Consider the following 57,671-nt stretch of genomic DNA (forward strand, 5'->3'; position numbering starts at 1 on the left):
GAGCACCGAGCCGACCAACGACGCGATGGTGCCTTCGAGGATGAACGGCAGGCGGATCGTCCAGTTGGACGCGCCGACGAGCCGCATGATCTCCGTCTCCTTGCTGCGCGAGGCGGCGGACATGCGGATCGTCGTGGCGGTGAGCATGATCGCGACGAGCACCATCACCGCGGCGAGCACGGCGGTGACGGCGGTGGCGCGGTTGAGCACGGCGAACACCGGGTCGAAGATCTGCTTCTGGTCGGAGACCTCCTCGACGCCGTCCTGACCGGACAGCACTTCGGAGACGACCTGATACTTCTCCGGGTTCTTGAGCTTGAGCCACAGCGACGCCTGCATGTCGTCCGCGGTGAGCGTGCGGCCCTGGAACTCGCCGTTCGGGTAACGCTTGAGGAACGTGTCCTTGTAGTACTTCTCCTTGGACACGTACGTGATGTTCGCGACCACGTCGGGCAGCTCGTTGCGGATCTTCTGCTGGATCGCGTCGATTTCCGCGGCGGACGGCGACTTGCCGTCCGCGCAGTTCGCCGACTGGCTCGGACCGTCCGGACACAGCCAGACGACGACCTCGACCTGGTCGTACCAGCCGGCCTTCGCCTTGACGACCTGCGCCTGCGTGAGCGCGGACGCGCCGATGAACAGGAACGAGATGAACGTGACCAGCATGACCGACAGCAGCATCGGCACGTTGCGCCTGAGGCTCGTCCACGTTTCGGAGAGGATGAATCGCAGTCTCATCGGGTTTCCTCGTCCTCCTTGTTGTTGCGATTCGTGCGACCGGCCGAATGCGCGGACGGCTGGGCCGGCGGTGCGGGCGGCATCGGCGGGGCGAGCAGCGTCGGCGGGGCCGGCTGTTCGGACTGCGTCACGTGCGGTTCCGGCTCATGCCGCTCGTCCGGCTGGCGCGGAGCCGCCGGCATGAGCAGCGAGTCCGGGATGGACGGCAGCTTCGGCATCGCCGTGACCGACGAGGCGGCCGCGTACGCAGCACGGCGGTCCGTCTTCGCGTCGATCGGCATCAGCTCGTCCGGACGCTGTTCCCCGTGACGTCGTTCGTCGGCTCCGTCATGTCCGTCGCGCGTCTCGTGCGCATGGCCGTCGGCGGATGCCGTGTCCGTTCCGGCGGACGGCGCGGCGGACGACTGCCGCGGCGCGACCGGAACAGCGTCGCTCGTGTCCTCACCGGACACGGACCGCGGTTGCGGGCCGGAGTCTTCGGACGTTGCGCCAACATGGGCGTCGGCTGGTCGCGCATCTGCGACGTCGATGGCGCCGCTCGCGGCGGAAACGCGCGCGCCGGCGGCCGCATCGTCGGCCGCGGCCGCGTCATCCGCGGCACGACCATTCGCAACGTGCCCGTTCGTGGCACGACCGTCAGCGACGTCGTCGGCGGCATGTCCTGCGGCCTCGGCGGCCCCGGCATCTCGCGCGGCATCGTCGCGCACGGCGCCCGTCGTCTCGGCGGACGGATCGGACGACGGCTCGACGGACTCGCCGGACAGTTTCTCGGCGACCGTGTCGCCGGCCTTGAGCGACGCCTCGTATTCTTCAAGCTTGAGTCCCTTGCCCCACGTCAGCGTCGTCTCGACCGGCGCGAACACTTCGCCGTAGCGGCCGGTGCGACCGGAATGGACGGAGTTCGCGAGCCGTGCGATGCCCTCGTCGGTCTGCTCGCCGTTGATGACCTCGGTGACCTGGTCGATGACGCGTTCGGCCTGGCGCGCGCGCGAATTGCGCTTGCTGTGCGCCCCGCCGCGACTGTCGGACGGGGACGCGGTCGCAGTGCCCGCGCCGTTCGCGGTCTCGCCGCCCGCCGTGACAGCGTCCTGCGGGCGGAAGCGATCGTCACCGCCCATGCCGAGCGCCTGATGCGAGCGCGACTCGACCTCCGCGTCCGGGAAGTACAGTGCGGAATCGTAGGAGCCCTGCCGCTCGTCGCGCACGATTTTGCCGGCGTGCAGTTCGACGACGCGCTTGCGCATCGAGTTGACGATCTCCTCGTTGTGCGTGGCCATGACGATCGTGGTGCCGGTGCGGTTGATCGCGTCGAGCACCTCCATGATGCCGAGCGACGTGGTCGGGTCGAGGTTGCCGGTCGGCTCGTCGGCGAGCAGGATCTGCGGATGGTTGACGTAGGCGCGGGCGATGGTCACGCGCTGCTGCTCGCCGCCGGACAGCTCGTGCGGATAGCTGTTCTCCTTGCCCGTCAGCCCCACGGTCTCGAGGACCTTCGGCACGAGCGACTTGATCGTCGAACGGCGCGTGCCGATCACTTCGAGCGCGAACGCGACGTTCTGCCAGACGGTCTTGTTGTTGAGCAGCTTGTAGTCCTGGAAGATAAAGCCGATGGAACGGCGGTACTGCGGCACCTGCCGGTTGGTCAGTCGCCGCAGGTCGTTGCCGGCGACGTGGATCTCGCCGTCGGTGGCCTCCTCCTCGCGCAGCAGGAGGCTCAGCAGCGTGGTTTTGCCGGAGCCTGACGCGCCGACGAGGAAGACGAAGTCACCGCGGTCGATGTGCAGATTGACGTCGTCCAGCGCGGGCCGCGTGCCGCGCGGATAGATCTTGCTCACATGATCCAACGAGATGAGTGCCATGATGTTTCCGTCCCCCTTGGCTCCCCTTGTCAGGCCGAGCCGTGAAGAAAACAGCCCGGTGGACTGTTTTTAGGCGAAGAGGCGACGACAGTCGCCCCTTCACACCTCTCATGTCTGGTTACTCCGCTTCCTGCTCCGCGGCGCGGCGCTGCTCGTGGCGCCAGCGGATGCCGGCCTCGATGAACGCGTCGATATCACCGTCGAACACGGCCTGCGTCTGGCTCGTCTCGTAGCCGGTGCGCAGATCCTTGACCATCTGGTACGGATGCAGCACGTAGGAGCGCATCTGGTCGCCCCAGCTGGCCTTGATGTCGCCGGCGATCTCCTTCTTCTTCTTGGCCTCCTCCTCGTGGCGCAGCACGAGCAGTCGGGACTGGAGCACGGCCATGGCGGCGGCGCGGTTCTGGATCTGCGAACGCTCGTCCTGCATGGTCACGACGATGCCGGTGGGAAGGTGGGTGATGCGCACGGCCGAGTAGGTCGTGTTCACGCCCTGGCCGCCGGGGCCGGAGGAGCAGTACGTGTCGATGCGGATGTCGGTGTCCGGGATGTCGATGTGGTCGGTCGCCTCGACGAGCGGGACAACCTCGACCGCGGCGAAGCTTGTCTGGCGGCGGCCCTGGTTGTCGAACGGGGAGATGCGCACGAGGCGGTGCGTGCCGCCCTCGACCGACAGGCGGCCGAACGCGTACGGTGCGTCCACTTGGAAAGTCGCGGACTTGATGCCGGCCTCTTCCGCGTACGAGGTGTCCATCACCTTGGCCTTGTAGCCGTTGCGCTCGGCCCAGCGCAGGTACATGCGCAGCAGCATCTGCGCGAAGTCGGCCGCGTCCACGCCGCCCGCGCCGGAGCGGATCGTGACGACCGCGGAGCGTTCGTCGTATTCGCCGTCGAGCAGCGTCTGGATCTCCATGTCGTCGAGATCCTTCTGGATCTTGCCGATTTCGGTCTGCGCCTCGGCGAGCGAATCGGCGTCCTCCATCTCGCGGCCGAGCTCGACGAGCGTCTCCACGTCGTCGATGCGCTGGTTCGCGGAGTTGAGGCGGCGCAGCTGGGCCTGCGCGGCCGACAGCTTGCTCGTGATCTTCTGCGCGTTCTCGGGATCATCCCACAGGCCCGGCTCGGCGGCCTTCGTTTCGAGATCCTTGATCTCGGCCTTCAGCCGGTCCATGTCAAGGGCCTTGGCGATGGATTCGTATTTGGCGCGCGCGTCGCCGATCGCCTGATTATAGTCAAATTCTGCCATCGTATATCACCATACTTGTCGTGAGTTGTATCCGGTCGTGTTGTCCTAGGTGCGCACAATATATGCAGGAAACGCATATCCCTCGTTGGGCATGCGCGGGCAGGGTGCGTCAAAGACCGGCATAGATCGCCGGAATGACAAGGCTGAGCAGCATGGCGGCAGCGACGACGATGCACACCGCGCGCATGATATTGCGGCGGCGGCGTTCGCGCTGCTCTCGTTCGGCCTTGTACTCGTTCACAGTGCGCCATTGTAACGACTCGCCCGGATTTTACGCTCCGCGCGCATGCCGTCGGAAAGCACGCGATTGTTCCGTCCCGTGAGGAGCGGATGGCGTGTGACGGGCGCTCAACCTATGCTGAAGACATTGGCCGAACCATTGGCCACACGACTCGATAAGGAGCAATCAATGGCAAACGAACGCACCGCATGGGGCTGGGGTCTGGCCTCAGTGGACGCGGCCGGCACCACGCTGGACGTCTGGTATCCGCAGCTCACATTGGGCGAAGCCCCGGCAGCAGTCGATCGTCCGAACCACAACTTCGGCGCGCTCACGCACGACGACGCCGACGCGCGCGGCGTCCGCCGCGTGCCGGTCTTCACCGTCAGCGACCTCGACGCCCCGATCGCCGACGCGGCCGACGCATACCTGCGCCTGCACCTGCTCTCGCAGCGCCTCGCCAAGCCGAACACGCTCAACCTCGACGGCATCTTCGCCCAGCTCGCCAACGTCGTGTGGACCAACTACGGCCCGTTCGCCGTCGACGACTTCGCGCTGCGCAAGATCGATGTCGAATCGGCCGCCATCACCGCAGCCGAGGCATTCGCCGCGCAGGTCGGCCTGCCGCACGCCGCGCCGGCCGCGCAGGTCAACGTGTTCTCCGTCGACAAATTCCCGCGCATGATCGACTACGTGACCCCGACCGGCGTGCGCATCGGTGACGCCGACCGCGTCCGCCTCGGCGCGCATCTGGCGGAAGGCACCACCGTCATGCACGCCGGCTTCGTCAACTTCAACGCCGGCACGCTCGGCGTTTCCATGGTCGAAGGCCGCGTCTCGCAGGGCGTCGTCGTCGGCAACGGCTCCGACATCGGCGGCGGCGCGTCCATCATGGGCACCCTGTCCGGCGGCGGCAAGCTGCGCAACTCCATCGGCGAGCACTCGCTGCTCGGCGCGAACGCGGGCATCGGCATCTCGCTCGGCGACAACTGCGTCGTCGAAGCGGGCCTGTACGTGACCGCCGGCACCAAGGTCACCGTCTACGACAAGGCCAAGGTCGCGGCCGGCGAACCGCTCGACGTGGTCAAGGGCGCGGATCTGTCGGGCAAGGACAACATCCTGTTCATCCGCAACTCGGTCAACGGACGCATCGAGGCGCGCTACCGCAAGACGGGGATTGAGCTTAACGAAAAGCTGCATAAGAACTGATCGCACGGCGATGGAGCGTATACCGCCTTTCCTCGGCACTCGACGTGCTGAAGCACGCCTTCGGCCTCGGGCGGCGCTCTCCGCACGCATCGCCGCGCAATCAAAACTGGCCGAATCGGTTCTTATGCAACCGTCGCGGTAGGAGGATACTAAAACAACGACCGGGGGCCGTGCGTTCGATGCCATGGACATCGATCGCACGGCCCTTTACCGTTGCGGCTCGCGTCGGCGAACGACGATGTTCGCCGGAAACGCGAGGGAAGAATGTGCCTCGCCGGCACGGAGCCGAGGATGGAGGACCGTCGCTGTTGCGGGATCGTCCGTCGTGGGCTTGGTGCCGGCATCCGATGCCGTTCCGCGGATTGCCCCGGCCGCCGTCGATTGCGGCCGCCGATGACCATGCGCGGTTCACGCAGCGGTGTCTGCCGCTACCGCCTATCGGCGATGGGGTTGATCGGATGATTGTTCTGAGCGGCGGGAACCGGGGCCCAGATGATGTTGTTGGTTGCGTATGCGACCGGACGAATGATGTCGTACATGGCGTTGCTCCTTTTGGGATCGTTGGTTGGTGCGGCGGGGCCGGCACGCCGACCCGTCGAACGCGGGATCCAAAAGGTCGGACGCATGGCCAAACCGCATGGTCGGGACACGCTTGTGGCATGTCCCGCCATCCACTATACGATCATCCGCTTGCATTCGCATCGTGTGTCTGCTCAGAACGCCGCGCGCCCCGGCACGGCCGCGAGCAACTCCTTGGTGTAGTCGTCCTGCGGGTTCAGGAACACGTCGGACACCGAACCGCTCTCCACGATCCGCCCGTGGTTGATCACGGACACAGAGTCGGCGATCTCGGCCACCACGGCCAGATCGTGCGTGATGAACAGCATCGACAGGCCGAGACGCTCGCGCAGGTCGCGCAGCGTTTCGAGGATCTGCGCGCGCACGATCACGTCGAGCGCGGACACGGCCTCGTCGAGCACCAGGATCTCCGGTTCGAGCGCGAGCGCACGCGCGATCGCGACGCGCTGGCGCTGGCCGCCGGACAGTTCGTCCGGGTAGCGGCCCAGCAGGTCCTCGTCGAGCCCGACGAGCTTGAGCAGGTGCACGATGCGCTCCCAACGCTCGTCGGCGCTCCACTGGCGGTGGTGCACGGCGAACGGTTCGAGCAGCGTGCGCTGCACGGTGAACTGCGGGTCGAGCGAGGCGTACGGGTCCTGGAAGACGATCTGGATGTGGTGCGCCTGCTCGTCGAGCTCCTGGCCGCGGATGTCCCAGCGGTTGCGGCCCTGGATGATCACGTCGCCGCGGGTCGGCTTCTCCAAACCCATGACGATCTTCGCGATCGTGGACTTGCCCGAGCCGGACTCCCCCACGAGCGCCCGGCATTCGCCGCTGCGCACGGTCAGGTTCACGTCGTTGGACGCCTGCAGGATGCTCGCGCCGTGGCGGTTGAAGAACCAGCCGGACTGCTTGAGCGGGTACTCCTTGTACAGGTGGCGGATGTCGAGCACCTTCTCCGCGTCCGTGAAGTCCGCGAACGTGCGGTCCCGGATGGCCGAGAGCTTCGGCACGGCTTCGAGCAGGTGCTTCGTGTACGCCTGCTTGGGCGCGCGGATCACCTCGTCGATCGTACCGGTCTCGACCTGGTCACCGCGGTAGAGCACGCTCACGCGGGTGCAGCGGTCGGCGACCAGACCGAGATCGTGCGTAATGAGAATCAGCGACGAGCCGAGACGGTCGGTCAGGTCCTCGAGCAGGTCGAGGATCTGCTTCTGGACGACCACGTCGAGCGCGCTGGTCGGCTCGTCCGCGATGATCAGCTTCGGCCGGGCGAGCAGGGCGAGCGCGATGAGCACGCGCTGGCGCATGCCGCCGGACAGCTGGTGCGGATACTGCTTGAGCACGCGTTCGGCGTCGTTCAGGCCGACCTCGCGCAGGCGGTCGGCAGCCAGCTGGCGCCACGCGTCGCGACCGTCCTCGCGCGAGACGAGATGGTGCGTGTTGATCGTTTCGCGGAAATGGTAGCCGATCGTCCACACCTCGTTGAGCGAGAGCATGGGATCCTGCGGCACGTAGCCGATCTGCGCGCCGCGCACCTTGTACCATTCGCGCGTGGGCAGGCCGATGAGTTCGGTGCCGTCGAGCTTGATCGATCCGCTCACGTTCGCCTTGCCCGGCAGCAGGCCCATGATCGCGTTCGCGACGGTGGACTTGCCGGAGCCGGATTCGCCGACGATCGCGACGCGTTCGTTCGCCCCCACGCTCAGCGAGAACGATTCGACGGCCGGCTTGTCCGTGCGGCCGTGCGGATAGGCGATGCGCAGATTGGTGATGTCGAGGGTCATCGGCTGTCCTTTCGAGAACCGAAGGCGTTGCGGATCGCTTCGCCGAGGGAGATGAACGCGAGAACGGTGAGGGTGAGCGCGAGCGCGGGCCACAGCATGATGCCCGGGTTGACGCGCAGCACCTTCTGCCCGTCGGCGATGGCCTTGCCCCAGCTGGGAATGTTCGGCGGCAGGCCGATGGACAGGTAGCTCAGCGACGCTTCGGCCGCGATGAGCCCGCCGATGCCGATGGTGGCGACCACGATGATCGGCGCGATGATGTTCGGGATGATGTGCGTCAGGAGGATGCGCCCGTTGTGCACGTGCAGCAGTCGTGCCGCGGCGATGTACTCCTTGGTGCGCACTTCGAGCGTGGCGGAGCGCGCGATGCGCGCGGTGTTGGTCCATCCGAAGAAGATCAGGATGGCCGACAGCGTCCACACGTTGCGGTGTTCGGTGACCTGCATGGCGACGATCGCGCCGAGGATGAGCGGGATCGCGAAGAACACGTCGGAGATGCGCGAGAGCACCGCGTCGACCCAGCCGCCGAAATAGGCGGCGACGATGCCGATGAGCACGCCCACGGCGGTCGCGCCGAGCGACGAGACGACGCCGACGGTGAGCGAGGCGCGCGCGCCGTACGCGATGTTGGCCATGATGTCGCAGCCCTGCAGGTCGGCGCCGAGCAGATACTTGTCGCCGGCGGGGGCGCGCGAGTCGCCCAGATCGCAGCGGTCGGGCGTGTGCTGCGTGAACAGCGACGGGAAGATCGCCATGACGAGCAGGAACGCGATGATCACGACGGAGATCCAGAACAGCGGCGAGACGCGCAGGCGCAGCCATGCCTGTCCGAAGGAGGAGTACGACTTGCGCGGCTTGTTCCCGTCGGAACCTTTGCCGGAATCTTTGCCGGAGACGGCGCTGCCGGGACGCGCGGACTGCTTGACGTTCGGCTCACTCATGGGCGCCGTACCTCACTTTCGGGTTGAGGACCGCGTACAGCAGGTCCACGAGCAGGTTGACCGTGACGAAGATGATGACCAGGACGCTCACGAGCGAGACGGTCGGCGCGGTTTCGCCGCGGATGATGTGCTGATAGACCTGCTGGCCGAAGCCCGGGATGTTGAACACGGATTCGGTGATGATCGCGCCGCCGAGCAGGCCGCCGAATTCGGTGCCGATCACGGTGACGATGGGGATGAGCACGTTGCGCAGCACGTGCGCAAGTCCGATGCGCCACTCGTGGATGCCGCGGGCGCGGGCCGCCTTGACGTGATCGGAGTTGAGCGCGTCCACCACGCCGGAGCGGGTAAAGCGGATCAGGAAGGCGATCGAGCCGACCGCGAGCACGAGCGCGGGCACCACGAGTTCGCCCCACGTGGCGAATTCGGAGACGGTCGGCTTCATCCAGCGCAGTTTGACGCCGAAGAAGTACTGCACGGCGAACGCGAGCACGAAGGAGGGGACGCCGAGCAGGATCATGGTGATGGTCATGACGACCGAGTCGAATCCGCTGCCCTTGTGACGGCCCGCAACGAGGCCGACGAGCACGCCGATGACGGTTTCGATGACGATCGCGATGATCGCAAGGCGCGCGGTGACCGGGAACGCCGTCGCGATGACTTCGGTGACGGGCCGTCCGGCGAACGTGGTGCCGAGGTCGCCGTGGAACACGCGACCGAGGTAGAGCGCGTACTGGACGAAGAACGGCTTGTCGAGGTTGTATTTCGCGGCGATGGCGGCGCGGGTGGCCGCGTCGAGCGTCTGGTTTTCGCCGGCGAGCGCCGCGACCGGATCGCCGGGCATGGCGTAGGCCAGCGCGTACAGGAGCAGGGTGGCCACGAAGACGACCACCACCGCCTGTGCGAGTCGGGAGAGAATGTAGCGTGCCAAAGTGCTGCCGCTCCTGTGTTACTGCGTGATGTGCTGGTTGGTTGCTGGTTGGTTGTGATTGACGCGTCGCGCGGCGTCACTCTTCGGTGACGAACCGGCGGATGTCGGCCGATTCGCGGATGCGGCTCGCGTCGTCGACGTAGATCATGTGTCCGGAGTCGAATTCGCTGACGCGCACGTTGCCGCGCAGTTCCGGCGGGATTTCGAGCAACGCGACGTCGCTGATCATGCCCCAGAATGGTGTGCACAGGTCGTAGTGGCCGACCTGGTACAGCACGCGCAGCGTGCGGTTCGTGCGCAGCGCCTTGGACAGCTCGGGCAGGACGTGGAACGGGTTGCGGCGCCGGTTCTGCGGCACGTTCCACGGCTTGACGCGCGTCGTGTCGATTTCGTAGCTCAGGTCGTTCTCGTAGCCGATCTCCTGGCGGACGTACGAGTTGATGCCGGCGGCGAACGCGCCGCGCAGCACCTGGTCGGCCGGGTCGCCGGCCGGGGTTTCGCCCAGTCCGTTGCGGTCCCAGCCGCTGAACCGGCCGTCGTTGCGTCCGATCACACGCCCCTGCGAGCGCAGCAGTTCGGCGCGGAACTGCGCCGGCGTGACCTTGAGGTCGGCGCGGTCGACGAACGCCTCGTCCAGTCCGGTCAGGCGCGAGTACGTGGCGATGATCTCGCGGCGCCTGTCTTCGGGCAGACGGTGGCCTTGGTTGAGCGCCCACAGATAGTCGGTGTCGGCGAAGCGCTCGACTTCGGCGAGCACGTCGTCGAGCGTGCGGTCGGCGTTGAAGCCGTGGTAGTGCGCCACGGCCGCGAAGGTCGGCAGGAAGGCGTGGTAGCCGAGGATGGTGCCAGGCGCGAAGTCCATGCGTCCCAGCGTGATCGGCGAGGAGATGAGGATGAGGCCGGACAGGTAGATGCCGTAGCGGATGGCGAGACGGTCGGTGACCGCGCTGCCGCGCAGCACGCCGTACGATTCGCCGGCGATGTACAGCGGCGAGTTCCAGCGGCGGTTGCGGGTGATCCACAGGCGGATGATGTTGGTCATCGCCTCCACGTCCACGTCGGCGTCGTGGTACTGGTTCGCCGTCTCTCCCGTGGCGACGCGCGAGTAGCCGGTGGAGATCGCGTCCACGACGACGAGGTCGGCGAAGCCGAGCGGCGAGTCGGGATTGTCGCGCAGCCGGTACGGGGGGCGCTTGGGAGTGACGCCGTCCTCCTTGACCACGTCGACGATGCGCGGGCCGAACAGGCCGAGGTGCAGCCATGCGGACGAGCTGCCGGGGCCGCCGTTGAACAGGAAGATGACCGGACGCGGGTTGTCGCCGTTGGCGTCGCGGTGGTCGTTGGCCTCGTCGGCGACGTACTGGGTGAGGAACACGCGCGCCTTGACGGTGGCGTCTTCGGCGAGTTCGCCGCCGATGTTCTCCTCGGTCAGGTCGAAATAGCCGGCGGTGACGGTGTAGTCGAGGCTGTCGCCGTCGCGCGAAACGAGGGTTTTCCTGGCGCTGGCCGGGGTGAGGCGCGCGGCGAGGTTCGGGTCGGCGATCGGTTCGGCGGCCGGCTGCGTGCGGCGGTCGTATGCTTCGTAGTCTGCGTCTGGCATGGGTGGTCTCCTTGGGGTGTGGCGGCGGGCGGTGCTGCACATGGGCGGACGGGCCCGGTAGCGGGCCCGTCCGCCGTTGTTTTCGGTGGTGGCTATGGCTGCGAGGTCACTGCTTCTCGACGAGGTACAGCGTGCTGCCGAACACGTTGGTGTGCACGTTGGAGACCTTGGTGGAGTAGACGCTCGGGATCTTCGTGTACCACAGCGGGATGGCCGGCAGGTCCTGGAACAGGATCTCCTGCGCCTCGTTGAACTTCTCGATCGCGGCGTCGGTGTCCTTCTGCTGCCAGCCTTCCTTCAGCTTGGCCTCGAAGGCGTCGGACGTCCATTCGGAGCCGGAGTTGGCGGAGCCGGACGTGGAGTACACGTTGCGCAGCATGTCGTCGAGACCCGGGTTGAACGGGATTTCGGAGGCGCGCCACGGGCCGGTGAACTGGTGGTCGGCGCGCTTCTCCAGGAAGTCGGAGAACGTGGTGGTGGGCTTCGGGACGGCGTTGATGCCGAGGTTCTTCTTGATCTGGTTGGCCACGGCCTCGACCCACTGCTTGTGCGCGCCGTCGGCGTTGTAGTAGATCGGCAGCTCCTTGGTGTAGCCGCCGGCCTCCTTGAGGAGCGCCTTGGCCTTGGTCACGTTGAAGTCCAGCACGTCGGAGCCCTTGATGGAGTCGCTCCAGCCGTAGAGGCCCTTGACGGTGAAGTCCTTGGCGGGCACCGCGTAGCCGTTGAAGACCTTGTCGACGATCTCCTCGCGGTCGATGGCCAGCGAAATCGCCTGACGGACCTTGAGGCCGTTGCTGCTCTTCCAGAAATCATCCCACATCGGGAACGTGAGCGTGGTGTTCGGGCCGGTGATCGTCGGCTCGACGAGACGGTCGCCGAAATCATCCTTGGCGGTCAGCAGGTCGGCGCCGCCGGGCGAGGTGATGTCGAGATTGTCGGCGAGCACGTCCTGATAGGCGGCGGAGCTGTCGGTGTAGAAGCGCACGTACAGGCCGGTGTTGTGCGGCTTGCGGTTGCCCTTGTAGTACTTGTTGAGATCGAGGTACGCGCCGGTGGCCTCGTCGACGGGCTTTTGCAGCTTGTACGGGCCGTTGCCGACCGGGTTCTTGCGCCACGCGTCGGGATCCTTGAAGAACGAGTCGGGCAGCGGGTAGAACGTCACGGACGTCAGCAGGTTCACGAAGCTCGAATACGGGCTGGTCAGCTCGACGGTGAACGTGTAGTCGTCCACCTTCTTGAGGCCCTCGAACTCGGTGGCGGTGGCCTTCGAGCCGTCGGACGGATGCAGCTTGTCGTAGCCCTTGATGACGGCGAGGTCACCGGACGCGATCTGCGCGTTGGCGATGTCGGCGCCCCACGTCCACGCCTTGATGAAGTTGTCGGCCTTGACGTCGGTGCCGTCGGAGAATTTGCGATCCTTGTTGAGCTTGATCGTCCACGTCTGCTGATCGTCGGACGTGATCGATTCGGCGACCTCGTTGCGCACCTTGCGCGTGTCCGGATCGACGTCGACCAGACCGTCGAACAGCTGCCAGACCAGCACCTTCTTGCCGGACTCCTGCGAGTTGGTCGGAATCAGGTCGCCGCCGGGAGCGGTGCCCGAAACGCTGACCGGGTTGTAGGCGGCGGTGGACGCCGAAGCGGAACCGCTGCCGCTGCCGTCCTTCGCGGTGGCCGCGCCGCAGCCGGCGAGCACGCCAGCCAGCAGCGCGCCGGTGGCGAGCGCCGCCAGCGCCTTTCTGATCGTGTTCTTGGTGGTCATCAGAGTCTTCCCCTCTTGTCGTGTGCCTCTGCCGGAGTCTTGTGGATTCCCGCCGACCTTATGCGGCGGTCGGCCGTCCGGCGGGGCATCCCCTTGCGGATGGGTCACACACTATCGGAAGAACGAGGGGGAACATACGGCGTGGCTATACGCTCTGCTTATGGCGTGGTCACAAACCCCTTGTTTTCCAACGGTTTTAGCTCCCGCAACCCCCTCATAACCATTCCTTATACGCCGTTCAAACCGTCGGCGGCGCTCATAATCAGGTTTTATATGGGGTCACAAGGAACGCCGATAGTCGGCGCGACGTGTTGCACGGCAGGGTTTGGAAAGATGAGGCGCACACAGTCCTAATTGGCATGATGCGCCATACGTTCCCGGACAAGACGCATCCGACTCGGGGAAACCACATGACAGCACACGTTCACGATCACACGGATACGGGCGGCGACGCCATCGTCAATCGGCACATTCCCATCCCGCAATCGCTGCTGCAGTGGGATCTGGGCGACGGGTTCACGCTGCGTCTGGCCGAACCAAGCGAATACGAGGCGGTCGGCGACGCGCTGTTCGCCGCGTTCCACGACGGATGCTGGGTCACCGACTTCTACGGCAAAGGACTCAAGCGCATCGCGCAACGCGCCGAAACCGCACACGTGTGGGGCATCTTCGACGCCGCCGGCACAGTGCAGGCCGCCGTGCTCACCCCCAAGCCGGAAGACCACCACGAGGCCAACTACACGTTCAACATCCTCGGCGTGGCCCCATGGGGACGCGGCCACGGGTTCGGCCGCACGCTCGTGCGCCACAGCCTCGACATCGCCCGCGCATACGGCTACCGGACGGTCGAACTGCATTCGAGCCCGCAGATGACCGCCGCGCACCGGCTCTACTATGCGTGCGGCTTCCACCGCCGCCCCGACTGGGAAACCATCATCGTCGACCGCGGCCAGCGGCTGCTCACCTTCACGCACACCGACTACGCCACCACCGACTGACCCTGCCGCCGCGCAATCCCGCGCCGCACCGACCAATCATCGCAAAACCCACCATCGCAAGGAAACCCATGACCAACGCATCCTCCACCGACGTGTCCGTTTCGTTCGAACCGGCATCCTCCGCACGCAAGCTGCCGGCCGGCGGCATCGGCCGACTCGGCTTCTTCGAACCGGCCGCGCCCACCCTGCCGCTCAATCCCGACGAGGCGCTTGCCGGCATCGCCGCGGAATCCGGCGGCAGCGCGCAGCCGTATCCGCTTGTCCTGTCCGCCAGCCCGCTCGACCCGCGCGCATGGTCGGCGATCATCGCCGCGCGCGTCGCCGGCGGAACCGTCATCGACGGCGGCACTGCCGGCGACGGCAATGACCACAGTGCCGGCGACGAACAGTCGGCCGCCCCGTCCGTCGCCGTCGAAACGATCGGCGTCGACGGCGACGAACTGCCCGACGTGACGCTGTACGCGGCGAACGCGAACGGCCCGCGCACGCCGGTCAGCGACGATTGGACGCGGCTGAGCAGGCTCATCGAACGCCTGTCGCCGCAGGCCGGCACGCTGTATCCGTCCGCATTGGCACGCGACATCGACCATCTGGACGCGATCATCGACCAGGATCTCGTCGGCACGCTGTTCGCCGTCATCGCCGCGTCCGAACATCCGCACGGCGAACGGCTCGACCGTCGCGACTTCCTGCACGGCGCACAGCAGCACGCGGCCCTGCGCCGCGTCTTCTACGCGCGGCTCGGCTGGCTCGACGACATCCTCTCGCGCAACGCGTATCTGCTCGGCGACCAGCCGACCGACGCGGACGCGCATCTGTTCGGCGTGCTGCTCACGTTCGACATCGGCTATCGCAACGCGTTCCCCGTGCCGGACGCGGCAGTGGTCGACTATCCGCACCTGTGGGCGTACGCGAAGCGCCTGTACGCCACGGCCGGATTGGTCGGCGACGACGACCGACGCGCGATCGGCCTGCTGCCGGATGCGGACGGCACGGTCGCGCAGCCGTGGGGCGAGCCGGCGTTCACCGAAACCGTGGACGACATCCGCGCCGCATGGAACGCGTGACGCGGGCGGTCGCCGACCGGCATCATGGCAACGACTCACGGACAACCGACAGGCAACAAGCGACCAATATTTTCTCGGACTCAATGTGATGGGTTTTGACTACCCCTCAGTCACTGCGCAACAGCTCCCCTGACAAGGGGACAAGCAATACAACACCGCCGTTACAGTCCGACAGAGCACCAACTCACACTCACAATAATCAGCAACAACCAACGACAGGGGGAACAATATGGGGAACAGCAACGCGCACGACACGCACGCCGGACCGGCGAACGTCGTCGAAACGAACGAACGATACGTGGTCACGGTCGGCCGTCTGATCACCGGGCGGCCGGGCGAGGCGCTCGCCGACCAGTCGGTCGCGGTGGACGGACGGCGCATCGCGTGGGTCGGCGACACCGCCGCACTGCCGACGGAGTACGCGGACTGGGCGCGCGCCGACTATTCGGCGTACACGCTGCTGCCGGGACTGGTCGAAACGCACGCGCACTTCGGCGCACGGCCCGGTTCGGCGCCGAACGTGTCCGACCCGGCGCGCCACGTGCAGGGGTGGAACGCGCTGCACTCCCTGCACTGGGCGCAGCAGCTCGCCTCGCTGGGCGTCACGTCCGCGCAGTCGCTGGGCTCGAAGTACTTCACCGACGTGGTCCTGCGCGAGGCGATCAACACCGGCCTAGGCGAAGGACCGCGCATCGTGGCGGCCGGGGCGATGATCACCACCACGGGCGGGCACGACTGGAAGGACGGCGGCGAGGTCGACTCGCTGGACGACATCCGCCATGCGGTGCGCGACCATCACAAGGCCGGCGTGGATACGATCAAGGCCGCGGCGACCGGTGGGTTCTTCACGCCCGGCACCGCGCAGTGGAAGGCCCAGTTCACCGTCGAGGAGCTGCGCACGCTCGTCGACGAGGCGCACCGGTTGGGTCACCCGGTGGCCGTGCACGCGCACGGCACGCAGGGCATCCGCCGCGCCGTCGAGGCGGGCGTCGACTACATCGCGCACGGCACGTTCATCAGTGACGACGGCACCACCCGATTCGACCCGGAACTGGCCGATCAGATCGCCGAAAAAGGCATCTACGTGGACGTGGCCGCTCCCCCGTCGTATCCGCCGGTCGAAGGCGAGACCATCGCGCCGCGCGCGCTCGACCTGTACCGGCACGGCGTGAAAATCGTCACCGGACACGACATCGGCGCGGTCATCCCGCCCAACGCCTACCTGTACGGCCTGCACCAGCTCGAAGCATCCGGCATCCCGCGCGCGGAAATCCTCGTGGCCGCCACGTCGCGCGCGGCCGCCGCGATCGGACTGGCGGGCGTGGCGGGCGTGATCGCGCCCGGCTACGACGCCGACCTGCTCATCGTCGACGGCAACCCGCTCGACGACCTCAACGCGCTCGAACGGCGACAGCTCATCGTCACGCGCGGGCAGGTGTTCCACCCGGTGCAGGTCGAGGAATACCACGGACGCGAGCACGGCGGCAAGGGCCACACCAACAACGTGCTCGAGGAGCGCTTCGCCCGCGTCTCGCGCGCGGCCCTGCAGAACTGGTGACGGCAACGCAACACATCGAACAATGGCGGCATTCCCTCCGGGGTTGCCGCCATTGTTCGATGCGTTGCCGTTTGCCGCATGCCTCCATGCCGTCTCCATGCACTCCGCATCGAGCATCCGGATCATCGCGGCAACGCAATGCGAACGACATGCGAACGACATGCGAGAGGGCCGCTCCGGGATTGTCCCGGAGCGGCCCTCAATGGGTTTCAGATGGTTTCAGCGCGAATCAGCCCTGATAGTAGTCGGCGTAGGCGCCGAACTTCCACAGTTCGAACGAGCCGCCGCCGCCCGGGCCGGAGTAGAGCGGCGAACCGCCGAGCGACTCGCGGCCGGACGGTTCGAGCCACTTCTCGTAGACGGCCTTGCGCGCGTCCTTGACGGACTGCGGGGTGTGGCCCTCGTCGTCGGTGAACGGGTTGCGCGCGTAGTCGCCGTTCTCGTCAGGCGTGTAGCCGAGCGCGAACAGTTCCGGCTCGTCGATGAAGCCCGGCGTCTGGAACAGGTCGCGCGCGTAGGCCCACAGGTTCGGGTAGTCCCACACGTGCACGATGTCCTCAGTGCCGAGGCTGTCGATGAAGCCCGGACGGTAGCCGTTCTCGAACGATTCGAGCGTCTGGAACAGGCGTACGTCGCTGTCCGTGTACTGGTCGCCGAACAGGTAGCGGCGGGAGGCGAGACGGAAGTCGTAGTCGGCCAGACGGGCCTTGAAGACGGTGTACGCGGCCTCGGCGGCGCCCTTCGACGTGGCGAAGTTGACCTTGTAGGTGCCGTTGTTCACGTCGTCGAAGATCTGCTGGTTGAGCAGGTCGATCTCCTCGCGCAGCTCCTGCGGGTACAGGTCCGGGGCGCCCTCCTTGTGGAACGGGGCCCACGCGGTTTCCAGATCGTTGCTCAGGATGTGGTAGTTGTTGGTGACCACCTTGCCGGTCTTGAGGTCCACGACCGTGGGCGAGGTGCCGCGGCCGGTGAACTTGTCGCCCACGGTGGCGCGGTAGAAGTCGTTGAGCCGGTCGTAGCCGAACAGTTCGGCCACGCCGCCCGGCGTCTTGGTGAGCTTCCAGCCGTCCGCGTCGCGGCCGTAGACGACCTCCGGCACGAACGCCTGCTCGAGGCCGAGCAGACGGATCACGATGCGCTGGCGACGGTTCCAGCCGCAGCCGAGCGCGCCGAGCACGTGATAGCGGCCCGCTTCGACCGGGGCCTGACCGGGCTCGTCGCCGAAGCGCACGGTGAACGCGTTGCGCTGGCGGCGGAACGCGCCGTCCGGGGTCTGCTCGACGGTCGTCTCCTCGATCGGGCGGTCGCGCTTGTCGTGTCCGGGGCGCGGGGCCGGTCGCACGCCGCATGCGTCCGCGGCGGGAGCGCTGAGGCTGGTGGCGGATTCCTTGAGTTCCAGTGCCATGGTTGGGTTCCCCCTTATTCGTGTCGAAGTGGCTGCGCGGTTCCCTCCCGCGCGGGTTGGTAGCCATCTTCGCAGACACGGCCCCACGACACGACGGCGTGATTATCGCCGTTCCTTGTGACGGTATATAAGGTCACCCAATAGGCAGGCCGCCGCTCAGCGCTCGTCGATCGGCACGTAGTCGCGTTCCGTCTCGCCGGTGTAGACCTGGCGCGGACGGCCGATCTTCGTGTTCGGGTCGGCGAGCATCTCGCGGTACTGCGCGATCCAGCCGGGGATGCGGCCGAGCGCGAACAGCGTGGTGAACATGGCCGGGTCGAAGCCGATCGCGCGGTAGATCAGGCCCGTGTAGAAGTCGACGTTCGGATACAAGTGGCGCGAGACGAAATAGTCGTCGGTCAGCGCGATGCGTTCCAGCTCGGTCGCCACGTCGAACAGCGCGCGCTCGTCGGCAGGCAGCTTGGACGTGTCCTCGCGTTCCATGATCTTCTCGAGATACGTCTTGGCGATGGCCGCGCGCGGATCGTACGACTTGTACACGCGGTGGCCGAGTCCGGAGATGCGGTGCCCGTTCGCCTTCGCGTCCTCGACGAACTCGCGCACGGTCTTGCCGGAGTCGCGGATCGCCTTGAGCTGGCGCAGCACGGCCTCGTTCGCGCCGCCGTGCAGCGGGCCGGACAGGGCGTTCACGCCGGCCGCGACGGCGGAGTACAGGTTCGCGTGCGCGCTGCCGGCGATGCGCACGACCGACGTGGAGCAGTTCTGCTCATGGTCGGCGTGGATGATGAGCAGGCGGCCGAGCGCGTGCACATACAGCGGATCGGATTCGAACGGTTCGTACGGCACGGCGAAGCACATGCGCAGGAAGTCGTCGACGTAGCCGCGCGCGTAGTCCGGGTAGAGCATCGGCTCGTCGCGGCGGCGGCGGAAGATGTACGACACGATCGTGCGCACCTTCGCCATGATGATGATCGCCGCCTCGTCGAGCTGGTCGGAGTCGGTGATGTCGGTGGTGTCCGGGTAGAACGTGGCGAGCGCGTTGATCGCGGAGGCGAGCACGCTCATCGGGTGCGCGGTGCGCGGGAACGAGCCCATGAACGTGCGGAAGTCCTCGCCGACCATCGTGCGGTGGTTGATGTCGGAGACGAACTTGTCGTACTGCTCGCGGCTGGGCAGGTCGCCGTGGCGCAGCAGCCACGCGACTTCGAGGAAGTCGGAGTTTTCGCACAGCTGCTCGATCGGATAGCCGCGGTAGCGCAGGATCGAATTGTTGCCGTCAATGAACGTGATCTTCGACTCGCACTGCGCGGTGGTCAGAAATCCGGGGTCGAGCGTGACCCAGCCGTCGTTGCGCAGCGTGGAGACCACGATGCCGTCCGCTCCGGCCGTGGCCTTGACGACCGGCAGGGTGTACTTGCTGTCATCCACGTTCAGCTGAGCTGTTGCCATGATTGCTCCCTCGATTGGTGCGGGCCGATCGGCCCAAAAGTAGGGTTCACTATATGGCATGCGTGTTTCGGCGCAAGTCGGCGTCTCAAAAACGACGAACGGCTCCCCGCATTGGAGAGCCGTTCGTTCGCTCGGGTTTCGATCAGGTCGTGGATCTCAGCGAAACCTCACCGGATCATACCGGAGCATTGCATCGTCACAGGTTGGTGCGGTCGGTAAAGATGATCGGGCCGTTTTCCGTGATGGCGATGGTGTGCTCGCTGTGCGCGCCGCGGGAGCCGTCCTCGGAGCGCAGAGTCCAGCCGTCCTTCGGATCCTGGTAGATCTCGTCGGTGGTCTTGAGGAACCACGGTTCGATCGCGATGACCAGACCCTCGCGCAGCTTGTAGCCGTGGTGCGCGCGGCCGTCGTTCGGCACGTGCGGGTCGCCGTGCATGATGTGGCCGACGCCGTGGCCGCCGAATTCGAGGTTGATCGGATAGCCGTACTCGCGCGCGATGTCGCCGATCGTGTTGGAGATGTCGCCGAGGCGGTTGCCGGGCTTGGCCACGTCGATGGCGGCGGCGAGCGCCTCCTCGGTGCACTTGATGAGGCGCAGGTCCTCCGGGTCCTTGTCCTTGCCGACCACGAAGCTGACGGCCGAGTCGGCGACCCAGCCGTCGACGCTGATCGCGAGGTCGAGGCTGACGAGGTCGCCGTCCTTGAGGCTGTAGTCGTACGGCACGCCGTGCAGGACGGCGTCGTTGACGGACGTGCAGATGTAGTGCGCGAACGGGCCGGTGCCGAAGTCGGGCGCGTAGTTGACGTAGCAGGATTCGGCGCCCTTGCGGTCGACGATCTTCTTGTGCACGAATTCGTCGATCTCGAGCAGGTTGGTGCCGACCTTGGTGGTTTCCGCGAGTTCCTTGAGAATGCCGCCGACGAAACGTCCGGCCGGCTTCATCTCCTCGATTTCCTTGGGTGTTTTCAGTTCGATCATGCGGCCCAGCCTACTCGCCGCGCGCTACTTATCGTTACCTGTTATCGTCACCTGCCGTTACTTGCCGTTCTTGGCCGGCTTGCCGAACGTGAACGCGCGCACGATCGCGGAGACGCCCATGACGACGAGCGCGCAGCCGCCGAGGATGACGAGGAAGACCATCGAGCTGACCGGGGAAAGGATCACGGCGATGCCGGCGATGATCGACACGATCGCGTAGCACACGGCCCAGCCGGACTTCGGCAGTCGCCACGATTCGGCGAGCGCCATCACACCTTCCATGATCCAGCCGAAGCCGACGATGAGCGTGACGAACACGGCGAGCGACGTGCCGGACAGCGCCGCGTTCTTGAGCATGACGACGCCGCCGAACGCGAGCAGGATGCCGACGAGCACGTCGAGCACGCGCCAGCCGCCGGGCAGGCCGAGCGTGACGAGGGCGCTGACGATGCGGATGACGCCGGAGACGACGAAGTAGATGCCGAACGCGACGGCGAACACGGTGAGCGTCTTGCCGGGCCAGACGAGCAGCGCGATGCCGAGGATGACCGCGGCCGCGCCGATGATGCCGTACAGGCCGCGGATCGTGTTCTTGGCCTTTTGCGGCAGGAGTTCCTCGATGAGCTTGAACGGGCTGAACTGCTGGCCGGGCTGACCACCCTGCCCGAACTGCTGCCAGTAGGCGTTGGGGTCCTGCTGGTTCGGGTTTTGACCGAACGGCTGGTAGGCGAACGGCTGGCCGTAGGCCTGGTTCTGCTGGCCGTACGGGTTGCCATTCTGGCCGTTGGGCTGGTACTGGCCGTACGGATTCTGCCCGTCGGCGCCGCTCGCGTTGCCCGCGTTGTTCGGATTGTTGGGATTGCCGCCGTACGGATAGTCCTGATTGGTCGGCTGTCCGTTCGGCGCGTACGCGCCGTATTCGGGCTGTCCATTGCCGTTCGGTTCGCCGCCGTTCTGACCGTTGATGTTGACGCCGTTGGCGTTCGGATCGCTCATGATGACTCCTTCGCTTGCCTGTTCCGGAATATCGCGTGCCGGATATTCATCCACCCTCAGTTTAGACACTCTGTCTAAATTCACACCACCAGCATAATACGACAATCTGTCCATTTACCATGCCATCGCAATTCAACTCTTCACATTGCGATGCGTATGAGCGGTGCGGTGAATTACACGCCCGAGGTATCGGAATCACGCGCGTATCCGCTTACGCTCAACCTATAACGAAAATGCCGGCCCTTCGCATTGCGGAGTGTGTGCGATGTTGGATCCGTGGGATGAGTTTGTTGGAGCTGGTATTGGCTGTTGATGTTGTTGTCGTTTCGGTTCCGGTGTTGTCACGCATGGGAAGATTGAGGCATTTCTGGCAAAGTGTGACGGCCGGGTTGTCACACATCGCGGGAAAGACCATGCGCCGGCAGAGCGTGACAAACCCAACAAAACCACGGAAACCTTGGAATTCCAAGCAAAACGGCTCGTCAGCCAGAAACCGTCCGGCAAGGCGTCCTGTCACACTCAAAAGGATTCCCGAACAATCTGCAAGGTCTGACACCGTGCCGCGTCATACCCATTCGGCCTCATGCTGTTCTGCTCAAAGCATGACACGCGGCACAACATGTCCTGCACAATATGACCGATCCGTCGCCTCGGAATCGCGCCGCGCGCGATGCTATGTTGGTTGGCGGCGCATCGCGCCGCGACGCTCCCCCAGTCTCGCTACGCTCGACAGCCCCCTCAGCCGAGGGGGCCGAGGCTCCGCCAGCGCCCCGAGCGTTGAACACTTACCGACGCTGTGGCCGGGCCGCCGCCGAGAACAGGGCATTGCGAGTGAGCGCAACACCGATCCCATCGCGCGACTGCGCAATGCTGAGATTGCACTACCACGCAATCTCACGACGACACGGCATCACGCGTAGCGTGATTCCGATACCGCTGGGCAACCGCCCATACACGCCAAATGCGAAAAGCCACGGAACAATCGTGCGCGACGGCCGATTCTCCGCCCGGCGCAACATCGCGCGACGTCACCGAACGCAGATAGTATGGGCGGCATGACTACAACGCTCACATCCGGACTCGATCCGGCATCGTTCTCATCCGTCATCAAGCCGTCCGACGATCTGTTCCGCTACGTAAACGGACCGTGGATCGACACGTACCGCCTGCCCGACGACAAGGCGCGCTACGGTTCGTTCGACAAGCTCGCCGAAGACGCCGAGTCGCAGATCCGCGAAATCCTCGAAGACGACGACTGCCCGGCCGTCAAGTCGCAGGCGCTCTACCGCTCCTTCCTCGACACCGACGCGATCGAAGCGGCCGGCGTCGACCCGATCAAACCCGAACTCGAGGCGATCGACTCCGCCGCCGACAAGGCCGCGCTCGTCCGCGCGCTCGGCTCGCTCAACCCGACCGGCGGCCCGGACCTGTTCGGCGTTGGCATCTACGGCGATCCGAAGGATCCGACCACCAACATCGCGCACATCGAACAGGGCGGCCTCGGCCTGCCCGACGAGGCGTACTATCGCGAGGACCACTACGCGCCGATCCGCGAGGCGTACGTCGACATGGTCGCCAAGCAGCTGCACAACGCCGGCTACGGCGAGCTCGACGCGACGCAGGAGCAGGCCAAGCGCTTCCTCGAGGTCGAGACGCGCCTCGCCGCGCACCACTGGGACAACGTGTCCACGCGCGACTCGGTCAAGACCTACAACCCGACCGACTTCGCGCAGCTGAGCGCCACGCTCGCCGACTTCGACATCGCCGCATGGGCCGAGGCATGGCAGGCCGCGTACGACGCGACGCCGGCCGCCGCGGCACAGCCGGTCAGCGTGCTCGACGTGCTCAAGCGCACGATCGTGCACGAGCCGAGCTTCCTCGAGGGACTCAATTCGTTCTGGAAGTCCACCGACCTCGACGACCTCAAGCTGTGGGCCCGCGTGCACGCGCTCGTCGGCGCCGCGTCGATGCTGTCCGGCGCGTTCGACACGACGAACTTCGACTTCTACGGCAAGGTGCTCTCCGGGGCCAAGGCGCAGCGCGACCGCTGGAAGCGCGCCGTGTCGCTCGTCAACGGCATCTGCGGCGAGGACGTCGGCCGCGAGTACGTGCGCCGCCACTTCCCGGAAAGCTCCAAGCAGCGCATGGAGCAGCTCGTCGCGAACCTGATCGACGCGTACCGCGTGTCGATCACGAACAGCACGTGGCTGGGCGCGGAGACGCGCGGCAAGGCGCTCGAGAAGCTGTCCAAGTTCACGCCGATGATCGGCTACACCGAGCACTGGCGCGACTACACGGCGTTCGACGTGCACGCCGACGCGGGACTCATCGCGAACATGGCCGCGGCCAGCCTGTACGAGTCCGGCTACCAGCTGGCGAAGGCCGGCAAGCCGGTCGACAAGGGCGAGTGGGAGATGAACCCGCAGACCGTGAACGCGTACTACGATCCGAGCAAGAACGTGATCGTGTTCCCGGCCGCGATCCTGCAGCCGCCGTTCTTCAACCCGGAGGCCGACGACGCGGCCAACTACGGCGGCATCGGCGCGGTGATCGGCCACGAGATCGGCCACGGCTTCGACGACCAGGGCGCCCAGTACGACGGCGACGGCACGCTCAACGACTGGTGGACGGCCGAGGACAAGGCGAACTTCGAGCAGCGCACCAAGGCGCTCATCGAGCAGTACAACGCGTTCGTGCCGACGCAGCTGGCCGAGAAGTACGCCGATGAGCCGGGCCGCGCCCCGCACGTCAACGGCGCGCTGACGATCGGCGAGAACATCGGCGATCTGGGCGGCGTGAACATCGCGCTCAAGGCGTACGCGTTCGCGCTCGACGCGGCCGCGGGACGCGACAAGGACGGCTCTCCGGAGGCGATCGAGGCGTCGCTGGCGACCGCGCCGGAGATGGACGGCTTCACCGGCCTGCAGCGCTTCTTCCTGAGCTACGCGTCGATCTGGCGCACCAAGAACCGCGACGAGCTGGCCGAGCAGTACCTGCAGATCGACCCGCACTCCCCCGCCGAATGCCGCACCAACGGCATCGTGCGCAACGTCGACCTGTTCTACAAGGCGTTCGACGTGCACGAGGGCGACGCCATGTGGCTCGACCCGTCCAAGCGCGTCTCCATCTGGTGATCGCACGCTGACGCGGTGCGGCCGCATTCTGACCGCACCGTAACCGCAGCGCAGCCAAGATGCCGCCGGGCCGCCCTTCCGCAAAGAGGGGCGGCCCCTTCTTTTTGCGCGCCCGCCCGCACCCAATGACGCCGACATCGATGCCGGCACCGGCCTATGGGGTCACCAGCGGTGTGATGTCCCCGATGGCGGCGGGATCAAAGGTGAACACGTCCCAGTCACACTGCAGGTTCATCCAGAATTCCGGAGTGGTTCCCAGCGCCTTGCCCAGCCGGTGAGCCATCGCCACGCTGATGCGGCGCTTGCCATTGACGATCTCCCCCACCGCCGTTTCGGACACGCCGATGGCTTTTGCCAATCGGTAATTGCTGATATGCAGCGGCTCCAGAAATTCCTCCTTGAGAATCTCCCCAGGAGTGCTCAGATATTCGCCCGGTCGGCGACTGGTTTCACGTCCCTGCGAATGGTCCGGCTCGCGATCAAGCGTGGTAGTCCGTGAAGTAGACATCGGTTGCCTCCTGTTCCTCGTCGTTCCAGCGGAACACGAGCCGGTATTGGCGATTGACCCGAATGCTCCAATACCCGGCGAGATCACCGGACAGCTTTTCCAGCCTATTGGCCGGGGGTATCGCCAGATCACGCAACGACCCCGCCGCCTTGAGCATCTGCAATCTTCGCGCCAGCTGCCGTTCGCAACCGGACGGATATCCCCGCGGATACGGCCCGCCATACAGGAAATCACCCAGCTCCTTGTCCCTTGTCGCAATATACATAATACTATCGCAACCCGTTAGTATCGCAATACGTTACTATCTGGAACGCGTTGCACGAGCGAACGGTACCCGTTAAAAGTCGCCGGCGCCGAAATCGTCCGCGGGAGGTTCTTCGGCGGGCGGTATGGCGTCGGAAACGGCGGAGGGAACACCGGAGAGGGCATCGGCGGAGACGTCGGAAGACGCTTCGGGGCCGGACGGAGGCTGGGACGCGTCGTCGGGCAGCGCGACGGCGGCACCGACGGAACCGCCGGGCACGCCGCCGGCCGCACCGTCGCGCTTCGTCTGGTTGAGATGCGACGTGCCATAGTTGAGATCGTGGCCGACGCTGCTGGCCTCGAGCACGTTGCGCGAGCGCTTGTCGCCGTTGTCGGCGGTCCATTCCTCGGTGGCGAGCACGCCGACGACGATCACCGGCTGTCCGGTGCGCACGGAGGAGATGACGTTCGCGGCGAGCGCCCGATAGGTTTTGACGGTGATCCACGTGGTCGGCAGGGATTTCCACTGCCGGTTCGCATCGTAGTAGCCGCGCGTGCAGCCGAGACGGAACGTGCAGATGCTGGGCGGACTGCTGTGTCCGAAGCCCTGCGGCGTGCTGCCCACGCGGCCGGTGATGGTGACGAGTCCCTGCTGCAGTGCCATGATCGGTCCTTTCCTCGGCGCTGACGCCGGCACGGGTGCCGGCGAAGTTGGACCGCGCGGGTCACGGGGCATGGGACCTGCCCTTGATGGAGGTGGAGATGCGAGGTTGAGAAGAAAGGGCCTTCGTTGTCAGCCAGCGCCGTGATCCACGCGGTGACCACCACTATGCACGATCAGCAGCGATCACCACGTGGAAAACGGGCATTGTGGACGCAGACTCGACTCCTCGGCGTGTTGTGGATAACTCCATGTGGACAACCCGCCGACTTATCCACGGCAATCGTTTGATTCGCCTTGCCGCACCAGAGTGACATTCGCGACACAAACCAAGCGTTCCTGGCGTCAATGTCACTCAACGGCCGCTTCTTGCGTGACATTGACGCCACTTACGCACCATTACTGGAGACTTTGTCACGCAACGACGCCATCGTGCGCGGCAAAGTCCCCAGCACATCCCGGCTGGCCTCCGGTTTGCCGCGCAAATAACCGACCTCTCAGCCGCACTGCGATCGGCCGGTCGAACCAAAACGCGATCAATCGGTCGGGTCGAGCGTCAGCAGCGAGAGCGCGTGGGTTGGCAGGGCGAAGCGCAGCACCAGCGGTTCGCCGTCGGCCGGCACCGTCACGGTACGGTCGTCGGTCAGCCGTTCGAGTTCGCCGGCACGGCGGATCGCGTCATACTGTTCGCCTTGCGGATACGCCGGCCGACCCTGCGCGATCCACGCCGTGTGCGCGTTGGAGTGCGCCGCGTCGACGCGATAGTGCGACAGCCGGTACGTTCCCGGGCGCAAACCGGCGACGCTCACCTCGACGTCGCGCGATTCGTCGACGTCGATGTCGTCGCAGTGCGAGTAGACGAGCGCCCGCACCGCGCGACGATCGTCGGCGGCATCGTTCGCGCCGGCGTCGTCCGCCGCATCGACCGTCGCGACGCAGCCGATGACCGTCTGCGCGCCTTCGCCGGTGTACCGCTGCGGCGTGCCCTTGCCGTACGCCTCGTCGATCGAACGTTCGAGGTCGACGTCCGGCGCGATGCCGCCGCTCGCCGCAAGACGTTCGCCGCCGAGCCGCGAGAGCATGCGGAACGCGTTGAACACGGGTTTGTCGATGTCCTGCGTGCTGAACGAACGCGTGCCGGCGAAGCACTCCTCCTGCGGGAACATGAACGCCCACGCGAGCGGCGAGACGGCGATGCCGCGCGCCTCGCCGAGCAGGCGGATGCGATCGTACGCCTCGGCCACGTAGGACGCGTAGTATTCGCTGTTGCGGAAGCGCATGTTCGAGTTGTCGGCGATGTTGCCGGCCGCCCACGTGTCCGGATCCGCTTCGGACAGCACGACGTGTCGATCGCCGAATCCTTCGGCTTCGATAACGTCGAGCCCCTGCTCGACCTGGTGCACGAGGTTGCCGACGCTCGGCACGGCCTTGTCCGCGTTCGGCCGGCCGCCCGGGAAATGGGCGCCCTTGACGTGGAAGGTCACGAAGTCGAGGCGCGCGCCGGTGCCGCCGGTGCATGCGTTCTCACCCTCGCGGCAGTGCTTCAGGAACGCCTGCAGCAGGCGTCGTCCGCTGCCGCCGTCGAACACGCCGGTGACGGCCGGGCCGGACAGCCGCGCGCCCGGCAGCACCGAGTGCAGCGCGTCCTCCGTGTAGTCGTACAGCGTGCAGTAACCGTCGTCGCCGCCCGCCCAATAGCCGATGTCGGGCTCGTTCCACAGCTCGAAGTACCACGTGCCGAGTTCGGACTCACCGTAGCGCTCCTTGAGATGCGCGGCGAGCGCGGCGATGAACGCATGCCACTTCTCCCAGCTCTTGGGCGGGTACGTCCAGCCGTTCGCATGGTACAGGTCGACCCACGGCAGGTGCGGCTGGTCGCGGTACTTCGGGTCGGCGAGCGCCTCGGGCATGAAACCGAGCTCGACGAACGGCTTGTTGCCGGATTCGACGATCGCGTCGAGGATCATGTCGTAGTGCGTGAAGTCGTAGACCGGATTGCCGTCCGCGTCCTCCGTGTAGATGTTCGTCGAGCCGAACTTGGGGCTGCCGTAGCAGTTGCCCGAGCAGAACATGAAGTGCGCGCGCACCCAGTAGGGCGCGTCCGGCAGCGCTCCGAAACGGCCGAGCAGCCGCTTGCCCTCCGGCATGTACGTGTAGTTGCATTCGTCGTAGCCGATGAACCGCCAGTCGTGGCCCAACGGCCCGGTTGCGCGCGTCGCGTCGACGTTGATGCGGCAGATGTCGTTCATTGATGCTCCTTTGAAGAGTTTTGGCGTTGCGCCGGGCAGGGCGCTCGGTTGCCGTCAGGTTGCTTTGCCCGACATGGGCTTAACGTTAAACCCAATATCATATTATATGCCGGCACGGCCGTAAGTCAATTCGCCGTGCCGGCTCGGTCACGCGTCGGACGCAGACGCGACCAGCGCGATTTCCTTTGCCGCGTCGCGGTACGCCTGCTCGTGTCCGTATTCCTGAAACAGGCAGAACACTCCGTTGGCATTGGTGCTCGGAATGAAGTTGCACCCGGAAATCCATTCCCGGCTGATGTACCAGCCCCAGATCTCGTCTTCAGTCCAGCGACGTTTCACCGATCGTCCTTCCTCGTTGAAATCCTCTTCATCATCTTTGTCATTGCCTCCATCATCGTCATCATGAAAACGCGGGCGGGAATAACCTCCCCGCCCGCTTGGGACACGATCGGCAGGAGCAGAGCCAGCCGCGTCACGTCATTCGACGGTCACTTGACGACCTTGTCGTAGGCCTTTTGCCAGATGTCGATGTTCTGTTGGAGGTTCAGCGACTCCAGCTGGCTTTGCAACGTGTTCCACGATGCGTCGTCCACGCCGTTCTGCGCCATCTTCGCGATGAGCGGCAGCACCGTGGACAGGATCGTCGTGTTGTTGTTGGTCACCGTATTCTGCTCGTCGACGGTCAGTCGTACGTAGATCGGGAAGTAGTTCTTCTCGCCGCCGATGTTCCGGTATTGCTCGTCATTGGCCTTGTCCACGGCGGAGATCGAATCGGCGTTGCGGTCGCCCTCCGCGGTCACCTCATCCGGAATCCAGCCGGCGAGACGGTCCTCGAGGGCCGGCACCTTCTGATCGTCCTGAGCCTTCTTCATGGCGTCCGTGAGCGCGTAGGAATGGTCGCCGGTCTGCTTGAGATACGTGCCGAACGAGCCCCACATCTGCTGCACGGAGTACTTCTCGGAGTAGAGCAGGTCGATGATCTTCAGGCAGGCTTCCTTGTTTGCCGCCTTGGAAGACATTGACATGTGGTAGTCCTCGAACTCGTTCGCTCCGGAAATACCGGAGGCGTCCCACACGGTCTCGTCGGCAGAGACGCCCGGGGCGGACGGCACGGGGATGGAGATGTACTGGTTGGCCAGCTCGGATCCGATGTTGCCGAACCCGCTCTGGTCCCAGCCGAAAATCGCGCCCACCTGAGCGGCGCTGCCGCCCACCTTGTTGCGGGAACGATACACGTCGCTGCTGGCAGTCACCCAATCGCTCGGCACCAGACCGGCCTTCTTGAGCGAGGCGAGATAGTCGAGTACCTGACGGAACTGGTCGGTCTGCATCACGTTGCCGACCTTGCCGTCCTTGACGTAATAACCCTGCTGCGAAGGACCGGAATTGTAGTGCGTGACGATGCCGGTCGAGTTGAGAAACAGGAACGGATTGGACCATCCGCCCAGAGACTCCGCGGGAAGCGGAGCCAGATTCATCGGGATTTCGTCGGCTTTGCCATTGCCGTTCGGATCCTGCGTCTTGAATGCCTCGAACACTTGGGTCAGCTCGTCCCATGTGATCGGCACATCAAGTCCGAGCTTGTCAAGCCACTGCTTGTTGATGAGCATGTGCTGGCCGGAGGCGGCGAACGCCTTGCCACGGTCGGACGGCAGCGTGTACATCTTGCCGTCTACATCCACGTACTTTTTCGCGGTCGGCTTCGCATCGAAAAACGCCTTGACATTGGGCAGCTTGTCCAGATCAGCCAAGAAATCCTCGAATGCCTCCGGGTTCTGCGCCGCATCCTCCGGCCGGTAGGCTCGGATGTTGAGGTCGGCGATGTCGTTCGCCGCGATCGACGCGTTTTTCTGCTGGCTCCAGGCGCTGTCCAGCACGGTCTTCCATTCGATTTTCGCGCCTGATTCCTTTTCGAGGTCCTTGGCCCACTGCATGTCCTTGACCGGCAGCTGGGGCGTGCCCTGCACCACCAGAATCTTCACGATCGGCTTGCCGTCGACGGTCGTCTTCCCGGCGTCGGCACTGCCGCACGCCGCCAGGGGAACGATCATCGAGGCAGCGGCCATCGCCGCCAATGTCATCCGTACCGCACGTCCTCGTACCATCATGGTTCCTTTCCCTTCCCCGGCGTCATCACCGGAGCGTTCCCTTGTTCCAGCGCATGCCGCCTCACTGCACAGCATGACCGCTTGGTCTGGCTGCATCCTTCGCAACCGTCACCCATACTTTAAAACGTTTTAAAACGCTTGTCAACCACATCTCAGCACGTTCAGGAAACGCAATAATTTCAACACTCGCATCACAACACGCCGCACTCGCAAAATCAGTGACAATACAAGCTTCCATCAATCAATCGACACGCCAAGTCATCCATAAAGCGCTTAAAATACAGCAGTGCAGACTATCATGAGGAGTATTAAACGTTTTAAATAAACACGTATAGAGCCAGCCAAGCCGAAAGAGACATTCACGCACAATTCAGCACCCCGGCATGCCGGGCCACAGCTCCGGCATACCGACGAAGCCGATTCCTATAATGCGTTCAGGCACATGCCCGCACGCGCATGGCCTCGATCAGAAGGAGAACCATGACCACGATCCGCGACATCGCGCGCATTGCCGGCGTTTCCATCGCGACGGTGTCCCTCGCACTGCGGGACGACCCGCGCATCGCGAACGCCACCGCCAAGCGCATCAAGGACATCGCGCGCGACGAGCACTACGTCGTGGATCTGACCGCACGAAGCCTGCACAACAAGCGCAACGGCATCATCGGCATGACCGTGTTCGACATCGACAAGCCGTATCCCGCCAAGGTGGCCAGCGAGGTGGTGGCCGCAGCGAAACGACGGAATCTGGAAACGCTGATGCACCAGCTGGTCCCGGACGCCACGCCGACCGACAAGTATCTGGCCACATGGAAGGCGGTCAGCCAGCTGTGCGACGGCATCATCCTCAACTCGGACAGCGCGCTGCGCAACGGTCTGTACCGTCTCTCGGGCGATACGCCCATGCTGTTGCTCGGAGAGCCGGACGACGAATTCGGACTGGACACCGTCACCATCGCGCACGACCGGGAATCCGAACTGGCCATGGGGCATCTGCTGGACATCGGATGCACCGGCATCGTGGTGCTGGGCTCCCCGTACACGTCGGAAGAGCAGGCGATCGGTCGGAAAACCCTGCTGGACAAGCGCGCGTATGGCTTCTATCAGGCATGCCGTCATCACCAGGTCGATCCCGACATGATCCGATTCGTGACATGCGACTGGAGCATGACGGAGGCGCACCGGCAGATGCTGTATCTGCTGGATTCCGGCGAACGATTCGACGGACTGCTGTGCCTCACCGACACCATGGCCATGGGCGCGTTGCGAGCATTGAAGGACCGCAATGTCCAAGTCCCCGAAGACATAGCAGTCATGGGACTCGACGGCATCAGGGAGGGCGAGTTTCTCGTGCCCTCGCTCAGTACCGTGGAGCCGAACTTGCGCGAGCAGGCCGAACAGGCGCTGACGCTGCTCACCGAACGCATCGAGGGAGGGACCGATCTGCCGCCAAGGCACGTCGACATCGGGTATCGGCTGATCCAGCGCGAGTCGACGATGCGGCTGCGGAGCTAAACCGCCCGGAGTCCATCCATTCGCCGCGCCGCCTGCGCACGCGGCGGTCAGCCCGCAATCACCGCATGGAGTCCGGTCATGGCGAACATGGCGATGATGCTGGTGGTGGCGAGGGTGAAGCCGGCGAGGCGGGCGTTGCCGAGGACACGGTCGGTGAACAGGGTGCAGAACACGGCGGTCGGCGCGAAGCACATGAGCGCGACGGCCTGCCTGGTGACCGGGTCGAGCGGCAGCAGGAACCACGCGGCCAAGGCGAACAGCACGCCGCACGGCAAGCGCCAGCCGATGACCTGCGCCACGTCGCGCACGTCGTCGCGCGTGGCGGGCAGTTCCATGAGCATGCCGACCATGAGCATCGAGCAGAACGGGTTCGCATCCGCGACCGGCGCGAGCACGCTGGGCACGATCCCCGGGATCGGCAGGTCGAACAATACGACCAGGGTCATGATCATGTACATGTCGAACGGGCCGGACTTGAGGAAGCCGAGCGCTATCGTGCGCAGTCGTTCGCGCAGCGCCCGCCCGCGGTCGGCCGCGTTCGGCGGCCTGAGGCGGCCGACCGGCCCGTCCGTCTCCTGCTCGGTCAGGGGCCGGGACGGGTCGATCCTCAGCAGGGTCGTGGTCATCACGTTGCCGCCGGCGGTGGTCATGACCGCGTTGCCGATGTCCATCATCGCGCCAATCACGATCGCGCCGCTCCCGTAGAACGCCTGCAGGAGCGGGAAGCAGAAGTTGCCGATGTTGTACCCGGACGTGTTGAGCATCAGGAACGCGCGCTCCGCGACCGGCCGGCGGCGTGTGGCCCAGTATACGAACGGGACCGGCACGAACGCCGCCAGGAACCCGAAAAGCGTGACCCACAGCAGGCTCGCGCTGTGAGGATTCTCGGCGAACGAGACCACGATCGCCGCCGGCAGCGTCACGTCGAAGACGACGACCTGCATGATGCGGTAGTCGCGCGGCTTGAACAGGCCGCAGCGCTTGAGCGCATAGCCGAACAGGATAATCAACAAAAACGTCGCCGGCTTGAGCAGCTGACCCATCACGTCTCCCTCGTTGGTTCCAATACGAAGGTTTAACCTTAAACTAATACCGATTATGGCACCGCACCCAGACGCGACACGCCAATCGGCAACCGCTTTCTAAGATGGGATCCATGCAGTCCAGCCAGAACGGCGTCGATGCCGCCGCGCCAACCACTACCGAACCAGCCGATCCGAACCACGTCGTCACGCTGGCCGACGTGGCGCGCGCGACCGGCTTCTCGCAGATGACCGTATCAAACGCACTGCGCGACCGCCCCAAAGTCAGCGAGGCGAATCGGCGGAAAATCAAGGAAATCGCGCAACGCATGGGCTACCAGGCCAACGCGGCGGCGACGATGCTGCGCAACCGGCGCAGCGGCATCATCCAAATCGTCATCGACGACTTCGAAGTGCCGTTCCACGCAAGCCTCGCCAAATATCTCGCGCAGGAGGCGACCGCGCGCGGCTATCAGGTGGCCGTCCGCCAATCGGAACGCTCCGGCAGCGCGGAAATGCGCGTGCTGAAAACCGAACGCGGACTGATCTACGACGGCGTCATCCTCGACGCGCCAAACATCACCGAATCGCAGGTGCTCGCCCACGCGCACGGCCGGCCGGCGCTCGTGATCGGCGACTGCGCCGATTTCTCCGCCGTCGACTCGATGGACACCGCGTGCGCGCCCGGCGCGGCGGACGCGGCGGAACATCTGTGGGAACGGGGCTGCCGCGAATGCTACGTGCTCGGCGCGCCAGCGCATTGGCCGACGGACGAGACGGCACACCGCACGGGATTCGGCCCGCGCCGGTTCGCCGCGATCGTCGACGCGCTCGCAGGGCACGGCGTGCGCATCGACGACGATCACCGCATCCCCTGCGACTGGACGTTGGAAGGCGGGCATGCCGCGGCGGCACGGCTTGCGGCGCGACTGCGCGAAGCGCATGCCGTCCCCGTCGCCGGCGACGGCTCCGTTCAAACCGCGACGGCAACCTCCCCCATCGGCATACTGTGCCTGACCGACACGGTCGCGCTCGGCGCGCTGCGAGCGTTCGCGGAGTGCGGCGTGCGCGTGCCGGACGACGTGCGCGTCATCGGCTTCGACGGACTGGCGATCGGCGAGTACGCCGTTCCGTCGCTCAGCACGGTCGCCATGGACGTGCCGGCGATGGCCGCAACCGTCGTCGCAAGACTGGCCGCGGCCATCGAAGCGCAATCGTCCGGCGCTCCTCTGCCCGACGCGATGCACGAGACGATCCCGTACCGTCTCGTCGCGCGCGAGTCGTCGCGCTGAACGGCTCGGCGCGACCGGGCAATACGACGATGGTCCGCTCCGGACAAACCGAAGCGGACCATCACACGCAAATCACCTCATCAGCACACGGATCAGTCGCCGTTGGAAGCGGACGCGGACTCGTCGCCCTGCTCGCCGCGCTTCTGGTCGAAGACCTGACGCATGTACGGACCGAACGCCTCGACGATGTGCGCCGCGCCGATCAGATCGTCGTGCAGCTTCTCGTCGCCGGGCGTCTCGCAGTGGGAGCCGACCGGCTTGTCGTCTTCGAATTCGACGACGATGCGGCCGAGCGGCAGCGTGTTCTGCGGCGGTTCGGGGCGGTTCGTGAACGCGTAGCGGCGATAGATGCTGCCGTTCTCCTTCGACTTGGGCAGCACATCGTACAGCTGGGAGACGAACGCGAGCAGCGCGCCGCAGTTGTCGACGTTGTCGGTGATGAACGACGACAGCGAGAACTCGAGCTTCGTCTTGCCGTCCTCGCCCGGCTCGTCGACGTTGATTTTCGCGACCGCACCGGGATCGTCGACGGTCGCGTTCACGTCGTAGGCGTAGAAGTAGCCGAACACCTTCGATTCGCGGTTCGTGTCCGACGTGCCGGTCGACTGGGCGTTGCCCGTCGCGGCACCGGACTCGGATTCGTCGCTGATGGCGGCCATGTCGGCGGCGATCGAGGCGATGTCGGTGATCGCGTCGGCGGACGGCTGCGTTTCGGATTCGGCCGCCGCCGCGTTGGACTGCGCCTGCGCTACGTTGGCGGCGTTGCGCTCGACCTCCTCGAGCTGCTTGAACAGCTGCGGCAGATGCTCGGTCACGCCGGCGACGAGACGCTGGGCGCCGACCAGCACTTCGTTCTTGAGCTGGTTGTTGATCGCGCAGCGGTGGGAGATGGTCACGCCTTCCTCGCTCGCGCCGAATTCGGCGGTGAAACGGGCGATCGGCATGACGCCCTTGGGCAGTTCCTCCGTGCAGGAGAAGGCATAGCGGCGGAACGTGATGTCCTTCGCGTGCTCGTCCTCGTGTTCGGCGAGCGCCTGCCCGAGCAGCTTGACGTCGGCGAGCAGCAGCTGGCGGTTCTCCGGGTGCTGCCTGACGAGATCGGCGGCGTGGATGCTGATCTCGCGCTCGTTGCCCTCCGGCTGATCGAGCGACACCCAGATCAGCTGGTCGGAGTCCTGGGGATCCTTGTCCGCGTCGAACGCGTAGAACCAACCGATGATGCGCGGCTTGTTGTCCTGATCATCCTCCGCGCCTGCGTTCGCGGCATCGGCGTCATGCACGATGCGCTCCGCCTCCGCCACTGCATCGTCGGCGTTCATCTTGTCTTCGTTGGCCATGATGGTCCTTTCTGGTCGTGTACCGTGTCCCAGCCTACGCCATCGCCCACCGTTCGGCCTGTCGCATACCGATGTTGCGATGTGCAGGCGATCATGGAACACAGTTCGACGATCGAGAGGCTGATTTTTACCTTTGCCGAGGTCGGTTTGACGATCGAGAGGCTGCCCCTTCCCGAACTCAATCCGGAACATGCCGCATTCGGCCTTGTTTCGGCCCGGGCAGGCGCGGCCATGGCATGGGCCATAGCCTCTCGATCGTCGAACTGACCTCGGCAGAACCCGGATTTAGCCTCTCGATCGTCAAACTCGGTAGCCATCTCCCCATGAACGGGAAAGCCCCTCCCGAGGGAGGGGCTTTCCTGCGATGGCATGCGATGGCGCAGACGACGGTCAGGCCAGACGGTCGACGATTGCGGCGACGGCGTCCTCGACCGGGACGGCGACGGAGTTGTCGCCGTTGCGGTCGCGCACCTCGATCGTGCCGTTGTTGACCGTGTCGCGGCCGGCGACGGCGATCAGCGGCACGCCGATGAGCTCGGCGTCCTTGAACTTGACGCCCGGAGAGACCTTCTTGCGATCGTCGTAGATGACCTCGACGCCGCGCGCCTCAAGGTCGGCGACCAGCTTTTCGGCGGCCTCGAACGCGGCCTCGTCCTTGCCGGTGGCCACGACGTGCACCTGCGCGGGGGCGATCACGGCCGGCCATGCGAGGCCCTTCTCGTCGTGATGCGTTTCGGCGATGCACGCGAGCACGCGGGAGACGCCGATGCCGTAGCAGCCCATCCACACCGGCACGGCCTTGCCGTTCTGGTCGAGTACCTTGAGGTCGAGCGCCTTGGAGTACTTGAGGCCGAGCTGGAACACCTGGCCGATTTCCACGCCGCGCTCGAAGCTCAACGGGCCGGAGCCGTCCGGGCTCATGTCGCCGTGGCGGACCTCGACGGCCTCCACCACGCCGTCGGCCTGGAAATCACGGCCGTAGACGAGGTTGTAGTAGTCGACCTCGTGCTCGTCGGCGCCGGTGAACCATGCGGAACCCTTGACGACGTGCGCGTCCACGAGGTAGCGCAGCGATTCCTTGACGCCGGCGGCCGGGCCTTGCGGACCGAGCACCATCGGGCCGATGTATCCCGGCACGAGTTCCGGATGCTTCTTGAGGTCCTCTTCGGTGGCTTCCTCCAGTTCGGCCGGAGCGAACTGCGCTTCGAGACGCTTCATGTCGACCGTGCGGTCGCCGGGCACGCCCACGACGATGAGCTCGCGCCACGGTTCGTCGTGATCCGCGTCCTCCGGATGCTTGACGGCGATGACCACGTTCTTGAGGATGTCCGAAGCCTCCCAGGAACGGCCATCGGCACGCGGATGATCGGCGTTGGCGCGTTCGATCATCTTGTCGATGGTCTTCGCGTCCGGCGTCGCCTCCTTGGTGGCGGCCGGGGTGTTCGTGGCGTCGATTTCGGGCAGTTCGGGTGTGTGCAGCGCCTCGACGTTCCACGCCTTGCCGGACGGGGCGAGCGCGAACGTGTCCTCGCCGATCGGCATCGGGGCGAGGAACTCCTCGGACGCGGAGCCGCCCATCGGGCCGGACATCGCGAACACCGGCACGTACTTGAGGCCGATGCGCTGGAACACGCGTTCGTACGCGCCGCGCTCGTCCATGTACGCCTTGCGCATGCCCTCCTCGTCCACGTTGAACGAGTAGGCGTCCTTCATCACGAACTCGCGGCCGCGGATCAGGCCCGCGCGCGGGCGGAATTCGTCGCGATACTTGGTTTGGATCTGGTACAGCACCACCGGCAGATCCTTGTACGACGAGTACATGTCCTTGACGAGCAGCGTGAACATCTCCTCGTGCGTCGGCGCGAGCAGGTAGTCAGCCTGGTGACGGTCCTTGAGACGGAAGATGTTGTCGCCGTACTCCTCCCAACGGTGGGTGGCCTCATACGGTTCGCGCGGCAGCAGCGCCGGGAAGTGCACCTCCTGCGCGCCGATGCCGTCCATCTCCTCGCGGATGATCTCCTCGATCTTGTTCAGGACGCGCAGGCCAAGCGGCAGCCAGGTCCAGATGCCGGGCGCAGCCTTGCGGATGTATCCGGCACGCTGCAGCAGTTTCGCGGAATCGACGTCCGCGTCGGCGGGGTCCTCGCGCAGGGTGCGCAGGAACAGGGTAGACATACGAAGTGCTTTGGAACTCATGCGTTCCAAGGTACTCAATCAAGGGGACGTTGCCCATGGCGGACGAAGCGTGTCGCTAGACCGAACATATCACCAATAAGGAAACGGTTACAACAGTAAAAGCGCAATATACCGGAGTATTTCGTACATCGTTTGACTTATTATACCGACTGTATTGGAAACGATTCCAAAATGCAGTATCACGTGACCAATACCAAAGACATCACAACAGCATCCCAAAAACCACAACAAATACAACATCAGATCAGACAGATCAGAAGGAACCATGAAGAAAAGTCTGCTTGCGCTGGCCGCCGGCTCGTTCATCCTCGGCGCCGCGGAATTCGTGATGATGGGTATCCTGCCGCAGGCCGCGGCCGCGACGAACGTCGACATCCCCACCGCCGGCCACTATATCTCCTCGTACGCGCTCGGCGTGTGCTTCGGCACGTTCATGCTGGTCTTCGGCCGCAAAACGCCGCCGAAGAAGCTCATCATCCTGTTCATGATCATCGCGTTCGTCGGCAACGCGCTGTCCGCATGCGCGCTCAACGCGCCCATGCTGCTCGTCACGCGGTTCATCGCCGGCCTGCCGCACGGCGCGTTCTTCGGCACGGCCACGGTCGTCGCGAAGGAACTTGCCGACCCCGGCAAGGAAGCGCAGTCCGTGTCGATGATGGTCGCCGGCCAGACCGTTGCGAACATGCTCGGTGTGCCGGCCGGAACGCTTATGGCCGAATTCCTCTCGTGGCGCCTCACGTTCGCGTTCCTTGCCGCGTGGGCCGTGATGACGGTCGTGCTCGTGGCCGCATGGGTGCCGCAGGTCGCGCCGATCAAGGACGCCGGCATCCGCGGCCAGTTCCGTTTCCTCACCAAGATCGGCCCGTGGCTGATCATCGCGGCGATCTTCACCGGCAACGCCGGCGTGTTCTGCTGGTGGAGCTACGTCTCGCCGTGGCTGCAGAAGACCGGCGGCTGGCAGTCCGAGCTCGTGCCGCTGTTCATGATGCTCGCCGGATTCGGCATGGTCGTCGGCGGTCTGATCGGCGGCTGGGTCACCGATCATTGGCGTCACGCCGGCACCGCCTCGCTCGGCCAGACGATCTCGTGCATCGGACTGCTGATGGTGCTCCTCTTGCCCGGCAACCACGCGACGACCACGATGCTCACGTTCTGGATCGCGTTCGGTTTGTTCTTCGTCAACGCGCCGCAGCTGCTGCTCATGGCCGAGGCCGGTCAGGGCGGCGGCGAGCTGATCGCCGGCGCGGCCGCACAGGTCGCGTTCAATTTCGGCAATGCGGTCGGCTCGGCGGTCGGCGGCATGACGCTCAACGCGTTCGCCATGGACTACCGGTTCACCGGTCTAGCCGGACTGCCGCTGAGCATCCTCGGCGTCGCGCTGCTCGCGCTCTATTCATGGAAGTACGAGACGGACACCGACGCGCTGGAGCGCATGCGCGCGGTTCAGGTGTGACGATGGCCTGACGACGGCATGATGCGGATAATGCGACGGGGGTCGTGACGTGTGATCATCACGTCACGACCCCCGTCGCATTCCGCGTCACTCCATCCCGGCAAACCAGCCGGACTTCGCCGGCGTCATCTTGAGATTGATCTGCTTGAGCACGGTGTATTCGAGCAGACCGTCCAGCCCGCCGTCCACGCTCATGCCGCTCTGCCGGTGCGGGCTGACCGCCATGCCGGCAGTGTCCTCCAAGTACGCGTTCGCCCACATGATGCCGGTGTTCACGCCGGAGCACACCCGCAGCGCCCTGCCCAGATCCGAGGTGAACACGCCTCCGGCCAACCCGTACCGGGTGCCGTTGGCGAGACGAATCGCCTCTTCTTCGTCCGCGAAAGTCTGCACGGTGAGCACCGGCCCGAAGATCTCCTCCTGCACCACGCGCATGTCCTGCGTGCAATCGACCAGCACCGTCGGCTCCACGAAATAGCCCTCGCCGAACGCGCCTTCGGCGATCCGGTGCCCGCCGATCAGGATGCGGGCGCCTTCCTCCACGCCAAGGCGAATATAGTCGAGCACCCGTTCCATGTGCCGCTTCGAGACCATCGGCCCGAATTCCGTGTCCGGGTCGAGCGGCATGCCGATGCGGATCTTCGGGACACGCTCCTTGAGCATGTCCAGCACCCGTTCGGCCACGCCCTGCTGCACCAGCAGCCGCGATCCCGCGATGCACACCTGGCCCTGGCTCAGGAAAATGCCGAACATGAGCCGATCCACCGCCACGTCCAGATCCGCGTCGTCGAACATGATGAACGGCGATTTGCCGCCCAGCTCCATGCTGTAGCGTTTCACGCTGGTCGCGGAACGTCCGATGATGTCCCGGCCGGTTTCGGTGCCGCCCGTGAACGTGATCTTCGCAACGTCCGGATGCGCGGCGAGCGCCGATCCGACCTCGCCGCCGGAACCCAGCACCAGATTGACACTGCCCGCGGGGAATCCCGCTTCGGCCAGCGCTTCGAACATCATCGCCGTAGCCACGGGAGCCAGTGACGACGGCTTGACCACCACCGGGTTGCCGGCGGCCAATGCGGGCGCCATGCCGGCCGCCGTGGTGCCCATCGAATAGTTCCACGGCGCGATCACGGCGCACACGCCCAGCGGCTCGCGGACGGTCACGGTCATCATGTCGCCGTTTTCGGCAGACGCCTTGCCTTGCAGCTCGTGCACGAGCGAGGCGTAGTAGCGGAATGCGCCGCTGGCCGCATACACGTCGTCGTATCGCGTTTCCCGGTATACGCGGCCCATGCTGTTGGTTTCCGCGACCGCAAGCTTCTCGGCCCGCGCCTCGATCAGGTCGGCGGCCTTGACCATGAGTGCCGCACGGTCGTCGGCGGTGAGCGTGCGCCACGCGGACCCCGGGGCGAACGCGCGTTTGGCCGCCGCGACGGCGTTGTCGACATCGGCTGCGGTGCCGCGTGTCGCCTGTGCGATCACGCGGCCGTTGGCGGGGTTGACGATGTCGGTGACGTTGCCGGAGTCGGATTCGACCCACTGGCCGTCGATGTACATCGCGATACAGTCCATTGCTGCTCCTCTCCGGCTCCCATGATGGCAGTATGCGCCGTCAGATGGCGTTGTCCCGCACGATCCGCGCAAACCGCTTGCCGGAATCCTTCCAGATGCGCTCCTGCGTGGCGTAGTCCACGCCGATGATGCCGAATCGCTTGGAGTAGCCGAGCGCCCACTCGAAGTTGTCGAGCAGCGACCATGCGTAGTATCCGGTCACGCGCGCGCCGCCGGCGATCGCGTCTGCCACGGCCCGCACATGTTCTTCGAGATAGTGCACGCGCTTGGGATCGTGGATGATCTTGCCGTTCGGTTCGGCCGGATCCGCGCTCACGGTGTCGTCCCATGCGGAGCCGTTCTCGGTGATGAGGATGTCGAGTTCCGGATACCGCTTGCTCAGCGCGCACAGCATGTCGTGCAGCACGCGCGGATCCTGGTTCCAGCCCATCGCGGTCAGCTCGCCGGTCGGCGGCAGGGTTTCGACGATGTCCTGCGCGGGCATGCATGCGCCTTCGGCGACGGCTCCCGGCTTCGCGTGACGGACGCGGGAGGACGAATAGTAGTTGACGCCGAGCGAGTTGAGCGGCTGGCAGATGATCGTCTCGTCGCCGTCGCGCACGAACGACCAGTCGGTCACGTCGGACGTGACGTCGAAGATCTCCGGATCGTAATGTCCGTCGAGCATGGGTCCGAGGAAGACCTCGTTGGCGATCAGATCGGCGCGATGCTTGGCCGCAAGATCGGCCGGCGAGTCGGTATCCGCGACGTTCGTCGCCAGGTTCAGCGTGACCGACACGTTCGCGGCGTCGCCGAGCTCGGCGCGCACCGCCCGCGCGCCGAGTCCGTGTGCCAGGTTGAGATGATGCACCGCACGCAGCGCCTTGCCGAAATCCTTGATGCCCGGCGCGTGCACGCCGCTGCCGTAGCCGAGGTACGCGGTACACCACGGTTCGTTGAGCGTCGTCCATGTGTCGACCCGATCGCCGAACGCACGTGCCAGCGCGCCCGCGTAATCGGCGAATCGCAGCGCGGTGTCGCGGTCCGCCCAGCCGCCGCGATCCTCGAGATACTGCGGCAGATCCCAGTGGTACAGCGTGACGACCGGCTTGATGCCGGCCTCGCGCAGCGCGTCCAGCAGACGCAGATAATAGTCGATTCCGGTCTGATTGACCGGGCCGCCGAACTGCGGCACGATGCGCGACCATGCGACCGAGAAACGGTATGCGCCGATGCCGAGCTGCTTCATCAGTGCGATGTCGTCGCGGTAGCGGTGATACTGGTCGCAGGCGAATTCGCCGGACGAACCGTCCGAGATCGTGCCGGGCTTGGCGCAGAACGTGTCCCAGATGCTGGGAGTGCGGCCGTCCTCGTGGATCGCGCCTTCGACCTGGTACGACGCGGTGGCGGTGCCCCAGGTGAATCCTTGGGGAAATGCAATGGTCATGATGGTGTTCCTTGCGATGGTGGGTTGGAAATGACGTTCAACAATGTCGATCAGGCGCTGTCGATCAGGCGCTCTCGCGGCGGACCATCGGCGCGGGGAAGATCACGGCCCGGCGCTTCCACTCCCCTGTCTCCAAACGCTCGACCATCATCTGCGTAGCCGTTTCGGCCATAGTTGCCAACGGTTGGGCGAATGTCGTCAGTCGTGGCGAGACGACGCGAGCCACATGAAAATCGTCGAATCCGATCAGGGCGACGTCCTCGGGAACCCGTTTGCCGGCGTTGAGCAACGCGCGCAGCGCACCCGCCGCGATCTCGTCGGACTCGGCGAACACACCATCCACATTGGGATGTTTTTCGAGGATTCGGTTCATTTCGTCCTCGCCTCGCTTGGCCCCATACTCGCCGCAAACAAGTGCAACCGGTTCCAGGTCGAGCGCCTTCAATCCGTCCTGCACGCCCTCGGTACGCAGCACCGACGCCTGCATGTCGGTCGGACCGGCGATCACCGCGATATTGCGGCGACCACGCTTGTACAGCAGTTTGGCGGCGTCATACCCGCCCTGATAATTGTCGACGTCCACATACGGGTAATGCATGGCCGGATGCGGGGTGCCGATCGACACGATCGGCTTGCCGCTCTGCTCCAACGCGTCCGCAAACGGTTTCGAATAGTGGAAGCTGATCACGACGATGCCGGACGCGCCCGAACCGCGCAGCACCTTGAGGAAGCCCTGCGCGTCGTGCGGCTTGGTGAGCGCAAGGAACGGCAGCAGGCCGACCGCGGTGAACGAGGTGGCCAGCTGCGCGACCATGCCCGACACGAACGCGTCCCGGAACACGAAATCCGGTTCCTCGGGCACCATGATCGCCACGACGTTCGATTTGCCGGACGTCAGCTGCTTTGCCGCCTGATTGGGCACGAAATGCAGGGCTTCCGCGGCCTGCCGCACTTTTTGCCGCGTCTTCTCCGATGCCGACCCGCCGCTCAGGGCCCGGGACGCCGTGGACACCGCCACGCCGGCAAGTTTGGCCACATCACGTATGGTGACGGTTTCATCGTCCATGTCGATCCTCCGGAGACAGTAAGGTTTCAAGGCGCGCCCATTGTCAGCGCCTCTGCCGTATTTGGCCTCCAGTGTACAAAATCCGTATTGGAAACGCTTCCCTTGCGTTTCGTATGGTGATAAGGACGGCAACCGCAATATGTCCGGCGCGACGCGCGTGCCGGAGCGTACGGGTCAGGATGCGTCAGGATACGGTCTGCAGGGATTCCGGAGACGGCACCAAGCTCTTCAAACGTTCCAGCTCATGCTCGAGGAACATGATCTTCAACGCCTGTTCGCGAATCAGCACGTCGCGGTAATCGAACCCCGCATCGGCGGAGGAGGCGGCGAACAATCCATCCTGCGCATCATACTGATCGATCGCGGCCTGCTTCATCAGCTTCGAATTATGACGCCACCGATTGAAGCAGCGCTCGATGCGCTTGTATCCGATCAGCGACGGCGGCAGACCGGCATTGCGGAAAATCGCCGACGGAGAGCCGCCCGCCCTGTATTTGCGCATGCAATCGACCTTGAACGACTGCGCATACTCGATGCGCACCGGCGTGGCGTTCTCCACCACCGGCAACGTATTGAGATACTGCACCTGCTGTTCGGTAAACAACCTACGACCAGTCATCATCACACCTCACATTCCCGACACCGATTCGATGACGCTCGGCTATCGTCTCGGTCGGCATGATCCGTTGATCACGCTTTGGACTGTCCGCAGGCATATTCATCCTGATGTTCAACCAGCCAATCATCCCAAGCGGACTCGGAAAGAATGCCATCGTTTGATTGCTGTATATCGTCGGCGATCTTGTTCACCATTCCCAGCAGTTTCTGGCGCTCACAATTGGTGATATTGCCAGCTTTATATGTATCTTCGATCTTTTTCGCGATTTTCTCGATCAAAGCAAACCATTCCACCTGTTGATCATTCCAATCCATGAAACCAGGGGCACGTTCCTTTCCGCTCACGCGATTCGGAACACACCCCATAATTATCGATATGCTGTCCGGCTCAGCAGGCAAGCGCACTCTTGACGGAACGGGACCTCGCGTACACGAAGCCGGCACCACCAGCCAGCAGCAGGCCGATCACCGTGAACAGCACCGTGCCGGCGGCACCGGTGAGCGGGAGCTGGGCGATGCTGGTCGCGTTGAGCACGTCCATCGACGTGGTGATCTTAGTCGTCTCAGTGGGGATGACGGTGTTTGTCAAGGTGCCGTTGTTGACGAAATTGCCGGACACCCAGCCACCGCCGGTCACATCGGAGATCGTGTAATTCACCTGAGTGACGGAGACCTTGCGCTGGTAGGAGGTACCGTCGATCTTGGTGGCCGATTCCTCCTGGTAGGTCGGAGTAATGGTGAGGTAGTACTTCAGGCCGGCGTTGATATGGTCGGCTGGAGCGGCGGTCTCCTCGACCAAGTACTTGCCGGCGGCAAGGCCGGTGAACTCAATCTCACCATTGTTGCCGGTCTCCTTGGTATCGGTGAAGGCGTAATCACCGGTAAGAGTGGTGTTGTTGTCATCAATCCGAGTGAGCTTGAACTGAGCGCCCGACAGCACCGTACCGGTCTCCTTGTCCTTCTTCACGATCTTGTAGTTGAAGTTGAAGACCTTCTCGTGGTCCTCACGCTCGGTGTAGTTCGGGGCATCAGCGGTGGAATCGACGGACGGGTTGTTGGAGTACTGCACCTTGATGTCGTTGTCTGCGCCCTTCCGGTAGGCGGCGTCAAGCACGGTGGCATTGTAGGTGATGGTCACGGTAGCGCCGGACCAGTTAGTGTTGTTGTCACCGAGCGCGTACACATCAACTTCCGAGCTGTTCGTGTCGTCTTTCGTCTTGACGGTGCTGGCGTGTGCGTCGATGAACTTCTTGAGGTTTAGGGTGAAGGAAGTCGCAGAGGCGTCAGTGAAGTCGTACCAATCAGAGTGAGCGTTGTCTTCGGATGTCGGATCGATGGTGACGGCCTGCTCGGCGTCGGTCAGGGTGATAGTGACCTTCAGCCCGATGGACTTGGCGGTCACAGTATCGGTATTGTTGATCTTCTCAGTCGGGAAGGCGAGCTTGTTCTGCTCGAGGTTATCCACGAACTTGTAGGTGTAGGTGTCCTTCTTGTAGCCCACGTAGTTCGGAACCTTGCTGTCCACTGTGTACTTGGCGGTCTTGTTGTTCGGGATGCTGACCTCGTTCACGGTCTTGATCAGCGGGATCTCGTTGTTCTTGACCACGACGGTACCGTCCGAGCTGTTCGTAAACAGCGACTGGGTCATCGCAGTGTCCTTAAACACGCCGGTGCCCACAAGAATCGGGATGGAACGGGTCCACGTCTTGGCCGCCGTATCCGTGGCGTTCATCGGATAATCAGTGCTATCAGTGATGAGATACAAGCCCTTGGAGAGTCCAGAAACTTCGAGCGTGCTGTCATTACCAGAACCGCCCAGCTGCGCGCCCCAAGTGCCGGCGCCTGTGTCCTGCTGATACGCCTGGGAAGCAGCCACGTTCTGCACGAACTTGCGCAGCTGGCCCGACCACGGAGCGGCGGACGAATCGTTGATGTGCTGCGCGACCCACGCCATCGCGTCGCCATCATCATTTGTCGTGTACCTGTCATCGTTATTGGTGGCGTCGCTCGTAGCGCTGGTCAAGGCGGTTTCGATCGCGGACTTCAACCCGGCATTGGTTGTGGTCGTCACGGCAATGCCGGCAGGCTGAATTGTCGCCGCACCATAATCAGCAAGTTTGACGGCCTTGAACGAGCGCCCGGTCAATGCTGCTACGGAGCCCTTCAGTGTGATGGTGGTGCCAAACGTGACCTTGTCTTCCTGAGCAGTTGGCGCGTTTTCGGCATTGGCGACGGTGCTGAGGGCTAGGCCGCTGAGCAGGGTGGCCGCGGCGGCGACGCCTGCCAGTACTTGTTTCATCTTCATGATGATGGTTCTCTTTCTTCCTGATTGGTGAGTAACTGTTCTGCAATCGCGGAGGCCGGAGCCGTTACCGACCCGCGCGATCCGCAAATCCTTGATCGAGTCCGGGCGGGGAGTCGCGGGCATACCGCACTCCCCCGGTCGGACCGTGAGCGTGACGTTCGTTATCGCGACGTCCGCGAGTGTTTTCCGGTTCCCCGGGAGCGCAGATCATGCACGATATCGCGCATGTTCCGCGCGATGCGGGTTCCGTGCAAGCCACGTGATCCGCCCGCACTGATCATGCCGGCCATCGCACGTTTCCGGTTCATCGCGGCATACACCGCCATGCAGCACGCCAACAGCACACCGCCTATTCCCAGCCACAATCGCGCCGCGGCATTCCCTCCGGTCAACGGCAACGCCGTCACCGTGGCGAACGAGTTCACGAACGTGGACTTGTCGCCGGTACCGGCGCCCGCACCGTAGGTGAGCGTCACCGTCGGCTCGTGGCCTTCTTCCTGCGCGACCTTGATCGTCACCCGGCCCTTGTCGGTCCCGCTGATGCCGGTCGTGTCGTACTTCCAGCCTTCGGGCACGTCCGTGGTCTCCTCGGCGACCTTGAACGTGTACGTTCCGGTGTCGTTGAAGACCAGTTCGGGGAAATTGACGCTCTGCGTCTTGCCGTTCTCGATCTTGCCGTTGGTGGAGGCGGTCAGGCCGTCGGCCGAGAGTTCCTCGACCACACCGGTCGTCTTGTTGCCGTCCTTGTAGCGGTAGACCTTCTTGGCAGCGTCACCGTCGGCGGTGGTGCGGGTCAGGTCGAACGTGAAGTTCTTGTCGCCCTTCCAGTCCATGCCCGTGACCTTCTTGATCACGCCGGGCTGCGCCTCCACGCCGAACGTGTTGACGAAGTGGGCGTGACGGTTGGTGTCCTTCTTGGTCTCGCCGGTCGCGTTGCCGGAAATCGCATCGTCGGACTTCGGCGTGACTTGCGTACCGTCCTTGTCCTCGGCCACGACCTCCTTCTGATAGAAGGGCGTGGGGATGCTGCTCTCCGTCATCGTGTAGTCGATCGTCTCAGGCAGCTCGTCGAACACGGCGATCTGACCGTCCTTGAGGTTCAGCGTGCCGGAGTACGCGTTCGTCTCGGCCGCGGCCTTCCGCGCCGTGAACAGCCGCACTATGGACTCCCATAGGCCGGTCGTCGTGGCGACCGGTTTCAGGGACAGGGTCTTCGTCTGCGGTTCGCACGTCTGGCTGTTGTACTGCGTCGGATCGGTGCCGTCGAACGTGCACAGCTTGTAGTCGTACTCATCCGTCACATCGGACATGCCCTTGCCGGCTTTCAGCGTGATCGTGAACCCGAATTGGGCGTTCGGAGCCGGATTCGGCAGGGTGCCGTCCTGACCGGCCTTTTTCGTGTTGTCCTTCAGATCAACGACCACATTGGAGATCTTGAGCGGCGAGAACCCGCGATCGGTCACCTGGATGGTGGTCAGGCCGGAGAACAGGCCGGACAGTTCGGTGTTATCCAGCTTCTGCTTGTCCGCGCCGGAGACGCCGTGCTGCGCATCCTCGTAGTTTTGCGTGACAGAGAGCATCGGGAAGCCCTCGTCCACGGAGAAGTCGTCGTCCGCGGTGAACGCGTCGGGATAATTTGCGTCCGACTTGTCGTAGGCCAGCTCGTACTCGCAGCTGTCGTCCGATGTGCAGTTGTCGGCGTTCACGACGTATGTGCCGTTCGTATCGTACTTGCCGTTCTTGATGTACTGGCCGTTCGCGTCCTTGGTTCGCGTGGGCGAATACTCGAACACGGCGTCGGACGACAATCCGTGGTACGACAGGTGCGCCACCGTATCGGAGCCCTGCGTCTGCACGGCCATCGCGTGTGGCTCGTCGCCAGTACCAGTCAGGAAGCTTTCCCAACGGCCGCTCATCGCCTCGTCGGGATCCTGGTAGGCGTAGTCTCCGTAACTCTGCATCATCTTCTCCAGGCTGCCGTACTGCTGAGCCCAGTAGTACGGGAAGTGCGAGTAATGCGCCTTAGGTGTCTCCTTGTAGGACTTGCCGTTCAACGTCATGGTGCCGAACTTCAGCTCGGGCGGAGCCGCGGCATACGTGCCCTCGGTACCCTTGGAGTAGTCCTTAAACCGTGTGCAAAGGCCATCATCATTCTTTTTGGCGCAGTTACCGTCCTCGGAGGATGGGGTGTAGTCGGGGTTCGTGCCGTACAGATAGTTCGGCTGGTCGCCCTCGGTGTTGTTCGCGTTCGCGTTATTCGCCGCGGTCGCGAGGCTGTTCTCCTTGTTGAGCTCGTCTCCCATATCCGTGGAGTCGGCGCTCTTCAGGCCGACGGTGAGATTCGTCAGCGTCTTGTCGATGATGCCGTCCACGGTCGGGTACAGCGACTTGACAACGCTGCCCAGACCGACCTGAACCTTGATGTTGTCGTTCGCGATGCCGGCATCGGCGAACACGCCGTTGTCGTTGACGACGACCTTGGTCCAATGGCTGTTGAGACCATAGCCCGTCGGAGCCTTCGTCTCCCTGACGTAATACGTGCCGTTGGTCAGTCCGGAGAACACCACGGCCGACTTCTTGTCGAAATAGTCGCCGCTCGTCTTCGCATAGTCGCGCGTCGTCATCGTGGCGTACGCGGAACCGCCGTCCTTCACGCCGGTCGGCTTGCCGTCGTCGTTCTTGGCGACGTCCTCGTCCTTGTAAAGCGCGAACTCCGCGTGGTTGCCGGGGATGTCCTTGCCGTCCTTGTCCGTGAGCTTGAACGGCGTACCGTTCTCGTCGAGCTTCTGCACGGCGAGCGTGTTGACGATGTCGGACACGTAGATCGTGGACGACAGTTCACGGGACAGACCGGTGGCGGCGATAGGCGTGTAGTTGATGACCCCGCCGTCCAGCGCATCGGTCGTGTAGTAGTAGTTGATGGAGTACTTGCCACCACCCAGGAACGCATAATCCTCGACGTCACCGGGAAGTTCATCGAATTTCAGGTGCCAGTTGCCCGTGGCGTCGCGGGACGCGATCTGCCGTTTGATGACGGATGGCGTCTGCATGAGCTGGGTGGGATTATCCCAGATCTTCCAGCCGTTCAATGTGTCGCCGGTGACCGGGTACCATCCGGCGTCGCTTCCGTCGGCGTTCGTCTTGTGCTTCATGACGATGGCGAACATCGCGCCCTTGGTCAGATCGCATTGCTCGGCGGCGCCGCAGGTGACCTTGTTGCCGCCGCCGGTCACCGACACGTCCAGACCGGTGACGACCTGCGAGCCGGACTGGTACGGGTTCTCGTTCTCGCTCTTCAGATACGTGTAGTCGCCGCCGTTCACCGTCTTCGTCACGACCTTGATGTGCGGGTTCTGCCAGCCCGCACGACGGTAGCCGTCGGGCACCTTCGACTCCTTGACCAGAATGTTCGTCACGCCGCCGGTCTTCAACGCGGCCAGGCTTCGCGGATCGCCGGTCAGCGGGTCGGTCAGGCCAAACACGCCGTTTGCATCCGTATCACCCATAGCGAACGGGACCTGGCCGGAGTCGATCTTGTAATCCGAGTACGCGGAGTACATCTTGAAGCCGGCGCCCTTGACCGGGTTGCCGTACTGGTCGATCTTCTTGACCGAGTTGTCCGGGATGTCGATCAGGTTGAACATCAGCGAGCAGTTCGAGTCGGTGTTGCCGCGTTCCAGATAGAAGAACTTCAGGGTGTGGCTCGTGTTGTTCGGCAGCGTGTTGCCTTCGAAGTTCGATGTGTCCACGCCGGCGTCCTCGAACTTCTGCTTCAGGGTCGAGGTCTCGAAGGTCGTGTCCGTGCCGGGCTTGTTGTAGGGATCCTGGCCATCCATCTGGTGGTTCGTGACCGTGATGTCGCCGGTCGCGAAGTTGATGGTGAAGCCGTCGCGGTTGTGGATGCCGCCCAGATCGGCGACGAGCACGCCGTCGACGTACACCCACACATCGTCGTCGCCGGAGAACTCGTACTTGACCTGATTGTTGTTGTCCGTGGGCGTATCGTTCTCGTTCGAGTTCGTGTGGCCGTGGTACTTCTGCGTGAACCGGGTCTCCATCGTCATGCCGAAGTAGTGGTTGATGTTGACCTTGTCCGAGAACACGCCGGAACGGCCGGGCTGCCCGGTGGCGTACGGCTCGATGCTCCGGTCGTACGTGATGCCTTTGCCAGTGGTGTCCTTGGTGAATACGTCGGACGCCTTGTTGAACGGGAAGAAGTTGGTCATGCGCTTCCCGTCCGCGTTGATCGTGTTGGACGAGGAGACCGCACCCTGGTTGTATACGTGGAACGCGTTTTCCTTGTGGTCGTACTCCGCGTAGTTCTCCGCGGAATCGAACTTGTAGTAGCCGTTCTCCACTTTGAACAGGTTCTTCACGTCCGTGTACGACGCCTTGGAACCGCTCTTCTCGCCGGGATTGAACAGGTAGGACAGGCTTTCATCGGCCCCCGCATACTGCTGGCCGTTATCGGTGGTACCGGCGGTTGCGGCGGTGTTCAGCTTCGGGTATCCGCTGTCGTCCAGCGTGTTCTGGACCATGCCCTGGCTGTTCGCACCGTTCAGACGGTACGGGTAGCCGGAATAGCTCGTCCACTGGTTGTACTTCTTTTCGTTCTTGTCCTCGAAACCGCTGCGCCGGAACTTCAGCGCATGGCCGACGTTGATGCCATCGTCGTCAACGGTGGCCGAGTCGGCATAGTCCTTTGAATCCTGCTTGTCCAACCAGTAGTCGAACAGGTTCACCTTGGTGTTTGCCGGTTGCGTCGTCGAGATGCGGTTCTTCTCGAGCAGCTTCTCGAGCGCCGCCTCGTCGTTCTCGGTTTTCGCAAGGTTCACGATGATCGGGACACGGTGATCCGTGTAGCCGTCGGGCAACACCGCGTCGTCGGGGAGCTTCGCGTAGATCGTGTAGCTGCCCTGGTACTGGCTATTGCCGTAACCGCTGAGATCCAGATCCCAGTAGCTGAGGTAGTAGTCGTGGTCCGCACCGTTCACGGTGGTCTGTACCCTGAGGTTCTTGTCGTCGTAGCTGTTGCCGTTGATCCAATTGCCGATGATGTAGCTCGGCAGCGGGTTGTCGACGCTGATCTTCTTGCCGTTGTAGGTGTAGTCATCAGGCACGTGGAACTGCCAGCCGCCATCGGCTCTCGCGAACATGGCGGTGCTGTTCAGCCACGCATCGTTGCCCTTGCCGTCCTTGCCCTTGACGCAGAAATTGACGGCATCGTTGAACTTGGTGCATTCGTCGGGCAGGTCGGCCACGGGAGCGGGCTGTGCTTCGGCGGATTGGGATTGCGCATCATCGGACTGCGTCTTATCGGACGGGGACTGTACCGCCTGGGACTCCGACTTCGCATCGGCACCGGCGTCGGTCTTCGTGCCGGTATTGGCCTGCTTCGACCCAGTCTGGGTGGAATCGTTTCCAGAGTTAATACGAGAAGAAGGGGTGTCAACACCCTTGGAATCCCCCTTGTCAGAGGAATCATCGGCGGTCGCCGAAGCGTCTTCCCGCGTGGAAGAACCATTTTCGGAGGTTATATCCCGTTGCTGCGACGTAGCGTCCGAAGTGGCCGGATCGGCTTGCGCAACCGTCGGCAGTACCGCGATAACCATTGCAATAACAACGATTAGTGACACCGCAAGCGCAATCCACCTCTTTGTACGCCTGACCATAGTCGACACTCTCTTCCCAATGCGCGCCGCTAGAACAGCACGCTCGCCCACATTCCGTTTCCTCAGTTCAATCGGCCGGAAGTGCCCGTCACATCAGTTGACGAGTCTTGCAACCGTTTCCATTCGGAAAACGTACCCCCCCCCCGAGACTTTGCACCCGATTCCATCCGTGCATCATGTCACGGCGTGTCGTAACCCATCAGGCTCTTCGCATCATTGGGGCAGCACCATTGCGCCCCGTCCCGGCACATTGCGCGGTTATTCGATTCCATGCGTGCGCTGCGCCGTTGCAGCGGCACGACCGGGCATGATCAGAACAGTTCGCCTTGGCTGAATTCGTCGTCGAGCATGCCGTCGGCGGCATGCTCCCGCGGGTCGAACGCCTCCGGGCCTTCCGCCTCCAGCCGCATCGCCGCGTCGGCCGAAGCGGCGCGCAGGTCGCCGTCGAGCATCACCGCATCGGGCGAAACGTAGAACATGCGCTCGCTCACGCCGGCCAAGTACAGCCCGTCCATCGACTCCACGCGCGACAGCGCGACGTAGCCCATGCCGGGCGCAAACGTTCGCTTCAAATCCATGACCGCACGGTCCAGCGTCATGCCCTGCGACTTGTGGATCGTGATCGCCCACGCGCAGCGCAACGGCACCTGGTTGATCGACGCGAGCACCGTCTCGCCGTCCGTCATCTCCCACGCGGCGGGCTTCATCGTGACGACGTTGCCGTTCTCGAATTCGACGATCGGCCAGCCGCCCTTCGCTTCGGGCGCGAACCCGCGCACCGTGCCGAGCGAGCCGTTCACGTACTGCCGGTCGGCGTCGTTGCGCAGCGCCATCACGGCCGCGCCGGTCTTGAGCACGAGCGTTTCCGGCGCGAGCATGTTCTTCTTGAGCCGGTCGACCATGGTCGCCGGGCCGGCCTCTTCGGCGTGGAACGTGTGCTCCTCCGCGCCGATCTGCGCGAGCCGCAGGTCGTTGAGCCCGTCGGCCTGCCGGTTGACGGGGAACAGGTGCACGGCCACCTCGCCGGGCTGCGGCTGCAGGCCCAGCCGCGCGGCGAGCACGTCGTGGTCCTTCTGGTCGACGCGGCCCTCGCGGATGTCGGTGAGTACGGTGAGCAGCGAACCGGTGTCCTGACGGTGCTGCTCGGTCAGATAGCAGATCGTCGGCGCAAGCTCGTCCCACACCAGCGATTCGGTGACGAATCCGTCCGGGTTGCGTCCGGCCTTCGCGTAGCGTTCACGTGCGGCGACGAACTCCGGCGGCGGGGCGATCACGTCGTGGTTGCGTCCGCCGACGCTCACCGGAGGCAGCTGGAAGAAATCACCGGACAGCACGATCTGCAGGCCGCCGAACGGGCGCGGGTCGCGGCGCACGTCGCGGCAGACCTGATCGACCATGTCGAACAGCCACGCGTGCATCATCGACACCTCGTCGATGACGAGGATGTCGGTGTCCTGTATCTTGCGCCGGCGACGCGTGCGGATGAGCTTGAGCAGGCTGGTCGTGAGCGCCGTGGACACGCCGACGCCGCTCCACGAATGGATCGTCTGCCCGTTGACGTGCGTCGCGGCGATGCCCGTGGACGCGGTGACGGCGACGTGCGCGCCGGCCTTGCGCGCGGCGGTGACGAACTCGTTGAGCACGTAGGTCTTGCCCGCGCCGGGAGCGCCCGTCAGGAACACGTTCGCGCCGGCGGCGAGGACGGCGAGGGCTTCGGCTTGGCGCACGACGATGCCTACTTGTTGATGCTCGTCGCGACGATGTCGGCGGCGATGCGCTTGGCGGTCGCCTCGTCCGGGCCGGGGGCCGGGGCCATGACGGCCTCACGGTAGTAGCGCAGCTCGTCGAGCGATTCGATGATGTCGGCGAGCGCGCGGTGGCCGCCGTTCTTCGGCGGGCGGTTCTCGTACACGGCCGGATACCAGCGGCGTGCGAGCTCCTTGAAGGTGCTCACGTCGATGCTGCGGTAGTGCAGGTGGCTCATGAGGTTCGGCATGTAGTGGTCGAGGAACTTCTTGTCCGAACCGATGGTGTTGCCGGCGAGCAGCGGGCGCACGCCGTCCGGGGTGAAGCGCAGCACGTATTCGGTGACCTTCTTTTCGGCTTCGGCCAGCGACAGGCCGTGCTCCCACTCGTTGATGAGGCCGGAGCGGGTGTGCATGTTGCGCACGAAGTCGTTCATGTGGGCCACGGCCTTGTCGGACGGCTTGATGACGTAGTCCACGCCCTCGTCGAGCACGTTAAGGTCGAAGTCGGTCGGCACCACGGACACTTCGACGAGTTCGTCGCCGCCGAAAATGTCGAGCCCGGTCATCTCGCAGTCGATCCAGATCAGTCGCGAATCCTCCGCCGTGTACGTTTCCGCATCATGCGCATCCACCATCGTGGAACCCCTTTCCTTGGGCTTGCATCTCATGTCTAGCATTGTGTCAGGTTTACGCTGCCGCATCCCTCTTCTCTCGGCTCCCCTTGTCAGGGGAGCTGTCACGAAGTGACTGAGGGGTAGTCAAACCCGTCACATTGAGTCCGACAAAGTACGAGTCCTTGTGTCGAACAGTACAGGCTACCGCGCCGGCGATACAAAAACGGCTCCCCTGCCGCGAACAGGCGGGGAAGCCGTTGTCAGTCAACCGATTCGATCAGCGAATCCGGTCAATCGGATCAGTTGTTGATCAGTTGTTGTGGAAGCCGCTGTAGTTCGGGGCTTCGGCGGTCATCACGATGTCGTGCGGGTGCGATTCGCGCAGGCCGGCGTCGGTGATGCGGATGAAGCGGCCCTTCTCGCTCATCTCCTTGATGTTGTGCGCGCCGATGTAGAACATCGACTGGTGCAGGCCGCCGATCATCTGGTAGAGCACGGCGTTGAGCGGTCCGCGGTACGGCACTTCGCCCTCGACGCCTTCCGGCACGACCTTGTCGTTGGAGGTGACGTCGGCCTGGAAGTAGCGGTCCTTGGAGTAGGACTTCTTGCCGCGCGGGGCCATCGCGCCCAGCGAGCCCATGCCGCGGTACAGCTTGTACTGCTTGCCATGCAGGAGCACCTTCTCGCCCGGGGCCTCCTCGCAGCCGGCGAGCGCGCCGCCGAGCATGACCGAGGACGCGCCGGCCACGAGGGCCTTGGCGATGTCGCCGGAGTAGTGGATGCCACCGTCGGCGATGCACGGGACGCCGGCGGCCTTGCAGGCCTGGGCGGCTTCGTACACGGCGGTGAGCTGCGGGACGCCGACGCCGGCGACCACGCGGGTGGTGCAGATGGAGCCGGGGCCCACGCCGACCTTGACGGCGTCGACGCCCGCGTCGATCATGGCTTGGGCGCCGGAGCGGGTGGCGATGTTGCCGCCGATGACCTGCACGTCGCGGAAGGCCGGATCGTTCTTGATGCGGCGGATCATGTCGAGCGCGAGGCGGGCCTCGCCGTTCGCGGTGTCGACGACGAGCACGTCCACGCCGGCCTCCATGAGGGCGGAGGCGCGCTGCCACGCGTCGCCGAGGAAGCCGACGCCGGCGGCCACGCGCAGACGGCCCTGGCCGTCCTTGGTGGCGTCCGGGTACTGCTCGGTCTTGACGAAGTCCTTGACGGTGATCAGGCCGGTCAGGTGGCCTTCGGCGTCGACGAGCGGCAGCTTCTCGACCTTGTGCTGGGCGAGCAGACGGTGGGCGTCGTCCTTGGAGATGTTGGACGGGCCGGTGATGAGGTTCTCCTTGGTCATCACGTCGCGGACCTTGAGGTGGTCGTAGTCCTCGGAGGCGATGAAGCGCATGTCGCGGTTGGTGATGATGCCGACGAGCTTGTTGTCCTTGTCCACGACCGGCAGGCCGGAGATGTGGAACTTGCCGCACAGCTTGTCGAGGTCGGCCAGCGTGACGTCCGGGCTGACGGTCAGCGGGTCGGTGATCATGCCGGACTCGGAGCGCTTGACGACGTCGACCTGGGCGGCCTGGTCGTCGATGGACAGGTTGCGGTGGAGCACGCCGATGCCGCCGTTGCGGGCCATGGCGATGGCCATTTCGGATTCGGTGACGGTGTCCATGGCGGCGGAGATCGCCGGGACCTTCATGGTGATCTCACGGGTCAGGTGAGTGGTGGTGTCCACTTCGGACGGGATCACGTCCGTCTCGTTCGGCAGCAGCAGGACGTCGTCGTAGGCGAGGCCGAGCTGGGCGAAAATGGGCGGGAGAGGGGCGTAATTGGTTGCTGAATTCATGTCAGGAATTAAAGCCATAGACCCACTATATGAACGTGCGTTGACACAGGACACACCCCCGTGCTATGCGGTGAGATTTGGCACGCGCTTTGTCGAACGTAATGCGATGGGTCCTGACTACCCCTCAGTCACTTCGTGACAGCTCCCCTGACAAGGGGAGCCGAGGAAAGGGATATGGCCGTGCAAACCCAACAAAGCGCTAGTCCCGCGGCTTGCCCTGCGGCCCGCCCGTCACGCTGCCGCTGGCGTGCTGCGCGCGTTCGAGCGCGTTCTCCTCGCGGATCTCGGGGATGCGGTGCTTGAGGTACGGGTACATCGTCGCGAACGAGAGCAGCACCACGGCCACGCCCATGCCGATCGCCACGTAGCGCGCGCGGAAGAACAGGATCATGAGCGAGCCGAACGCGATGAGCGCGGCCCAGCCCCACAGAATCAGCACCGCGCCCTGCACGGTGTGCCCGATCCGGAGCATGCGGTGGTGCAGGTGCATGCGGTCCGGGTGCATCGGCGACTGTCCCTTGGCAAGACGCCGCACGATCGCCATGCACATGTCGAGCACGGGCAGGAACAGCACGAGGATCGGCAGCAGGATCGGCATGAACACCGGCAGGTAGATGCTCGCGTGGATCGAGGCCGGGTCGAGACGGCCGGTCATGATGATCGACGCGCACGTGATGAGATAGCCGAGCAGCATGGAGCCGGAGTCGCCCATGAACAGTTTCGCCGGATGCCAGTTGTGCAGGATGAAGCCGACGCAGATGCCGACCATCGCCACGTCGATCAGCGTCGCCATCGACGCATACGACGGCGAGTTGCGCGCGAGTATGTACGAGTACGCGGCGAACGCGATGCCGCCGATCGCGACGATGCCGGACGCGAGTCCGTCCAGTCCGTCGACGAAATTGACCGCGTTGATCGACGCGACGATCAGGAACGCGGTGATCGTGATCGAAATGCTCGGCGACGCCGTGACGAGCGAGCCGAGCGGCAGCGAGATGATTTGCAGGCCGCCCCACGCGACGAACACGGCGGTCAGCAGCTGGCCGGCCATCTTGAGCATCCAGTCGAGATCCCACAGGTCGTCGGCCATGCCGATCAGGCAGATCGACACGGCGCCGAGCATCACGACCCACGCCTGATGGTTGGATAGGAACAGATTGCTTAAAAACGGCATGCGGCTGGCGAACAGCATCGCGCCAAGGAAGCCGCACAGCATGCCGAGACCGCCCATGCGCGGCGTGGGGATGGTGTGCACGTCGCGCGCGCGGACCTTGCCGACCGCGCCGATCTGGATGGCCACATGCCGGATGAGCGGGGTGATGAGCCAGGTGATGCCGCCGGCGACGGCGGCCACGAACAGATAGACCCTCATGCGCCCAGTCCCCCGCCGTTCATGTGCAGCGCGCGGCGGATCACCGACTGCGGGATCACGCCTTCGCGCAGGATGTCGATGCCGTCGCGCGACAGCGGGTTCGCGGCGACGACGGTGCTGGCGACGTGGCCCTGCGTGGGACCGCCGTCAAGGTAGAGGTCCACGAGGTCTCCGAGCGCCGCTTCGGCCTCTTCGACGGTCTGCGCGCTTTCCTCGCCGGAGCGGTTCGCGCTCGACGCGGCGAGCGGGCCAAGCGCATTGAGCACGCGCAGCGTGACCGCGGAATTCGGGATGCGGATCCCCTGCGTTTTGGCGCCCTGCGGGGTCGGGTTGAGGGTTTTCAGGTCGCAATCCCCGCGCGCCACGGCGATCGGCGAAAACGCGCCGGGCATGAACTGGGCGGCAAGCCGGTTG

At 64.5% G+C, this 57,671-nt stretch carries 42 protein-coding genes and 1 pseudogene (2 of these 43 cut by a window edge); 9 read left to right on the plus strand and 34 right to left on the minus strand.

Annotated features, from left to right (window positions below):
- The 4 genes and pseudogenes from ftsX to KIH79_RS13010 form a co-directional block, all read right to left on the minus strand.
- Window positions 1–738 carry the 5' portion of a permease-like cell division protein FtsX gene (ftsX, locus tag KIH79_RS02380; protein ID WP_219057922.1) on the minus strand. 186 nt of this gene lie to the left of the window's left edge, so 738 of the gene's 924 nt are visible here — the first part of the coding sequence; the start codon lies at window positions 736–738; its stop codon lies off the left edge, out of view.
- An 817-nt stretch (window positions 739–1,555) separates the two neighbouring features.
- Window positions 1,556–2,597 (minus strand): annotated as a pseudogene (ftsE, locus tag KIH79_RS02385) (cell division ATP-binding protein FtsE); the annotation flags it as partial.
- A 118-nt stretch (window positions 2,598–2,715) separates the two neighbouring features.
- Window positions 2,716–3,843 carry a peptide chain release factor 2 gene (gene prfB, locus KIH79_RS02390; protein WP_219057923.1) on the minus strand — a complete coding sequence of 376 codons (1,128 nt, stop codon included), beginning with the start codon at window positions 3,841–3,843 and terminating at the stop codon, window positions 2,716–2,718.
- A gap of 109 nt (window positions 3,844–3,952) precedes the next feature.
- On the minus strand, window positions 3,953–4,084 hold the full coding sequence (locus tag KIH79_RS13010) for a hypothetical protein (RefSeq protein ID WP_338023107.1): 132 nt from the start codon (window positions 4,082–4,084) through the stop codon (window positions 3,953–3,955).
- 168 nt (window positions 4,085–4,252) lie between these two features.
- On the opposite strand from KIH79_RS13010, the gene dapD reads away from it, so the two are divergent.
- The gene (dapD, locus tag KIH79_RS02395; RefSeq protein WP_219057924.1) at window positions 4,253–5,272 is read left to right on the plus strand and encodes a 2,3,4,5-tetrahydropyridine-2,6-dicarboxylate N-succinyltransferase; all 1,020 of its coding nucleotides are present in this window, start codon (window positions 4,253–4,255) and stop codon (window positions 5,270–5,272) included.
- Window positions 5,273–5,985: 713 nt separating this feature from the next.
- Here the strand turns inward: dapD and KIH79_RS02400 are convergent.
- From KIH79_RS02400 to KIH79_RS02420, 5 genes are all read right to left on the minus strand, one after another.
- Complete coding sequence (locus tag KIH79_RS02400) at window positions 5,986–7,617, minus strand: dipeptide ABC transporter ATP-binding protein (protein WP_219057925.1); 1,632 nt, start codon at window positions 7,615–7,617, stop codon at window positions 5,986–5,988.
- Window positions 7,614–8,558, minus strand: a complete 945-nt coding sequence (locus tag KIH79_RS02405) for an ABC transporter permease (protein ID WP_219057926.1) — start codon at window positions 8,556–8,558, stop codon at window positions 7,614–7,616. Before KIH79_RS02405 ends, KIH79_RS02400 begins: the two co-directional genes overlap by 4 nt.
- Window positions 8,551–9,489 (minus strand): ABC transporter permease, encoded by a 939-nt coding sequence (locus KIH79_RS02410; protein WP_219057927.1) that lies wholly within the window; start codon window positions 9,487–9,489, stop codon window positions 8,551–8,553. The genes KIH79_RS02405 and KIH79_RS02410 overlap by 8 nt, the downstream gene beginning before the upstream one ends.
- Before the next feature lie 76 nt (window positions 9,490–9,565).
- Window positions 9,566–11,089: a S10 family peptidase gene (locus tag KIH79_RS02415; protein WP_219057928.1), complete on the minus strand. Its 1,524-nt coding sequence runs from the start codon at window positions 11,087–11,089 to the stop codon at window positions 9,566–9,568.
- A gap of 106 nt (window positions 11,090–11,195) precedes the next feature.
- Window positions 11,196–12,851: a peptide ABC transporter substrate-binding protein gene (locus KIH79_RS02420; RefSeq protein WP_219057929.1), complete on the minus strand. Its 1,656-nt coding sequence runs from the start codon at window positions 12,849–12,851 to the stop codon at window positions 11,196–11,198.
- Between the two features lie 410 nt (window positions 12,852–13,261).
- On the opposite strand from KIH79_RS02420, the gene KIH79_RS02425 reads away from it, so the two are divergent.
- The 3 genes from KIH79_RS02425 to KIH79_RS02435 all read left to right on the plus strand — a co-directional run bounded on the left by KIH79_RS02425 (window position 13,262) and on the right by KIH79_RS02435 (window position 16,474).
- Window positions 13,262–13,849: a GNAT family N-acetyltransferase gene (locus tag KIH79_RS02425; RefSeq protein ID WP_219057930.1), complete on the plus strand. Its 588-nt coding sequence runs from the start codon at window positions 13,262–13,264 to the stop codon at window positions 13,847–13,849.
- 68 nt (window positions 13,850–13,917) lie between these two features.
- Complete coding sequence (locus KIH79_RS02430; RefSeq protein ID WP_219057931.1) at window positions 13,918–14,916, plus strand: glutathione S-transferase C-terminal domain-containing protein; 999 nt, start codon at window positions 13,918–13,920, stop codon at window positions 14,914–14,916.
- A gap of 229 nt (window positions 14,917–15,145) precedes the next feature.
- The gene (locus KIH79_RS02435) at window positions 15,146–16,474 is read left to right on the plus strand and encodes an amidohydrolase family protein (RefSeq protein WP_219057932.1); all 1,329 of its coding nucleotides are present in this window, start codon (window positions 15,146–15,148) and stop codon (window positions 16,472–16,474) included.
- Between the two features lie 229 nt (window positions 16,475–16,703).
- On the opposite strand, the gene KIH79_RS02440 is transcribed toward KIH79_RS02435, so the two are convergent.
- The 4 genes from KIH79_RS02440 to KIH79_RS02455 form a co-directional block, all read right to left on the minus strand.
- A complete protein-coding gene (locus KIH79_RS02440) occupies window positions 16,704–17,879 on the minus strand; it encodes a glutathione S-transferase C-terminal domain-containing protein (RefSeq protein ID WP_219057933.1) in 1,176 nt (391 codons plus the stop codon).
- A gap of 156 nt (window positions 17,880–18,035) precedes the next feature.
- Complete coding sequence (locus tag KIH79_RS02445; protein WP_219057934.1) at window positions 18,036–19,328, minus strand: citrate synthase; 1,293 nt, start codon at window positions 19,326–19,328, stop codon at window positions 18,036–18,038.
- Window positions 19,329–19,524: 196 nt separating this feature from the next.
- Window positions 19,525–20,307, minus strand: a complete 783-nt coding sequence (map, locus tag KIH79_RS02450; protein WP_219057935.1) for a type I methionyl aminopeptidase — start codon at window positions 20,305–20,307, stop codon at window positions 19,525–19,527.
- A 57-nt stretch (window positions 20,308–20,364) separates the two neighbouring features.
- A complete protein-coding gene (locus KIH79_RS02455) occupies window positions 20,365–21,303 on the minus strand; it encodes an HdeD family acid-resistance protein (RefSeq protein WP_219057936.1) in 939 nt (312 codons plus the stop codon).
- A 1,046-nt stretch (window positions 21,304–22,349) separates the two neighbouring features.
- On the opposite strand from KIH79_RS02455, the gene KIH79_RS02460 reads away from it, so the two are divergent.
- The gene (locus KIH79_RS02460; RefSeq protein ID WP_420829343.1) at window positions 22,350–24,437 is read left to right on the plus strand and encodes a M13 family metallopeptidase; all 2,088 of its coding nucleotides are present in this window, start codon (window positions 22,350–22,352) and stop codon (window positions 24,435–24,437) included.
- A gap of 154 nt (window positions 24,438–24,591) precedes the next feature.
- Here KIH79_RS02460 and KIH79_RS02465 read toward each other — a convergent pair whose 3' ends face one another.
- From KIH79_RS02465 to KIH79_RS02490, 6 genes are all read right to left on the minus strand, one after another.
- Window positions 24,592–24,945: a HigA family addiction module antitoxin gene (locus KIH79_RS02465; protein ID WP_219057938.1), complete on the minus strand. Its 354-nt coding sequence runs from the start codon at window positions 24,943–24,945 to the stop codon at window positions 24,592–24,594.
- Window positions 24,917–25,210, minus strand: a complete 294-nt coding sequence (locus KIH79_RS02470) for a type II toxin-antitoxin system RelE/ParE family toxin (protein ID WP_219057939.1) — start codon at window positions 25,208–25,210, stop codon at window positions 24,917–24,919. Before KIH79_RS02470 ends, KIH79_RS02465 begins: the two co-directional genes overlap by 29 nt.
- A 72-nt stretch (window positions 25,211–25,282) precedes the next feature.
- The gene (locus KIH79_RS02475) at window positions 25,283–25,852 is read right to left on the minus strand and encodes a single-stranded DNA-binding protein (protein ID WP_219057940.1); all 570 of its coding nucleotides are present in this window, start codon (window positions 25,850–25,852) and stop codon (window positions 25,283–25,285) included.
- Between the two features lie 533 nt (window positions 25,853–26,385).
- Window positions 26,386–28,098 carry a GH39 family glycosyl hydrolase gene (locus KIH79_RS02480; protein ID WP_219057941.1) on the minus strand — a complete coding sequence of 571 codons (1,713 nt, stop codon included), beginning with the start codon at window positions 28,096–28,098 and terminating at the stop codon, window positions 26,386–26,388.
- A 147-nt stretch (window positions 28,099–28,245) separates the two neighbouring features.
- Entirely contained in the window at window positions 28,246–28,437 is a 192-nt protein-coding gene (locus KIH79_RS02485) for a hypothetical protein (RefSeq protein WP_219057942.1), read from the minus strand.
- A gap of 149 nt (window positions 28,438–28,586) precedes the next feature.
- A complete protein-coding gene (locus KIH79_RS02490) occupies window positions 28,587–30,149 on the minus strand; it encodes a type 2 periplasmic-binding domain-containing protein (protein WP_236023541.1) in 1,563 nt (520 codons plus the stop codon).
- A 537-nt stretch (window positions 30,150–30,686) separates the two neighbouring features.
- Between KIH79_RS02490 and KIH79_RS02495 the strand changes: the two genes are divergently transcribed.
- Window positions 30,687–31,721 (plus strand): LacI family DNA-binding transcriptional regulator, encoded by a 1,035-nt coding sequence (locus KIH79_RS02495; protein WP_219057944.1) that lies wholly within the window; start codon window positions 30,687–30,689, stop codon window positions 31,719–31,721.
- Window positions 31,722–31,768: 47 nt separating this feature from the next.
- Here the strand turns inward: KIH79_RS02495 and KIH79_RS02500 are convergent, their stop codons facing one another.
- A complete protein-coding gene (locus KIH79_RS02500; protein ID WP_219057945.1) occupies window positions 31,769–32,764 on the minus strand; it encodes an AEC family transporter in 996 nt (331 codons plus the stop codon).
- A 113-nt stretch (window positions 32,765–32,877) separates the two neighbouring features.
- Here KIH79_RS02500 and KIH79_RS02505 point away from each other — a divergent pair, with 113 nt between their 5' ends.
- Window positions 32,878–34,035, plus strand: a complete 1,158-nt coding sequence (locus tag KIH79_RS02505) for a LacI family DNA-binding transcriptional regulator (RefSeq protein ID WP_219057946.1) — start codon at window positions 32,878–32,880, stop codon at window positions 34,033–34,035.
- A 92-nt stretch (window positions 34,036–34,127) separates the two neighbouring features.
- On the opposite strand, the gene KIH79_RS02510 is transcribed toward KIH79_RS02505, so the two are convergent.
- Window positions 34,128–35,372, minus strand: a complete 1,245-nt coding sequence (locus KIH79_RS02510) for a hypothetical protein (protein WP_219057947.1) — start codon at window positions 35,370–35,372, stop codon at window positions 34,128–34,130.
- Between the two features lie 93 nt (window positions 35,373–35,465).
- On the opposite strand from KIH79_RS02510, the gene KIH79_RS02515 reads away from it, so the two are divergent.
- Window positions 35,466–35,639 (plus strand): hypothetical protein, encoded by a 174-nt coding sequence (locus tag KIH79_RS02515; protein WP_219057948.1) that lies wholly within the window; start codon window positions 35,466–35,468, stop codon window positions 35,637–35,639.
- Window positions 35,640–35,762: 123 nt separating this feature from the next.
- Here the strand turns inward: KIH79_RS02515 and KIH79_RS02520 are convergent, their stop codons facing one another.
- Window positions 35,763–37,568: a proline--tRNA ligase gene (locus tag KIH79_RS02520; protein ID WP_219057949.1), complete on the minus strand. Its 1,806-nt coding sequence runs from the start codon at window positions 37,566–37,568 to the stop codon at window positions 35,763–35,765.
- Window positions 37,569–37,833: 265 nt separating this feature from the next.
- Between KIH79_RS02520 and KIH79_RS02525 the strand changes: the two genes are divergently transcribed.
- Entirely contained in the window at window positions 37,834–39,021 is a 1,188-nt protein-coding gene (locus tag KIH79_RS02525) for an MFS transporter (protein ID WP_219057950.1), read from the plus strand.
- Between the two features lie 87 nt (window positions 39,022–39,108).
- On the opposite strand, the gene KIH79_RS02530 is transcribed toward KIH79_RS02525, so the two are convergent.
- The 12 genes from KIH79_RS02530 to KIH79_RS02585 form a co-directional block, all read right to left on the minus strand.
- Window positions 39,109–40,593 carry an aldehyde dehydrogenase family protein gene (locus KIH79_RS02530; protein WP_219057951.1) on the minus strand — a complete coding sequence of 495 codons (1,485 nt, stop codon included), beginning with the start codon at window positions 40,591–40,593 and terminating at the stop codon, window positions 39,109–39,111.
- 40 nt (window positions 40,594–40,633) lie between these two features.
- Window positions 40,634–42,019 carry a GH1 family beta-glucosidase gene (locus KIH79_RS02535; RefSeq protein WP_219057952.1) on the minus strand — a complete coding sequence of 462 codons (1,386 nt, stop codon included), beginning with the start codon at window positions 42,017–42,019 and terminating at the stop codon, window positions 40,634–40,636.
- Between the two features lie 64 nt (window positions 42,020–42,083).
- On the minus strand, window positions 42,084–43,085 hold the full coding sequence (locus tag KIH79_RS02540; protein ID WP_219057953.1) for a LacI family DNA-binding transcriptional regulator: 1,002 nt from the start codon (window positions 43,083–43,085) through the stop codon (window positions 42,084–42,086).
- Window positions 43,086–43,269: 184 nt separating this feature from the next.
- Window positions 43,270–43,710, minus strand: a complete 441-nt coding sequence (locus KIH79_RS02545) for a transposase (protein ID WP_219057954.1) — start codon at window positions 43,708–43,710, stop codon at window positions 43,270–43,272.
- 65 nt (window positions 43,711–43,775) lie between these two features.
- Window positions 43,776–44,048 carry a hypothetical protein gene (locus KIH79_RS02550; protein ID WP_219057955.1) on the minus strand — a complete coding sequence of 91 codons (273 nt, stop codon included), beginning with the start codon at window positions 44,046–44,048 and terminating at the stop codon, window positions 43,776–43,778.
- A 43-nt stretch (window positions 44,049–44,091) separates the two neighbouring features.
- Window positions 44,092–46,008, minus strand: a complete 1,917-nt coding sequence (locus KIH79_RS02555; RefSeq protein ID WP_219057956.1) for a SpaA isopeptide-forming pilin-related protein — start codon at window positions 46,006–46,008, stop codon at window positions 44,092–44,094.
- Between the two features lie 161 nt (window positions 46,009–46,169).
- Entirely contained in the window at window positions 46,170–51,269 is a 5,100-nt protein-coding gene (locus KIH79_RS02560; protein WP_219057957.1) for a SpaA isopeptide-forming pilin-related protein, read from the minus strand.
- Between the two features lie 722 nt (window positions 51,270–51,991).
- Window positions 51,992–53,407: a PIF1 family DEAD/DEAH box helicase gene (locus KIH79_RS02565; protein WP_219057958.1), complete on the minus strand. Its 1,416-nt coding sequence runs from the start codon at window positions 53,405–53,407 to the stop codon at window positions 51,992–51,994.
- Between the two features lie 8 nt (window positions 53,408–53,415).
- Complete coding sequence (gene orn, locus KIH79_RS02570; RefSeq protein WP_219057959.1) at window positions 53,416–54,063, minus strand: oligoribonuclease; 648 nt, start codon at window positions 54,061–54,063, stop codon at window positions 53,416–53,418.
- 289 nt (window positions 54,064–54,352) lie between these two features.
- Window positions 54,353–55,903 carry an IMP dehydrogenase gene (gene guaB / locus KIH79_RS02575; protein ID WP_219057960.1) on the minus strand — a complete coding sequence of 517 codons (1,551 nt, stop codon included), beginning with the start codon at window positions 55,901–55,903 and terminating at the stop codon, window positions 54,353–54,355.
- 181 nt (window positions 55,904–56,084) lie between these two features.
- Window positions 56,085–57,257 (minus strand): MraY family glycosyltransferase, encoded by a 1,173-nt coding sequence (locus KIH79_RS02580; protein WP_219057961.1) that lies wholly within the window; start codon window positions 57,255–57,257, stop codon window positions 56,085–56,087.
- Window positions 57,254–57,671, minus strand: the 3' portion of a protein-coding gene (locus KIH79_RS02585) for an L-threonylcarbamoyladenylate synthase (protein ID WP_033495252.1). 242 nt of this gene lie beyond the right edge of the window; the window shows 418 of its 660 coding nt (coding positions 243–660); its start codon lies off the right edge, out of view — the gene reads right to left on this strand; the stop codon is at window positions 57,254–57,256. The genes KIH79_RS02580 and KIH79_RS02585 overlap by 4 nt, the downstream gene beginning before the upstream one ends.

It is taken from the genome of Bifidobacterium miconis (assembly GCF_019331735.1).
Classification (GTDB): Bacteria; Actinomycetota; Actinomycetes; order Actinomycetales; family Bifidobacteriaceae; genus Bifidobacterium; species Bifidobacterium miconis.

What these genes read in the sequence shown, in the direction of transcription:
- prfB (WP_219057923.1), bottom strand. Translation starts at nt 3,843, where the DNA reads ATGGCAGAATTTGACTATAATCAGGCGATCGGCGACGCGCGCGCCAAA.
- dapD (WP_219057924.1), top strand. Translation starts at nt 4,253, where the DNA reads ATGGCAAACGAACGCACCGCATGGGGCTGGGGTCTGGCCTCAGTGGAC.
- KIH79_RS02400 (WP_219057925.1), bottom strand. Translation starts at nt 7,617, where the DNA reads ATGACCCTCGACATCACCAATCTGCGCATCGCCTATCCGCACGGCCGC.
- KIH79_RS02405 (WP_219057926.1), bottom strand. Translation starts at nt 8,558, where the DNA reads ATGAGTGAGCCGAACGTCAAGCAGTCCGCGCGTCCCGGCAGCGCCGTC.
- KIH79_RS02415 (WP_219057928.1), bottom strand. Translation starts at nt 11,089, where the DNA reads ATGCCAGACGCAGACTACGAAGCATACGACCGCCGCACGCAGCCGGCC.
- KIH79_RS02420 (WP_219057929.1), bottom strand. Translation starts at nt 12,851, where the DNA reads ATGACCACCAAGAACACGATCAGAAAGGCGCTGGCGGCGCTCGCCACC.
- KIH79_RS02425 (WP_219057930.1), top strand. Translation starts at nt 13,262, where the DNA reads ATGACAGCACACGTTCACGATCACACGGATACGGGCGGCGACGCCATC.
- KIH79_RS02430 (WP_219057931.1), top strand. Translation starts at nt 13,918, where the DNA reads ATGACCAACGCATCCTCCACCGACGTGTCCGTTTCGTTCGAACCGGCA.
- KIH79_RS02435 (WP_219057932.1), top strand. Translation starts at nt 15,146, where the DNA reads ATGGGGAACAGCAACGCGCACGACACGCACGCCGGACCGGCGAACGTC.
- KIH79_RS02440 (WP_219057933.1), bottom strand. Translation starts at nt 17,879, where the DNA reads ATGGCACTGGAACTCAAGGAATCCGCCACCAGCCTCAGCGCTCCCGCC.
- KIH79_RS02445 (WP_219057934.1), bottom strand. Translation starts at nt 19,328, where the DNA reads ATGGCAACAGCTCAGCTGAACGTGGATGACAGCAAGTACACCCTGCCG.
- map (WP_219057935.1), bottom strand. Translation starts at nt 20,307, where the DNA reads ATGATCGAACTGAAAACACCCAAGGAAATCGAGGAGATGAAGCCGGCC.
- KIH79_RS02455 (WP_219057936.1), bottom strand. Translation starts at nt 21,303, where the DNA reads ATGAGCGATCCGAACGCCAACGGCGTCAACATCAACGGTCAGAACGGC.
- KIH79_RS02460 (WP_420829343.1), top strand. Translation starts at nt 22,350, where the DNA reads ATGGGCGGCATGACTACAACGCTCACATCCGGACTCGATCCGGCATCG.
- KIH79_RS02465 (WP_219057938.1), bottom strand. Translation starts at nt 24,945, where the DNA reads ATGTCTACTTCACGGACTACCACGCTTGATCGCGAGCCGGACCATTCG.
- KIH79_RS02470 (WP_219057939.1), bottom strand. Translation starts at nt 25,210, where the DNA reads ATGTATATTGCGACAAGGGACAAGGAGCTGGGTGATTTCCTGTATGGC.
- KIH79_RS02475 (WP_219057940.1), bottom strand. Translation starts at nt 25,852, where the DNA reads ATGGCACTGCAGCAGGGACTCGTCACCATCACCGGCCGCGTGGGCAGC.
- KIH79_RS02480 (WP_219057941.1), bottom strand. Translation starts at nt 28,098, where the DNA reads ATGAACGACATCTGCCGCATCAACGTCGACGCGACGCGCGCAACCGGG.
- KIH79_RS02490 (WP_236023541.1), bottom strand. Translation starts at nt 30,149, where the DNA reads ATGATCGTTCCCCTGGCGGCGTGCGGCAGTGCCGACGCCGGGAAGACG.
- KIH79_RS02495 (WP_219057944.1), top strand. Translation starts at nt 30,687, where the DNA reads ATGACCACGATCCGCGACATCGCGCGCATTGCCGGCGTTTCCATCGCG.
- KIH79_RS02500 (WP_219057945.1), bottom strand. Translation starts at nt 32,764, where the DNA reads ATGGGTCAGCTGCTCAAGCCGGCGACGTTTTTGTTGATTATCCTGTTC.
- KIH79_RS02505 (WP_219057946.1), top strand. Translation starts at nt 32,878, where the DNA reads ATGCAGTCCAGCCAGAACGGCGTCGATGCCGCCGCGCCAACCACTACC.
- KIH79_RS02510 (WP_219057947.1), bottom strand. Translation starts at nt 35,372, where the DNA reads ATGGCCAACGAAGACAAGATGAACGCCGACGATGCAGTGGCGGAGGCG.
- KIH79_RS02515 (WP_219057948.1), top strand. Translation starts at nt 35,466, where the DNA reads ATGGAACACAGTTCGACGATCGAGAGGCTGATTTTTACCTTTGCCGAG.
- KIH79_RS02520 (WP_219057949.1), bottom strand. Translation starts at nt 37,568, where the DNA reads ATGAGTTCCAAAGCACTTCGTATGTCTACCCTGTTCCTGCGCACCCTG.
- KIH79_RS02525 (WP_219057950.1), top strand. Translation starts at nt 37,834, where the DNA reads ATGAAGAAAAGTCTGCTTGCGCTGGCCGCCGGCTCGTTCATCCTCGGC.
- KIH79_RS02530 (WP_219057951.1), bottom strand. Translation starts at nt 40,593, where the DNA reads ATGGACTGTATCGCGATGTACATCGACGGCCAGTGGGTCGAATCCGAC.
- KIH79_RS02535 (WP_219057952.1), bottom strand. Translation starts at nt 42,019, where the DNA reads ATGACCATTGCATTTCCCCAAGGATTCACCTGGGGCACCGCCACCGCG.
- KIH79_RS02540 (WP_219057953.1), bottom strand. Translation starts at nt 43,085, where the DNA reads ATGGACGATGAAACCGTCACCATACGTGATGTGGCCAAACTTGCCGGC.
- KIH79_RS02555 (WP_219057956.1), bottom strand. Translation starts at nt 46,008, where the DNA reads ATGAAGATGAAACAAGTACTGGCAGGCGTCGCCGCCGCGGCCACCCTG.
- orn (WP_219057959.1), bottom strand. Translation starts at nt 54,063, where the DNA reads ATGGTGGATGCGCATGATGCGGAAACGTACACGGCGGAGGATTCGCGA.
- guaB (WP_219057960.1), bottom strand. Translation starts at nt 55,903, where the DNA reads ATGGCTTTAATTCCTGACATGAATTCAGCAACCAATTACGCCCCTCTC.
- KIH79_RS02580 (WP_219057961.1), bottom strand. Translation starts at nt 57,257, where the DNA reads ATGAGGGTCTATCTGTTCGTGGCCGCCGTCGCCGGCGGCATCACCTGG.